Here is a 48383-nt window from a genome sequence, read left to right on the forward strand (position 1 = left end):
TATCCCATTTGTCGACTCGTATCCACGAGAAGTATCGGATTGGCTGGGGTACCTGGATTCGAACCAGGGAATGCCGGTATCAAAAACCGGTGCCTTACCGCTTGGCGATACCCCATCCGGCTGCCGAAGATGAAATGGTGCGGGAGGCGAGACTTGAACTCGCACACCTTGCGGCGCTAGAACCTAAATCTAGTGCGTCTACCAATTTCGCCACTCCCGCGAAAAAAAGATGGTGGCTACGACGGGATTTGAACCTGTGACCCCATCATTATGAGTGATGTGCTCTAACCAGCTGAGCTACGTAGCCATCTTTTTTCGCTAACCTTCATCGGCGTTGCGGGGCGCATTATGCGTATTGAGCTTTGTAGCGTCAACAAGTTTTTTGCCGTTTTTTGCCTTAAAACGCCTGTTTGTCTGGGTTGTAACCAGGCTGGTGAATTATTCGGCAACTTTCCGTCGCAACATCGACAATCAAAGCAAAAAGGGGCCAGTCATGGCCCCTTATGATCTTAATTAAAAAGCTTATTTATAAGCGGACTGATGCACACCCACGGCACGACCTGAAGGGTCATCCATGTTCTTAAATGCTTCATCCCACTCAATCGCTTTAGCGGAAGAACAGGCTACCGATGGACCACCGGGAACACACTCTGCCGCGCTGGCGACCGGGAAAAGCTCTTCGAAGATTTCACGATACAAATACGCTTCTTTCGAGTTCGGCGTGTTGTACGGGAAACGGAAATGCGCGGTCGACAGCTGCTGGTCAGTGATCTGTTTCGCTGCCACTTCTTTCAGCGAATCGATCCAGCTGTAGCCTACGCCATCAGAGAACTGCTCTTTCTGACGCCATGCCACGCTCTCTGGCAGATAAGAGGAGAAGCACTCACGCAGGATGTGTTTTTCCATCTTACCGTTTTTGCCACACAGTTTATCTTCTGGGTTGATGCGCATCGCCACATCAAGGAATTTTTTGTCCAGGAAAGGCACACGCGCTTCAACGCCCCACGCCGACATTGCTTTGTTAGCGCGAGCACAGTCAAACATGTGCAGAGCCAGCAGTTTACGCACGTTTTCTTCGTGGAACTCTTTGGCGTTCGGCGCCTTATGGAAGTACAGGTAGCCACCGAACACTTCATCTGCACCTTCACCGGACAACACCATTTTGATGCCCATCGCTTTGATTTTGCGCGACATCAGATACATAGGCGTCGAGGCGCGAATGGTGGTGACATCGTAAGTTTCGATGTGATAAATCACATCGCGGATGGCATCCAAACCTTCCTGTACGGTGAAATGAATTTCGTGGTGTACCGTACCCAGATGATCAGCCACTGACTTCGCCGCTTTCAGGTCAGGAGAGCCCTCCAGTCCTACAGCAAAGGAGTGCAGCTGCGGCCACCAGGCATCGCTTTTATCTTCATCTTCTACACGTTTCGCGGCAAAGCGCTTGGTCACGGCAGAGATAATCGAAGAGTCGAGACCGCCAGAGAGCAGCACGCCGTAAGGCACATCTGACATCAGGTGGCTTTTCACGGACTCTTCCAGCGCATGTTTCAGGCCCGCTGCATCGGTGGTGTTCTCAGCCACAGCAGAGAAATCCATCCAGTCACGCTGCCAGTAACGACGGATCTCACCATCGCTGCTGGACATGAAGCTTCCCGGCGGGAATTCTTTGATGGTGCGGCACACTGGCACCAGCGCTTTCATTTCGGAAGCAACAAACAGGTTACCGTGCTCATCGTTGCCCATATACAGCGGGATAATCCCGATATGGTCACGGCCAATCAGGTACTGCTGCTTCACGCTGTCCCACAGAATGAAGGCGAACATGCCTTGCAGGTCGTCGAGGAAGTCGAGACCTTTTTCCTGGTACAGCGCCAGGATCACTTCGCAGTCAGAACCGGTCTGGAAGGCGTAGCGGTCGCTCAGCTCCGCACGCAGCGCCTGATGGTTATAGATTTCACCGTTCACGGCCAGTACGTGGGTGTGGTCAGCGTTATACAGCGGCTGTGCGCCGTTGTTGACGTCAACAATTGACAGGCGCTCATGCACCAGAATGGCTTTGTTATCTGCGTAGACGCCGGACCAATCTGGGCCACGGTGACGCATCAGACGGGAACACTCCAGCGCTTTCTTGCGCAATTCAACAGGATCGGTTTTCAGATCCAACACACCAAAAATCGAACACATAACTGACTCCTGATCTCACCTTACGGGGATGTTATTTCTTCGTTTGTCCGGCAGCAGTGGCTGCGTGATGTATAAGAAAATGCGCTATCTGGTGGTGGGAGTGCAAGCAAAATTGCGATCTTTTGATAAAAAGAATGTTGTCAGGCGATAAAAATTGAATTTTATCTAATTTAATCACCACTTCTTTAGATGGCATCTAATGAAATGGCTTTTTGGATGATTTAGTGTGCAACTATCCTGGGTGTCGTTCACCACAAAGCGACATAAAAACAATCGCCCTGCAGACACAAGGTGCCTGCAGGGCGATAAGCAAAAGTGATAACAGATAATCAGAACAGGTCGATGTCTGCCACTGAAGGGTAAATCCAGTCTGGACGGAACGGCATTGCATCAATGTCGCTCAAGGTTGAGACGCCAGAAAGTACCAGAATGGTTTCCAGGCCGGCCTGGAAGCCAGCGAGGATATCGGTGCGCAGGTTATCCCCCACAATCACCGTCTCTTCAGAATGCGCATGCATTTTATTCAGCGCCGCACGCATGATGTACGGGCTCGGTTTACCCACATAAAACGGCTTGCGACCAGAAATGGTTTCGATACCGGCGCACAAGGCACCGCAGGCGGGCACGTAGCCGCGCGCATGGGTATCCGGGTTGGTGGCAATAAAGCGCGCACCGTTGGCGACGAAGAAGGCAGCCTTGTGCATCATCTCCCAATTAAAGGAGCGCGTTTCACCGACGATGACGAAATCGGGATTGACGTCAGTGATGGTAAAGCCCGCTTTATACAGCTCATGAATGAGGGCACCCTCGCCAATTACATAGGCTTTTTTACCCTCCTGACGACGCAGGAAATCGGCGGTGGCCATGGCAGAGGTATAGAACACCGAATCCGGCACTTCAACGCCTGCATTGGCAAAACGATTCGCCAGATCCTGCGCGGTTTGCGACGGATAGTTGGTCAGCACCACCAGCGGCATCTCTTTTTCCAGGATGCGCTGCAAAAACTCGTTCGCGCCTTTCACGGCGGTATTGTCGTGCATCAACACGCCGTCGATGTCACAGATTACGCTTTTGATGGTCATAATGGCTTCCGGTCAGGCCCGCCAGGCGGCAGGCTTCGATTATTCTTCCAGCAGATGCTGCAGCAGAATGCCGTTCAGCATTGCGCGCTTCGCCAGGGCAAACGCACCAATTGCCGAACGATGGTCCAACTCGGAACGCACCACCGGCAGATTTTTGCGGAAGGCATTCAACGCTTGAGTATTAATACAGCCTTCAATGGCTGGGAACAGCACCTTATCCGCTTCGGTGATTTCACCGGCCAGCACCACTTTCTGCGGGTTGAACAGGTTAATGGCGATGGCGATCGCTTTGCCCAGGTAGCGTCCGACATATTCGATCACTTCACACGCCAGCGCATCGCCCTGATTCGCGGCGCGGCAAATTTGTGGCATCAAGCAATTATCCAGCGTCAGCGTGCTGGGATAGCCCTGATTAAGCAGATGACGCACGCGGTTCTCAATCGCGCCGTTGGCCGCGATGGTTTCCAGGCAGCCAAAATTACCGCAGTGGCAGCGCTCACCCAGCGGATCGACCTGAATATGACCGATCTCGCCGACGTTACCATTGCTGCCAAGGAAAATATGCCCGTTAGCGATGATGCCCGCGCCGGTACCGCGATGTAAACGCACCAAAATAGAGTCTGCACAGTCACGACTTGCACCGAAGTAGTGCTCTGCCAGTGCCAGACTGCGAATGTCGTGACCGACAAAACTGGTGACGTTAAAGCGTTTTTTCAGGCTGGACACCAGCGGCCAGTGGCTAACGGTGATGTGCGGCATATAACGAATGATGCCGTTAATCGGATCGACCAAACCGGGCAAGATCACTGCAATCGCAATCAGTTCGTGAATCTTACGTTGATGCGCAGCCATAAACGCGGTGATGGCATTGAACAGCGCATTCTCCAGCGTTTCCTGCGTGCGCTCCGGTAGTGGGTAATCTTCCTGCGCCAGCGATTTCCCGCTCAGATCAAACAGCGTCAAGGTCGCATCATTGCGGCCCAGGCGGACGCCGATAGTATGAAAATGGCGGGTTTCAGTAACGATAGAGATGGCGCGGCGCCCACCGGTGGAGGCTTGTTGCTCCACCTCTTTGATGAGGCCACGTTCGATAAGCTGACGCGTAATTTTGGTGACGCTGGCGGGCGCAAGCTGGCTGAGATCGGCAATTTGTATGCGCGAAATCGGCCCCTGTTGATCAATCAGCCGGTAAACGGCTGCACTGTTAAGTTGTTTGACAAGATCGACATTTCCTATTTGAGTCTGGCCGCCAGTGGTCATTCAGTACTTACTCGCTGAGGACGTCGTCTCCATTGACTAACGTCTTAGTGATTTGATAATCGCGGGTAAAGACGGTCAGGTTAGCGACTTTTCCTGCTGTCACTGAACCTAACTGTTTTGCCACGCCCATTGCCTGTGCTGGATACAGGGTTGCCATCCGCAACGCTTCATCCAGAGCGATACCGCAATGCTCCACGCTGTTCTGCACTGCCTCAATCATGGTCAGTGCCGAACCGCTCAGGGTACCGTTTTCGTCAACGCAAAGGCCGTCGCGATAGTATATTGTTTTGCCTGCAAAAATGAATTTATCAATCGATGCGCCTGCCGGTGCTGTGGCATCCGTCACTAACACCAGTTTGTCGCCTTTGATCCGTTTTGCATTCCGCACGTTAGCGTAATGGACATGTAAACCATCTGCAATGATGCCGCAGTATACATCAGGTGAATCAAACAGCGCACCGATCAGACCGGGTTCACGGCCTGCGAAGGTCGGCATTGCATTATAAAGATGGGTGGCAAAACTCACGCCCGCGCTAAAGCCGGCTTTGGCTTCTTCATAGGTGGCGTTGGAGTGGCCCGCTGACACAATAATGCCCGCATCGCGCAGTTGGCGAATCACGTCGTCGCCTGCATTCTCTGGCGCCAGCGTCACTTTGGTGATCACATCCGCGTTAGCACACAGGAAGTCGACCATTTCCGCATCAGGCAGACGAATCAACTCTGGGTTATGCGTACCTTTTTTGGCTTTGTTCAGCCACGGCCCTTCCAGATGCAGACCCAGTGCTTGATTTTGATGTTTGGCTAAATAGGCGCGCATGGTTTCAACGGCGCGCTTCATTAATTCGTTGGTGCTGGTGATCAGCGTTGGCAGATAACTGGTGCAGCCCGATTTTTCGTTGGCGCGCTGCATGATTTCCAGCGTTTCCACGCTCAGGGCATCGATGTCATCGTTGAACTGCACACCGCCACAGCCGTTGAGTTGCAAATCAATAAATCCGGGAGCGATGTATGCACCAGCCACATCCTGCTGCGCGATGTTCGCATCAAGCGCATCACGTGGGCACACGCGTTCAATCAGGCCATTGGCAATCACCACGGCATGATTGTCCAGAATTTCGTGGCCAGTAAAAATCCGGCCGTTTACTAATGCGTACATCGTTTTTCTCTCCCGGCTAAGCCTGCAGCCTGCGCTGCAGGTTATGACAACGTGTTTTCACACACCCTTCATATTTTCCGCTTCCATTTCGCGGAAATATTTCACGGTTTTCACTTTCAATTCCATGGTGGCTGGCTCATCACACACCACCACAGATTTCGCATGTAATTGCAGGCAGCTGATGGTCCACATATGGTTCACGTTACCTTCCACTGCGGCCTGCAGCGCTTGCGCTTTCACATGACCGGTGACCAAAATCATCACTTCTTCTGCATCTAATAGCGTGCCCACGCCCACGGTCAGCGCATATTTAGGCACCTGATCCACATCCCCATTGAAGAAGCGTGAGTTCGCCAGGCGGGTCTCATGCGTCAGGGTTTTGATGCGAGTGCGGGAGGAGAGTGAAGAGGCCGGTTCGTTAAACGCGATGTGTCCATCGTTACCTACGCCGCCCATAAACAGATTGATTTTACCGTAAGCGCGGATCTTCTCTTCGTACTGGCGACATTCTGCGTCAATATCGGGTGCATTGCCATTCAGAAGATTGATATTTTCTGGTTGAATATCAACGTGATCGAAAAAGTTACGGAACATGAAGCTGTGGTAGCTTTCTGGATGCTCTTTTGGCAGGCCAACGTACTCATCCATATTGAAAGTCACAACATGTTTGAAGCTAACCTGGCCCGCTTTGTGCATCTCGATCAAGTGCTTGTAAGCTTCCAGCGGTGTACCGCCGGTTGGCAGACCCAGCACGAAGGGACGTTCTGCGCTAGGCTTAAACGCGTTAATGCGGTTAACAATGTGGCGTGCAGCCCATTTACCCACCTGGGTAGGTGTGGCCAAAGGGATCAGTCTCATGTCTTCACCTCAATTAAGATTAGGAAAATGTTGTCGCCGATTCTGGTTTAGGTTGCTGCCCTTAAGCGTAATCCGTTTAAGCGTAACCAGCAGGGAAAAGTGCGACTTGATATTTTTCATCATAAAATAAGTTTGTGGTGGTGGCTAGCATTTCGCAGCAAGAAACGTCCATTATGGTGATTAAAGTCACAGTTACTGTGGTTTTAATTTGCGAGGCGAATTAATTTATCTTTACACTGCGCCTCGTGGTGAATGATGTCATCAAGGTACCGGGCGTCGGGATAATAAAATCAACCCACGCCACGGCAAACGCCAGTCTCATAGGGGGAGAATAAGGTGAGTATTTTAGGATATCTGCAAAAGGTCGGCCGCGCGCTTATGGTGCCGGTAGCGACGCTGCCGGCAGCGGCAATCTTGATGGGTGTGGGGTATTGGATCGATCCAGACAGCTGGGGTGCAGGCAATGCGCTGGCGGCACTGTTGATCAAATCCGGTTCCGCCATTATCGAAAACATGTCTGTGCTGTTTGCCATTGGTGTGGCTTACGGTATGTCCAAAGATAAAGATGGTGCAGCTGCGTTAACCGGCTTTGTCGGCTTCCTGGTGGTGACCACGCTCTGTTCACCTGCCGCGGTGGCAATGATTCAGAAAATGCCGGTGGAGCAGGTTCCTGCTGCCTTCGGTAAAATCAATAACCAGTTCGTAGGTATCCTGGTCGGCATTCTCTCCGCTGAAGTGTACAACCGCTTTAGCCACGTTGAGCTGCCAAAAGCGCTGTCGTTCTTTAGCGGACGCCGCTTAGTGCCGATTCTGGTCTCCTTCCTGATGATCGTCGTCGCCTTCATTCTGATGTATGTCTGGCCGATCATCTTTGGTGGACTGGTGAACTTCGGTGAACATATCCAGAAACTGGGCTCTGTCGGTGCAGGCGTATATGCCTTCTTTAACCGCTTGCTGATTCCGGTGGGTCTGCATCATGCCCTGAACTCGGTGTTCTGGTTTGACGTGGCCGGTATTAACGACATTCCTAAGTTCCTCGGCGGTGCGCAGTCTATTGCCAATGGCTCCGGTATCCCAGGGATCACTGGTCGTTACCAGGCGGGCTTCTTCCCGATTATGATGTTTGGTCTGCCGGGCGCTGCGCTGGCGATCTACCACTGTGCGCGTCCAGAAAACCGCGCCAAAGTCGGCGGTATCATGCTGGCGGCGGCTTTTGCTGCCTTCTTCACCGGTATCACTGAACCGCTGGAATTCTCCTTCATGTTCGTGGCACCGGTGCTGTACGTCATCCATGCGGTGTTGACTGGTATTTCAGTATTCATCGCGGCAAGTATGCATTGGATTGCGGGCTTCGGCTTTAGTGCTGGGCTGGTGGATATGGTGCTCTCCACCCGAAATCCGCTGGCGGTTAACTGGTGGATGCTGATCCCACAAGGTCTGGTGTTCTTCGCCATCTACTATGTGGTGTTCCGCTTCACTATCCAGAAATTCAATCTGATGACGCCAGGCCGTGAACTCTCTGCGGGCGATGAAACCGATGGCTACGATGTGAACGTCGACCACAGCGGTAACGGCGAAAGCCAAACCGAATCACTGGCGCGTCGTTATATTGCTGCCGTCGGCGGTTCTGACAACCTGACCAACATCGATGCCTGCATCACCCGTCTGCGTCTGAACGTGAAAGACTCAGCACAGGTCAATGAAGGCGTAGCGAAACGCCTGGGCGCGTCCGGTGTGATTCGTCTGAACAAACAGAGCGTGCAGGTGATTGTCGGTACGCAGGCTGAAATTATTGCCAGCGCGATGAAAACCGTGCTGAGTAAAGGCCCGGTAGCGGCCACTGCGGCGCCTGCTGCAGCAGCTCCGGTTGCGGCTAAACCTCAGGCGGTGCTCAATAGCGAGAAAGCCGTGATCGCCACGCTGGTTGCGCCGGTCAGTGGTGAAATCGTTGCGCTGGACGCAGTGCCAGATGAAGCCTTCGCCAGCAAAGCCGTGGGTGAGGGTCTGGCCATCAAGCCAACCGATAAAACTGTCGTGGCACCGATTGCGGGTACCGTGGTGAAAATCTTCAACACTAACCACGCATTCTGTCTGGAAGCGGCGAACGGTGTCGAGATCGTGGTGCACATGGGTCTGGATACCGTCGCGCTGGAAGGCAAAGGCTTCACACGTTTGGTGGAAGAGGGCGCAACGGTGACGGCGGGTCAGCCGATTCTGGAAATGGATCTGGACTTCCTCAACGCCAATGCGCGTTCAATGATCAGCCCGGTAGTCGTGAGCAACAGCGATGACTTCGCCGGTCTGAATCTGCTGGCAAGCGGTTCTGTTGTCGCGGGTGTGACGCCATTGTATGAAGTGAAAAACTAAGTCCTTGTGATTTAGCCAGAAGGCAGGAAGCAATTCCTGCCTTTTTTGTTTTAAAACGACCAACAAACGGTTGTTTCCCTCCTGCGCTTTGTGGATCATACTCCGTTACTTCGTGGTACAAATCACCCGCTATTGTTTTGAGGATTTTGAGATGAGTGAGGCTGAAGCCCGCCCAACGAACTTTATTCGTCAGATTATCGACGAAGATTTGGCGAGCGGTAAGCACAGCAGTGTGCATACCCGTTTCCCGCCTGAGCCCAATGGTTACCTGCATATTGGCCATGCGAAATCTATCTGCCTGAACTTTGGTATCGCGCAAGATTATCAAGGACAGTGCAACCTGCGTTTTGACGACACTAACCCGGTTAAAGAGGACCTGGAGTTCGTTGAATCCATTAAGCGTGATGTGCAATGGCTGGGCTTTGACTGGAGCGGAGACATTCGTTACTCCTCAGACTACTTTGACCAATTGTTTAACTACGCGGTTGAGCTGATCAATAAAGGTCTGGCTTACGTTGACGAACTGTCAGCGGATGAGATCCGTGAATACCGCGGCACGCTGACCGCACCGGGTAAAAACAGCCCGTATCGCGATCGCAGCGTGGAAGAGAACTTAGCGCTGTTCCAGAAAATGCGTGATGGCGGCTTCGAAGAGGGTAAAGCTTGCCTGCGCGCTAAAATCGACATGGCGTCCAGCTTTATCGTGATGCGCGATCCGGTGTTGTATCGCATTAAGTTTGCCGACCACCACCAGACCGGTGATAAGTGGTGCATCTACCCGATGTACGACTTTACTCACTGCATCTCTGATGCCATCGAAGGCATTACGCACTCGCTCTGCACCCTGGAGTTCCAGGACAACCGTCGTTTGTACGACTGGGTACTGGACAACATCACCATTCCTCAGCATCCGCGTCAGTACGAATTCTCGCGCCTGAATCTGGAATATGCGGTGATGTCGAAGCGTAAGCTGACGCAACTGGTGACCGAGAAAGTGGTTGAAGGCTGGGATGACCCACGCATGCTGACCGTTTCAGGTTTGCGCCGCCGTGGCTACAGCGCTGCGTCCATTCGCGAGTTCTGCCGTCGTATCGGTGTGACCAAGCAGGACAACATCGTGGAGATGGCCTCGCTGGAATCTTGCATCCGTGACGATCTCAATGAGAACGCACCGCGTGCCATGGCTGTTCTTGATCCACTGAAAGTGGTGATCGAGAATCTGCCAGCCGGTCATGAAGAAACGCTGACCATGCCTAATCATCCGAATAAGCCGGAGATGGGAACCCGCGAAGTGCCGTTCAGCCGCGAAGTGTGGATCGATCGTGCTGACTTCCGCGAAGAAGCCAACAAGCAGTACAAGCGTCTGGTGCTGGGTAAAGAAGTGCGTCTGCGTAATGCTTATGTGATCCGCGCTGAGCGTGTGGCAAAAGATGAAGAGGGTAACATCACCTGCATCTATGCAACCTGCGATGTCGACACCCTGAGCAAAGACCCTGCAGATGGTCGCAAGGTGAAAGGGGTGATTCATTGGGTGTCAGCGATTCATGCGCTGCCAGCGGAGTTCCGTCTGTATGATCGTCTGTTCAGCGTGCCAAATCCGGCAGCGGCAGAGGACTTCCTGACCACCATTAACCCGAACTCACTGGAAATCAAACCGGGCTTTGTTGAGTCTGGCTTGCGTACGGCTTCGGTAACTGCGCCGTATCAGTTTGAGCGTGAAGGCTATTTCTGTGCGGATAGCGTCTATTCGCAGCCGGGTAAACTGGTGTTCAACCGCACTGTCGGGCTACGTGATACTTTTGCCAAAATCGGCGAGTAATCCTGTTTGCGATATACCCAAAATAATTCGCGTTGCAGGAAGGCGGCAACTGAACGAATCCCCGGGAGCATACACGAGTATGTGATTGGGGTGAATGAAGGCAGCCAACGCACCTGCGGCTTGAAGTATGACGGGTATAGAACAATATGATCATCTAAGGGCGAGCAATCGCCCTTTTTTATTGCCTGTAATGCGCAACCCACAACCATTTATGCTGCGGGCCGTGAAATCTGCTTGTTGCCTGTTTTTGCGACAATTCTGACTTTAGCAAAATTAACCCATTAGCGAGTGTCAAAAACTTTTTTTCAGGTAGGCTATCCGCTCTCAGACAGGGCTCTGCGGGTTATCAAAGGAAAAAAATGACAAGTCTCGCGTTGGAAGCTAAACACAGTGTGGTGGTTTTGCATCAGCTGATTGAACGTATCTTCAATCAAGCAGAGGGCAGCGATGACAGCATGGAACTGCTTCTGTCGCACTTCCATCCAGAATTCAAAATGGTCACACCACTCGGCAAAGAACTGGATTTGAACGCGACTGAAACGCTGTTTCGTCAGCTGCATGGGCAGCGTGAGGGGATGCGAATCGCCACCAGCGAACATGCGATCATTTCTCAGCAGAGTGATGAGATCACCATTCAATATCGTGAATTACAGATGATGAATGGCACCAATCAAACCCGTATTTCGCTGGCTGTATTGGACTGCAGCACCACCATCCCGCGCTGGCGCTATCTGCACGAAACCTTTGTTGCCTGATTGCAGGCATAAAAAAACCGGTGCCTGGCACCGGTTTTTTTATATTGCATAGCACACGTCATTACTTGTCGTGGAGCGTGTCGTCTTCGCGGCAGTCTCCCAGCGCACAGTGACCATAAAGGTACAGGCTGTGGTTGCTGAGTTTGATGCCATGGCGAGTCGCAATTTCACGCTGACGCGTTTCAATTGATTCGTCGCTAAATTCAATCACTTTGCCGCAATCCAGGCAGATCAAATGATCGTGGTGATGTTGCTGGGTCAGTTCGAATACAGATTTACCGCCTTCGAAGTTATGACGGGTGACGATACCTGCGTCATCAAACTGGTTAAGAACGCGATATACCGTTGCCAGACCAATCTCTTCGCCCATATCAATCAGGCGCTTGTACAAATCTTCCGCACTGACATGGTGGGACTCTGGTCCTGGTCCCTGAAGCACTTCCAAAATTTTCAGTCTTGGGAGAGTGACTTTCAGGCCAGCCTTCTTCAATGCGGAGTTGTTGTCAGTCATGCGGATATTGTCCTGTTACTTTGCGAGTCACTTACGGCTCAAAGGCCTTGAATGTTTAGGTCACGCATATTCTCATTTGCGTCTCATTATAGAACCCAAGCAGTGAAATGAAAACCAAGGCGTCGCGTAAAATCAACAAAAGCTGTAAGGATAAACATCGCTTACGCCATTGAGAAACGTAGTGGTTTGGGTTTCCATTTCACTCAGCCTCATTCTAAAGAGCGAGGAATAAGCGGATGACCATTGCGGGTATTCTACAGATTTGCGGGGAAAAGTTAAAAAACCGTCGCTATTATTTTCATAGGAGATTCCTTTGTTCCGATGTGAGACACCGCTCACATCGGGTAGGGAAGGGGATCAGGCTTCAATGATCTCTTTCAGCTGCAGCTCATCGAAAATCTGCTTCACCCATGCATCAACACGTTCGTTGGTCAGTTCCGGCTGACGGTCTTCGTCAATCGCCAGACCCAGGAAGTGTTTGTCGTCTGCCAGGCCCTTAGAAGCTTCGAAGTGATAACCTTCCGTTGGCCAGTGCCCAACAATAACAGCACCGTTTGGCTCAATGATGTCACGAATGGTGCCCATTGCGTCGCAGAAGTACTCGGCATAATCTTCCTGGTCACCACAACCAAACAGCGCAACCAGTTTGCCATTAAAATCAATTTCTTCCAGTGTCGGGAAGAAGTCGTCCCAGTCACACTGGGCTTCGCCATAATACCAGGTCGGAATGCCCAGCAGCAGGATGTCGAATGCTGCGAGATCTTCTTTGGTGCTCTTAGCAATGTCATGCACTTCGGCGACATCTTTACCCAGTTGTTTCTGGATCATTTTTGCAATGTTTTCAGTGTTGCCGGTATCGCTGCCGAAGAAAATGCCTACGATTGCCATGGGTTAGATAACCTCTTAAATCCTGATTGTGAAAGTAAGTCAGTTGACTGCACATTTAAGCGAATGATAGCAGACCAGTGAAAAGCGCGGAACGTGTAAAGTCTTAACTTTGTGTTCCTGTGTGCGGTCTCTGCGCGTTAAGACAGTTTGAGTTGCGCCAGCAGCATTTGTTCAATCAATTCGCTGCGACTGATGTTTTGCTGATCGGCCAAGGTGTTAAGTGCGTCAACAGCTTCGCTGGACATCTTTAGCTCAACACGACGCAGCCCTCGCACTTTATCGCGCTTGAGCTGGTTACGTTTGTTGATACGTAACTGTTCGTCACGCGTCAGCAGACTGGTTTTTGGTCGACCAGGACGCCGCTCGTCTGCAAAAAGATCGAGCGTGGTACGGTCTGTCTGTTCTTTTGCCATGATTTGTGAAACTGAGTGGGCGCGAACGGCGGAAAGGCGCTGCGCGATTTATACATTATCGGCCCGACCGCGGCGAAAAAATCATCCGCGGCAAATTTTTAGCGCGACATCATACTCCAGCGCCATCCGTGACGCCAACCCTAAACCGCTAACAGCAAGCTTTTGCTTTTACAGGTTAAAAAAGCGACGAACCGTGCGCAAAACCGCATCAGGTTTTTCCGCGTGCACCCAGTGACCGGCACCGCTGATCACATGTGCGTGGGCCTGCGGGAACTGACGCAGCAGTGCATCGCGATGCTGATTGTCCAGATAAGGCGAATCACCGCCGCGGATAAACAGTGCCGGATGTGGCCAGGCAGGGATATCTTCCCAACCAGAAATCGTGGTGTAGTTATCCCACAGGACAGGGACATTAAAGCGCCACTCCCCCTCGGCAAACGATTTCAGGATGAACTGAATGACGCCCTCTTCGTTGATGTGCTGGCGCATCACTTCCGCGGCTTCACTACGACGCGTCACGCCTGCGGCGGTCACGGCACGAATCGCGGCAAAGATTTCATCGTGACGGCGCGTTTGGTAATCCACCGGGGCAATATCAATTAACACCATCTTCTCGATGCGTTCCGGTGCCACGGCACTCAATGCCATGGCGATCTTTCCACCCATCGAATGGCCAATCACGCTGGCACGTTCAATCTGGTGAGCATCCAGTGTGTCAACGATGTCTTGCGCCATCGCGGCATAATTCATGATCTCGCTGCGTTCGGATAACCCATGGTTACGCACATCAACTTGCAGCGTTGGGCGTGCATCGCGCACACCGCGTACCAGCACCCCCAGGTTATCGAGGCTGCCAAAAAGGCCATGAATTAACAGAATCGGTGTGGCATCAGGCGAAGATTGTTCAGTTTGCAGACGGGCGTTCAAAATCATGGCTAAAGTTCTTACGGTTGTGACCTTGGCTTAGGTTATCATGGATTCACCTGTCCAGGAGCCAGCCGGCCAGGCATTAGGGCATATTCCGACTTTTGCCCTGAAACGATGCCAGCGCTATCGGCTACCACGGATTTAACTTTATAATCCTTATGTTAGAGCCCGCTCACATTTTGCACGACTGGATTTTGCTAAGGCCGTTGCAACAATGCGTGGTTCTGTCATTTGCCAGAATTGTACGGAATAAGATGAAAACGATTGAAGTTGACGAAGAACTCTACCGTTATATTGCCAGCCACACGCAGCACATTGGTGAAAGCGCCTCCGATATTTTGCGCCGCATGCTGAAATTCACTGCAGGCCAGAGTGCGCCCGCCGCACCTGCCGCCAGTGCGACAGTCAAGGAAGCGCAGCCTGCGCGTAACGACGCGCGTCCTCAGGATCGCGTACGTGCCGTGCGTGAACTGCTGCTTTCCGATGAGTATGCTGAGCAGAATAAGGCGGTTAATCGCTTTATGCTGGTACTGTCAACGCTCTATCGTCTTGATCCGGCAGCTTTTGCTGATGCTACTGCCTCGCTGCAGGGCCGCACGCGCGTTTACTTTGCGGGTGACGAGCACACGCTGTTGCAAAATGGCACCCATACTAAGCCGAAGCATGTTCCCGGCACGCCGTACTGGGTGATCACCAATACCAATACAGGTCGCAAATGCAGCATGGTTGAACACATCATGCTGGCTATGCAGTTCCCTCAGGAACTGACAGAGAAAGTTCGCGGCACCATTTAAACCGAAGCGTCAGGGAGAAGCGCCAATGGCCAATCACCCCCGTGCCGGGCAACCCGCCCAGCAGAGCGATTTGATTAACGTTGCACAATTAACCTCGCAGTATTACGTCCTGAAGCCAGATGCGGCGAACCCGGACCATGCGGTGAAATTTGGCACCTCCGGCCACCGCGGCAGCGCGGGACGTCACAGCTTCAACGAAGTGCACATTCTGGCGATTGCGCAAGCGATCGCCGAAGAGCGCAAAAAGAACGGCATCACCGGTCCTTGCTACGTGGGTAAAGATACCCACGCGCTGTCTGAACCGGCAATTTTGTCGGTGCTGGAAGTGCTGGCGGCCAACGGTGTGGACGTCATTGTGCAGCAAGAGAATGGCTACACGCCGACGCCTGCGATCTCCAATGCCATTCTTGAGCACAACAAGCGTGGTGGCGTGCAGGCCGATGGTATCGTGATCACGCCTTCACATAACCCGCCAGAAGACGGTGGCATCAAGTACAACCCACCAAACGGTGGACCGGCTGATACCAATGTCACCAAAGTGGTGGAAGACCGGGCTAACCAACTGATCAAAGGCGAGTTGAAAGACGTGAAGCGTCTGCCGTTGGATCAGGCATGGGCGAGTGGTCATATCGTTGAGCAGGATCTGATTCAACCTTACGTTGAAGGATTGGCTCAGGTTATCGATTTCCCGGCTATCCAGAAAGCGGGCCTGAAAATTGGCGTTGATCCACTCGGTGGTTCGGGTATCGCCTACTGGCAGCGCATTGCTGAGCATTACAAGCTGGATTTGACCCTCGTTAACGATGCTGTCGATCAGACCTTCCGCTTTATGCATCTGGATAAAGATGGCGTGGTGCGCATGGACTGTTCGTCAGAGTGTGCGATGGCCGGTCTGCTGGCGTACAAAGATAAGTTTGATCTGGCGTTTGGTAACGACCCAGATTATGACCGCCACGGTATCGTCACGCCTGCTGGCTTGATGAATCCAAACCATTATCTGGCTGTCGCGATCAACTACCTGTTCCAGCATCGCCCTCAGTGGGGCAAAGATGTGGCAGTGGGTAAGACCCTGGTGTCCAGCGCGATGATTGACCGCGTAGTGAACGACATCGGTCGCAAACTTGTTGAAGTGCCGGTCGGCTTCAAATGGTTTGTTGATGGCCTGTTTGATGGCAGCTTCGGTTTCGGTGGCGAAGAGAGTGCGGGTGCTTCGTTCCTGCGCTTCGATGGTTCCGCCTGGTCAACCGATAAAGACGGCATCATTCTGTGCCTGCTGGCAGCAGAAATTACGGCTGTGACCGGTAAGAATCCGCAGCAGCACTATGACGAGCTGGCAGAGCGCTTTGGTGCCCCAAGCTATAACCGTCTGCAGGCACCTGCGACTTCGGCGCAGAAAGCGGCACTGTCTAAGCTGTCACCTGAGATGGTCAGCGCGGACACGCTGGCAGGCGATCCGATCACTGCACGTCTGACGGCTGCGCCGGGTAACGGTGCATCCATTGGCGGCCTGAAAGTGATGACGGAAAACGGCTGGTTTGCCGCACGTCCGTCAGGCACTGAAGATGCCTACAAAATCTACTGTGAAAGCTTCCTCGGCGCTGAGCATCGCCAGCAGATCGAGAAAGAAGCGGTAGAGATTGTCAGTGAAGTGCTGAAAAACGCGTAATTGCTGACAGAAATGTAAAGGCCGCTAAGCGGCCTTTTTTTATGGCATGAACCGATAACCGATTCCGGTTTCCGTGATCAAATGGCTGGGTTGGGTCGGGTTCGATTCCAGCTTTTGGCGCAGATGACCCATATAGATGCGCAGATAATGGCTGTGCTCCACCGCATTTGGCCCCCACACCTGATTCAGCAGTTGCCGCTGCGTCAGCACTTTGCCCGCGTTATTCACTAATAAACTCAGCAAGCGAAACTCTGTGGGCGTCAGATGAATCTCCTTTTCATTGCGCAGCACACGCCGTGCTGCCAGATCCACACTCACTTCGCCAAATTTCACTACCGGTTCAGGTTGGCTGCTTTGATGACGACGCAATGCAACCCGCACGCGCGCCAGCAATTCACCAACGCCAAACGGTTTGGTCAGATAGTCATCGGCACCCGCATCCAGCGCATCAATTTTATCCTGCTCATCACTGCGTGCAGACAGCACAATCACCGGCATGCTGCTCCACTGGCGCACTTCGCGGATAAAGTCATTGCCATCCCCATCGGGCAGACCAAGATCGAGGATCACCAGGTCCGGCTTGCGCGTCGCGGCTTCAATCAGTCCACGCTGTAATTGCTCCGCTTCCACAATTTTCAGGCCCTCGCTCTCCAGCGCCAGGCGCACGAAACGGCGGATCTCCTTTTCATCTTCAACAATCAAGATGGTCGTCACGCTGACTCCTGCCACAGGTAAAGTTAACACGGCACTTTATCAAGAATCTGACACCACGTCCGCGCTGATATTTATAACCTTAAGCGATCGATAGTTTTACATCTTTGTAACTAACTTTCAGATAAGCCTGATTAGTGCAAAAAAAGATCAAAATAAGTGGTCGGATGAGTAGTAAAATTACACAAGCAAGGGTAATATCTGAGGCAGATCACATTTAACACAAAAATAATCACGAGGGGGCAAAGATGTATCAGGCATATCCACTCTATAAAATCGTACTGCGCCGCGTGCTGGTGGTATTGGGCGGTTTACTCGCGCTGCCGGTGATGCTGTTCCGCCAGGATCGTGCGCGTTTTTACAGTTATCTGCACCGTGTATGGTGCAAAACCAGCACCATGCCCGTCTGGCTGGCGCAGTCTGAAGCGGCTGCCGGTATCTACTGGTAATCGCGCTGCCTCGACAATAACCCGGGACTTGTTGCGAAGTACCGGGTTTTTTATCCGAATTTTTCATTTCCGGCTTATGTCCCCGCTGTTATCAGCGTCTATTTCGGCTACACTTAAAACCTCTACAAGATTTTGGAGGTTGTACAAGTATGAGCGAAAAAATTCCTGTTGGTATCAGTGCTTGCCTGCTCGGGGATAAGGTCCGGTTTGACGGTGGCCACAAGCGTTTCGCTTTTGCAACCGACGAGCTGACACCTTTCATCCGTTTTGAGCCGGTCTGCCCAGAGATGGCGATTGGTCTGCCGACGCCACGCCCAGCCCTGCGACTGGTCAAAGAGTCAGATGAGCAGATCCATCTGTGCTTCAGCAAAGATGGCGGCCAGGAAGTCACGGATGAGATGCAGCGCTGGTCTGCCGATCGCGTGAAATCGCTGCATCACCTGTGTGGCTATATTCTTTGCGCCAAATCCCCGAGTTGCGGTCTGGAGCGGGTGCGGGTGTATCAACCTAATACCAATGACAACCGTAAAGCCGGCACCGGCATTTTCACCGCCTTCCTGCAAAAAGAGATGCCCTGGCTGCCGCTGGAGGAAGATGGCCGTCTGCATGATGACGCTTTGCGCGAAAACTTCATGGGCCGGGTGTATGCGCTGCATGAGTTCAATGAGATGTGGCGCAGTGGGTTGACGCGCCACAAGCTGATTGCCTTCCACAGCCGTTACAAATTGCTGTTGCTCTCCCATGCGCAGGACGAGTATCGGGAAATGGGGCGCTTTGTCGCAGCGATGGAGCAGTGGGACTCGCTTGAAGACTACGCCTATGAATACCGCATCCGTTTGATGCATCTCATGTCGCATCAGGCTTCTCGGCGTAATCACACCAACGTGCTGATGCATGTGCAGGGCTATTTCCGTCCGCAGCTCACCTCGCCGCAGCGTCAGGAGCTGGCTCAGCTCATCGACCGCTACCGCACTGGCGTACAACCGTTGTTAGTGCCTATCACCATGCTGAAACATTACATGGCGGAGTTCCCGCACCCGTGGCTGGCACAACAGCGTTACTTTGATCCTTACCCGGAAGCGCTGCGTCTGCGCTACGGTCAATAATCCCGGAGCGCTATGACCACCCATCTCGTCTGGTTGCGAAACGACCTGCGCATCAATGACAACACCGCTCTGGCTGCCGCCTGCCGTGACAGCCAGGCGACAGTGCTGGCGCTGTTTGTGGCGACGCCCAAACAGTGGCAGCAGCACCATATGGCGCCGAAACAGGCGGCGTTTATCCATCAGAACCTGTGCTTGTTGCAGGACTCGTTGGCCGAGCGCGGCATCAAGTTGCACTACCATCAGTGTGATGATTTTGGCGCGTCAGTGGATTACCTGAGTGAATTTTGCCAGCAGCATCAGGTGGATGAGCTGTATTACAACTATCAATATGAGATCAATGAGCGCGAACGCGATGCTGCGGCCGAAAAGCGCCTTGATGCACAGGGTGTGATTTGCCAGGGGTTTGACGACAGCCTACTGTTGCCGCCGGGCAGCGTACAGACCGGCAATCACAGCATGTTTAAAGTTTTCACGCCGTTCAGCCGTGCCTTTGTGCGTCGATTACATCAGGGATTGCCGGAGTGCCATCGTGCACCGCAAGCACGCCGAGATACCCCCATCAGTGCTGGCAAAAAAATTCCCGCTTTCGATTATCCGTTTGAAGACATTGATGCATCGCTGTTTCCCGCAGGCGAAGAGGCCGCGCTGAAACAGCTGCGCCATTTCGGCAAGCAGGCGGTGCAGCATTATCCTGAAGTGCGCGACTTACCAGCACTGGATGGCACCAGCCGCCTGTCGCCGTATCTGGCGATTGGCGTGTTATCCCCGCGCCAGTGTTTGCATCGCATTTTGAAAGAGCACCCTGATGCGCTCAACGAAGGCAAAGCGTTCACCTGGCTCAATGAACTGATTTGGCGCGATTTTTATCGTCACCTGATGGTGGCGTTTCCGGCGCTATGTAAACACCAGCCGTTTGTGGACTGGACGCGTAACGTAAAGTGGCAAAAAAATGCCGAGCACCTCACCGCGTGGAAGCAGGGAAAAACCGGCTATCCGATTGTGGATGCGGCGATGCGTCAACTGAACACCCTGGGCTGGATGCATAACCGGTTGCGCATGATAGTTGCCAGTTTCCTGGTGAAGGATCTGTTAATCGACTGGCATGAGGGCGAGCGCTATTTTATGCAGCAGTTGATTGATGGCGATCTGGCCGCCAACAACGGCGGCTGGCAGTGGGCGGCGTCCACCGGTACCGATGCCGCACCGTACTTTCGTATCTTCAATCCCACCACCCAAGGCGAACGCTTCGATAAGCAGGGCGAATTTATCCGCCAGTGGTTGCCAGAGTTGCAAGACGTGCCGGATAGCGATATCCATCAGCCTCAGGTCTGGGCGCAGAAAAATAACAAGAAACTCGATTATCCCGCGCCAATCGTGGAACATAAGGACGCACGTAAAAAGACACTAGATGCCTTTGAGCACGCGCGCAGCGTGGCTTAAGCGGTCAGGGAGCCGGAATGAATAATGTCGAGTTAGAAAAGATCGTAAACCTTCAGCTGAACACCAGCGCCTTCAGTGACTATGCCCCTAACGGTTTGCAGGTCGAAGGCCGTGCCGACGTGAAAACCCTTATCACCGGGGTCACGGCTTGTCAGGCGCTGTTAGATGAAGCGGTAAAGCGCAATGCCGATGCGATTTTGGTGCATCATGGTTACTTCTGGAAAAGCGAATCACCGCTGATTAAAGGGATGAAGCGCCAGCGCCTGCGCACCTTGTTGACCAACGACATCAACCTGTATGGCTGGCATCTGCCGCTGGATGCGCACCCTGAATTGGGGAACAACGCGCAGCTGGCGAAGCTGTTCGATATTGACGTTAAAGGTGAAATTCAACCGTTAGTGCCTTGGGGTGAACTGGCTGAACCTGTGAGTGGCGAAGCGCTGGCCGCAAAAATTGCCGAACGGCTTGGGCGCACACCGCTGCACTGTGGTGACAACGCGCCAGCACTGATCAAACGTGTGGCTTGGTGTAGCGGCGGCGGTCAGGGCTTTATCGACAGCGCAGCGGCCTTTGGCGTAGATGCCTTCATCAGCGGTGAAGTCTCCGAACAAACCATCCACAGCGCACGCGAGCAGGGTTTGCATTTCTTTGCCGCCGGGCATCACGCCACCGAACGCGCCGGTATTAAAGCCTTAGGTGAATGGCTGGCTGAAAATCATGGTCTGGATGTCACCTTTATTGATATCAATAATCCTGCCTGATCTCCCTTTCTCACGCCCTTAACCTGCGTTAAGGGCGCAAATCGGTTGACACACCTCCGTCACTTTCGCATAACTTATTGACTTTAAGCATAAGCAAAGCGCTTTGCGGGCATTTTTTGTCCGCTTTGGTGATGACCAGGAGGTAGGTTTTGCAACGAGCACGTTGTTATCTGCTTGGTGAACGGGCGGTGGTGTTGGAACTGGAACCGCCGATTTCGTTGACCAGTCAGCAGCGCATTTGGGGATTATGCCAAAGGCTGCAGCACAATGATCAGGTGCAGGAAGTGATTCCGGGGATGAACAACCTGACGCTGCTGCTGCGCGATCCTCAGCTGAATGCGCTGGATGCCATCGAGCGTTTACAGCGCTGGTGGGAAGAGAGCGAAGAGCAGATTCCTGAATCACGTCGGGTTGAGATCCCAGTGGTGTACGGTGGCGTCGGTGGCCCCGACCTGCAGGTAGTGGCCGAGGGCGCCAGTATGACGCCAAAGCAGGTGGTTGAACTGCACAGTAGCACAGACTACGTGGTGTATTTCATCGGCTTCCAGCCGGGTTTCCCCTACCTGGGCGGCCTGGACGAGCGGCTGCACACGCCTCGTCGCGCTGAGCCTCGGGTGCAAGTTCCCCGTGGTTCGGTGGGTATTGGTGGCAGCCAGACCGGCATCTATCCTCTGGCCGCACCGGGTGGCTGGCAGTTGATTGGTCAGACCCAGCTCAGCTTGTTCGATCCTTTACAACATCCGCCAACGTTGCTGCGTCCTGGCGACAGCGTGCGCTTTGTACCGCAGCAGGAGGGCGTATGTTAAACATTTTACGAGCCGGATTGATGACCTCGATTCAGGATCAGGGGCGCAGTGGCTGGCGGCAGTATGGCATCAGCGTGAGTGGCGCACTCGACCAGCCGTCGATGCGCACCGCCAATATGCTGGTGGGCAACCCGGAAGAGAGCGCGGTGCTGGAAATCGTGCTGGGTCAGTTTAAAGCCGAGTTCAAGCGTGACGGCTGGTTCGCACTGACCGGTGCGGGCTGTAACGCCGACCTCGACGGCAAACCGGTATGGACCGGCTGGCGCTTGCCGGTGAAAAAAGGGCAGGTGCTGTCTCTGGCGATGCCGGTGCGCGGGATGCGCAGCTATCTGGCGGTGAATGGCGGTTTTGCCACAGATGCCATGCTGGGTTCGCACAGTACCGATCTCAAAGCCGGCTTTGGGGGATGGCAGGGGCGAAAACTGCAAGATGGTGATCAACTGCCGTTAGGGAAAGCCACGCGTACTTTCAAGGCAAAAGCCGGTGTGCGCCAATTGCTTTGGGGCAACCGCATCCGCGCTTTACCGGGCCCAGAATACAGCGAGTTCACACGTGAAGCGCAGGAAGGATTCTGGCGCAGCCCGTGGAAGCTCAGCCCGCAGAGTAATCGTATGGGCTATCGCTTACAGGGACGGCAGCTACAGCGCAAAGCCACGCGTGATTTGCTCTCTCACGGATTAGTGCCTGGCGTGGTGCAGGTGCCACCGAATGGCCAGCCTATTGTGCTGATGGCCGATGCGCAAACCACGGGCGGTTATCCGCGTATTGCCTGCGTAATCGAAGCTGACCTCTACCAACTGGCGCAAATTCGCCTCGGTGAACCCATCCACTTTATCCATTGCACCCTGGAAGAAGCCCTGCTGGCGAAGCAGCATCAACAGCGCTCCTTCGATCAAATAGCCTGGGGGCTTGCTCATGAAGATTGATCTCAATGCCGATCTCGGTGAAGGCAGCGCCAGCGATCAGGAACTGCTGACGCTGGTCAGCTCTGCCAACATCGCCTGCGGTTTCCACGCAGGTGATGCGCAAACCATGCTGCAGTCGGTGCGCTGGGCTAAAGCCAGCGGTGTAGCGATTGGCGCACATCCCAGCTTCCCAGATCGGGAAAACTTTGGACGTACCGCCATGCATCTCCCGCCGGAAACGGTGTATGCCCAGATGATTTATCAAATTGGTGCACTGAAAAGTATCACTGAAAGTGAAGGCGAACGTCTGGTGCATGTGAAGCCACATGGCATGCTTTACAACCAGGCAGCCGGAGATGCTCAGCTGGCGGATGCGATTGCGTGCGCCGTTAAAGCGGTTGATCCCACATTAATTCTGGTCGGTCTGGCAGGGAGTGCCTCCATCGCGGCCGCTGCGCATCATGGCTTGCGCACGCGCGAGGAAGTGTTTGCCGATCGCGGCTATCTGGCGAGCGGGGCATTAGTGCCGCGTAGCCAGGCAGGGGCGATGATCGAAGAGGCCGATCTGGCTCTGGCGCAGACGCTGGCCATGGTGCAACAGCGCCAGGTGCAGAGCATCAGCGGTGAGTGGGTGAAGGTCAATGCAGAAACCGTTTGTCTGCACGGCGATGGCGCGCACGCACTGCAATTCGCGCGTACGCTGCGTGCGGCATTTACGGCACATCAAATCACTGTCACCAGCGCATAACAATGATTCACCCGCCCGGCAGCAGCTTGTCGGGCTTTTTATTTTCTGATGAGGGTAAACAATGGATAATGTGGTCAATCTCTGGCCGTTACTCGGCATTGCCACTATCGTGCTGGGGTTCGTATTGCGTTTTAACCCGGTGCTGGTGGTGATTGTCGCCGGTTTTGTCACGGGACTGGCGGCACATCTGCCGCTGGCGGACATTCTGGAAAAGTTGGGTTCCGGCTTCCTGAACACCCGTAACCTGCCGCTGATTTTGTTACTGCCGCTGGCGGTTATCGGCTTGCTGGAGCGCCATGGTCTGAAAGAGCGTGCGCAAACCTGGATCGCGCAGATCAAAACCGCAACGGCTGGCCGTTTGCTGATCGTCTACCTGTTCGTGCGTGAAATCACCGCGGCACTGGGATTAACCAGCCTTGGCGGCCATCCACAGATGGTGCGTCCTCTGTTAGCGCCGATGGCAGAAGGGGCCACTGAAAATCGTTACGGCGAAGTGCCCGATGAAGTGCGCCATCGTCTGCGAGCCATGTCGGCTGCCACCGATAACGTCGGTCTGTTTTTTGGTGAGGATATCTTTGTTGCCTTTGGTGCCATTATCTTCATGCACAACTTTATGCAGGAGTCGGCGGGCATCAGCACCGAACCGTTGCATATCGCCTTGTGGGGCATTCCTACCGCGCTCTGCGCCTTCCTCATCCACTCAGCACGTTTAGTGCGGCTTGACCGTCAGCTTGCGCGTGAATTAGGCGCACTGAATCAGCAGGCACTGAACGCTAAAGGAGGGCAATAATGTTTCAGCAACAATATTTGATGTGGCTGGCGGGTGTCATCCTGCTGGTGGTGGCGGTGCTCTCCTGGCGTGACAGCGCCAACCCACGCCGTTTTACCACCGGACTATTCTGGGCGCTGTATGGCCTGATTTTCCTGCTCGGTGATGGTGCTTACCAATTGATGGGACAGTGGGCGGGTGATGCCGCGCTGGGTAAGCGTTGGTTACACATCGGCGTAGGTGTGGCCGTGGTACTGATGGCGCTGATTGCTGGCTTCGGAGGCGTGCGCCTTGGCAGCTATCATCAGCGCAGTGATAAGCAGAAACAGGAAAGCGCCGGGCGTCTGCGTAACAAACTGTTCCTGCCTGCGCTGGCAATTCCCGTGGTTACGGTGATTGGCGTACTGGCGTTTAACAATATTCCCGGCTTGCAGGATGCAGTGTTCGGTCCTGGCAACCACTCTACGTTGGTGACGCTGTTCTCGATGATGGTGGGCTGTGTGCTGGGCTGGTTAATTGCCTTGAAGTTCACCCACGAAAAACCGCTGCAGTCGATTCAGGAAACGCGTCGCTTACTGGATGCCGTGGGCTGGGCCTTTATTTTGCCGCAGATCCTCGCCACCTTGGGTCTGCTGTTCACCAGCGCCGGCGTGGGCACGGCCATTTCCCATCTCACCGAACAGTATCTGGCGGTAGATAACCGTCTGATTGCGGTAGCCGTGTATGCGATTGGTATGGCGCTGTTGACCATGGTGATGGGCAATGCCTTTGCGGCTTTCCCGATTGTCACTGCGGGGATTGGGATTCCGATTCTGGTGTTGCAGCATGGGGGTAATCCGGCGGTGATGGCGGCGATTGGCATGTTCTCTGGCTACTGCGGCACGTTGATGACGCCAATGGCGGCTAACTTCAACATCGTGCCTGCTCGCTTGTTAGAACTGCCGGACCGTAATGCAGTGATCAAGGCTCAGGTGCCCACCGGTGTGCTACTGTTGGTGGTAAACGTGTTCCTGCTCTACTTCCTGATGTTCCTGTGAGGCCGTAATGAAAACCGTGTTGATGACCGCCTTTGAACCCTTTGGCGGTGAAAGCATTAACCCTTCGTGGGAAGCCGTACGCAGTTTTGATGGCAAAGAAATCGCGGGTGCGCGCATTGTTGTGCGCCAGTTGCCAGTGGTGTTTGCCAGCTGTGGCAAAGTGCTAACCCAGGCGCTGGAAGAGATTCAGCCAGACCGCGTGCTGTGCGTGGGGCAGGCGGGAGGACGCAGCGATATTACCGTTGAACGCGTGGCGATTAACGTGAATGACGCGCGTATTCCTGACAACGATCGGCAGCAACCGATCGACCAGCCTATTGTGGCAGATGGTCCAGCCGCTTACTTCTCCACGTTGCCCATTAAGGCGATTGTGGCGGCACTGCGCGAAGTCGGCGTGCCGGCTTCGGTGTCGCAAACGGCGGGGACCTTCACCTGTAATAACGTGATGTACAGTTTGCTGCACTGGTTGCAGACCACCCATAGCCCGGCGCGGGGGGGATTTATCCATATCCCCTATATGCCAGAGCAGGCGGTGAACCATCCCGGTGTGGCGAGCATGGCAACCGCCAGCGTGATTCTGGCACTGGAAACCGCACTGCAGGTGATCTTGAGCACTGAGCAGGACATTCGTGTCGTTGGTGGCGCAACGCACTAACAGGAGATGTGATGCCTGAGGGACCGGAGATCCGCCGTGCGGCGGATCAATTGGCCGCGGCAATGGTGGGCAAACCGCTGACTGATGTGTGGTTTGCCTTTCCTGAGCTGAAAACCTACGAACCGGCGCTGATGGGGGAAACCATCAACGCCTTCGAGACGCGCGGCAAAGCGCTGCTGACGCACTTTTCTAACGGCTTAATTCTTTACAGCCATAACCAACTCTATGGTGTCTGGCGCGTGGTGCCCACGGGAACCGAACCCAATACCTCGCGGCAACTGCGCGTGCGCCTGGCGAACGCCGACCAAACCATCCTGCTGTACAGCGCCTCCGATATTGAACTGCTCAACGCGGATACTTTAGGTGCACATCCTTTCCTGCAGCGGGTCGGACCCGATGTGCTTGACGCCAGCCTGACTGTGGAGGAAGTGCGCGAGCGATTGCTGTCGCCGCGTTTTCGTCGTCGTCAGTTTAGCGGCCTGTTACTCGATCAGGCATTTTTGGCTGGCTTGGGTAATTATCTGCGCGTGGAGATTTTATGGCACGCGGGCTTGTTAGCGTCCCATCGTGCGCAAGATCTGACTGAAGTGCAGCTCAATGCGTTAAGTGAAGCGACGCTGGCAGTACCGCGTTTGTCGTATCAGATGCGTGGCAGTATGAAGAAATATCACGAAGAGGCGGCATTTCGTTTTGAAGTGTTTCATCGCCAGGGCAAGAAATGTCGGCGTTGTGGCACTCTCATCGAGAAGGGCGTGCTGTCATCGCGACCGTTCTACTGGTGTCCGGGATGCCAGAAATGAAAAGGGCGGGATAACCCGCCCTCTGTTTTATTTCTTCAGCGCCGAAGTGAATGGACGCTCGGTGTAACCGGTATACAGCTGACGTGGACGCGCAATCTTCATGCCTTCGTCGTGCATCTCTTTCCAGTGTGCAATCCAACCCACGGTACGCGCCATCGCGAAGATCACGGTAAACATGGAAGACGGAATGCCCATCGCTTTCAGAATAATGCCAGAGTAGAAATCGACGTTTGGATAGAGTTTACGTTCGATGAAGTACGGGTCGTTCAGCGCAATGTGTTCCAGCTCCATCGCCACTTCCAGCAGATCATCTTTCATGCCCAATTCGTTCAGCACTTCGTGACAGGTTTCACGCATCACAGTGGCGCGCGGGTCATAGTTTTTATAAACACGGTGACCAAAGCCCATCAGGCGGAATGAATCGTTTTTGTCTTTCGCTCGACGCACGAACTCTGGGATGTGATCCACAGTGCTGATCTCTTCCAGCATGCGCAGGGTGGCTTCGTTGGCGCCGCCGTGAGCCGGTCCCCACAGGGAAGCAATACCGGCCGCGATACAGGCAAACGGGTTCGCACCAGAAGAACCGGCGGTACGCACAGTGGAGGTGGAGGCGTTCTGCTCATGGTCGGCGTGCAGGATCAGAATACGGTCCATCGCGCGTTCCAGTACCGGATTCACTTTGTACTCTTCACATGGTGTAGCGAACATCATGTGCAGGAAGTTACCAGCATAGGACAAGTCGTTGCGTGGATACACAAACGGCTGACCGATGGAATATTTGTAACACATGGCTGCCATGGTCGGCATTTTCGACAACAGACGGAAAGCGGCGATTTCGCGGTGACGTTCAATATTAACGTCTAAGGAGTCGTGATAAAACGCGGCCAACGCGCCTGTTACGCCACACATCACTGCCATTGGATGCGAATCGCGGCGGAAGCCATGGAACAGTCGGGTGATTTGTTCGTGAATCATGGTGTGGCGGGTAACGGTGGTGCGGAACTCTTCGAACTGGGCTTGGGTCGGGGCTTCACCATTCAGCAGGATGTAACACACTTCGAGATAGTTGGAGTGGGTTGCCAGCTCAGAAATCGGGAATCCGCGGTGTAACAGAATGCCTTCATCACCGTCGATAAAGGTGATTTTAGATTCGCATGACGCAGTAGAGGTAAAGCCGGGATCAAAAGTGAACAGGCCATGTGAGCCCAAGGCGCGGACATCAACAACATCTTGTCCCAGCGTACCTTGCATCACATCCAGTTCAACGGAAGCGTTATCTTGTAGGGTTAGCGTCACTTTTTTATCTGTCATTTTTCGTCTCCATAGCGCCTTAGTAGGTAAGGATCTTAGACACCAGAATAGCCTTCATGTTGTGTAAAACCACAATCTTCACAGTATCACTCTGCGGTAACGTTTGTCGTGCAGGGTTACAGAGCTAAAGATGCGTTAGGGCCAGTCGGTGGCGTTCGGGCATGACATGCTGAACAGCGCGGATGTTAAAGATCCTGTCACGACATAACTTCTTGGTAACCAATAACCTGATGCTTTGTGTTGCTCGTAATGGCAATGTTACATAACTTGAGCTTAGGGGAAAGTGTATCCCCATAACTTTTGTGCATCATAGGGCTTTAATGCGTTTGTTTGTAACTGAAATGTTGATCTTTTGTCAAATCAGATAATTAAAAATGTATGAATTGTGAAATTCGTGAGGGTGATCACTGTTCAGCTTAAATGTGACCAAAGAGATTGTAGGGGAATTGTAATCAGAATGTGATCCTCCTATACTGCGGCCAGGTCTCCGGAATACCCTGACACCAGGAGCCACCCAGCGTTTTACCCGCGTCACATAACACTGGATGTTGCTATTTTGGTGGCGGTTGCAGTCTGAACACGCGCTGTGCTCTGATGCGACTCAGGTCCGGAGGAAGCAAAATAAAAAAGAGCTGTGTGGGCAAAACCGTGAAAAAACAAAGACCTGTTAACTTGGATCTCTCGACGATCCGGTTTCCCGTTACTGCAATATCGTCCATTCTCCACCGCGTCTCCGGCGTGATTACCTTTGTCGCTCTCGGAATACTGCTCTGGTTACTGGGTCTCTCTCTCTCTTCTCCTGAAGGCTTCCAGCAAGCGGCGTCCATCATGGACAGCTTCTTCGCCAAATTCATCATGTGGGGCATCCTGACTGCACTGGCGTATCACGTCGTGGGCGGTATTCGTCATATGCTGGCTGATTTTGGCTTTATGGAAGAAACCCTGCAGGTGGGAACCCGTTCCGCGCAAGCGGCTTTTGGTATCACTGTCGTGCTCTCAATTTTGGCTGGAGTCCTCGTATGGTAAGCAATGCTTCTGCATTAGGACGCAACGGTATTCATGACTGGCTGTTACTGCGTGCTGCTGCAATCTTAATGACGCTCTACATCATCTACCTGCTTGGCTTTGTGGTGATGACCGGCACCCTGACCTATGACAACTGGCATGGCTTCTTCGCTTCTGCCTTCACCAAAGTGTTTACGATACTGACGCTATTCTCGATCCTGGTCCACGGCTGGATTGGCATGTGGCAGGTCCTGACCGACTACGTTAAGCCGGTAGCAACCCGTTTGCTGCTGCAGTTTGTGATTGTGGTCGCGCTGTTGTCGTACGCCGTTTATGGAATTGTTGTTGTGTGGGGTGTGTAAATGAGTTTGCCAGTCAGAGAATTTGATGCCGTGGTGATCGGCGCGGGTGGCGCGGGAATGCGCGCGGCTCTGCAAATCTCCCAATCGGGCCAGACCTGTGCCCTGTTATCCAAAGTTTTCCCGACCCGTTCTCATACCGTATCTGCGCAGGGCGGTATCACCGTTGCGCTGGGTAACACCCATGACGATAACTGGGAATGGCATATGTATGACACCGTCAAAGGCTCCGACTACATCGGTGACCAGGACGCGATCGAATATATGTGTCACGTCGGTCCAGAAGCGATTCTGGAACTGGAACACATGGGTCTGCCTTTCTCACGTCTTGATGACGGCCGCGTGTATCAGCGTCCGTTTGGTGGTCAGTCGAAAAACTTCGGCGGTGAGCAGGCGGCGCGTACCGCTGCGGCAGCCGACCGTACGGGCCACGCACTGTTGCATACCCTGTATCAGCAGAACCTGAAAAACAAAACCACCATCTTCTCCGAGTGGTATGCGCTGGATCTGGTGAAAAACGAAGACGGTGCGATTGTTGGTTGTACCGCAATCTGCATGGAAACTGGCGAAACCGTCTACTTCAAAGCTAAGGCCACTATCCTGGCAACCGGCGGCGCGGGTCGTATTTATCAGTCCACCACCAATGCTCACATCAACACCGGTGACGGCGTCGGTATGGCGCTGCGTGCGGGCGTACCCGTGCAGGATATGGAAATGTGGCAGTTCCACCCAACCGGCATCGCCGGTGCGGGCGTGTTGGTTACCGAAGGGTGCCGCGGCGAGGGTGGTTATCTGCTGAACAAACACGGTGAACGTTTCATGGAACGTTACGCGCCGAACGCCAAAGATCTGGCCGGTCGTGACGTGGTTGCCCGTTCGATGATGGTTGAAATTCGTGAAGGTCGTGGTTGCGATGGTCCATGGGGCCCGCATATCAAGCTGAAACTCGACCATCTGGGTGCTGAAGTGCTGGAGTCCCGCCTGCCGGGTATCCTTGAACTGTCGCGTACCTTTGCTCACGTCGATCCGATTAAAGAGCCGATTCCGGTTATCCCTACCTGTCACTACATGATGGGCGGCGTGCCGACCAAAGTCACCGGTCAGGCGCTGCGCGTGAACGAGCAGGGCGAAGATGAAGTGATTCCGGGCCTGTTCGCTGTAGGCGAAATCGCCTGCGTATCGGTACACGGCGCTAACCGTCTGGGCGGTAACTCACTGCTGGACCTGGTGGTATTCGGTCGTGCGGCCGGTGTGCATCTGCTGGAATGTATTGAAGAGCAGGGCGAACTGCGTGAAGCCACGCAGGAAAACATCGATGCCGCCATGGCACGTTTCAATCGCTGGGAAAACAACACCACGGGTGAAGACCCGGTTGAAATCCGCAAAGCGTTGCAGCGCTGCATGCAGAACAACTTCTCGGTGTTCCGTGAAGGTGACGCAATGCGTGAAGGTCTGGAAGAGCTGAAAGTGATTCGTGAGCGTCTGAAGTCAGCGCGTCTTGATGACCGTTCGCCAGATTTCAACACGCAGCGTATCGAATGCCTTGAGCTGGATAATCTGATGGAAACCGCTTACGCCACTGCGGTTGCCGCTAACTTCCGTACCGAAAGCCGTGGCGCTCACAGCCGCTTCGACTACCCGGAACGTGATGATGCCAACTGGCTGTGCCACAGCCTCTATGTTCCGCAAACGGAAAGCATGACGCGCCGTGAGGTGAACATGCAACCGAAACTGCGTGCGGCCTTCCCGCCGAAAGCGCGTACCTACTAATTGCGGAGATCATCATGAGACTCGAATTTTCTATCTATCGTTACAACCCGGAAGTCGATGACAAACCGCGGATGCAGGAGTACACCCTGGAATCCGAAGATGGTCGCGACATGATGCTGCTGGACGCGCTGATCCGTTTGAAAGAGAAGGACCCAACGCTGGCCTTCCGTCGCTCATGCCGTGAAGGCGTGTGTGGTTCAGACGGTCTGAATATGAACGGCAAAAATGGTCTGGCTTGTATCACACCGGTCTCGGCGCTGGGCAACGGCACCAAGAAAATTGTTATCCGTCCACTGCCTGGTCTGCCGGTTATCCGCGACCTGGTGGTAGATATGGGGCAATTCTACGCGCAGTATGAGAAGATTAAGCCTTTCTTGTTGAATAATGGAGAAAATCCTCCAGCGCGCGAGCATCTGCAGAGCCCAGCAGAGCGTGAGCATCTGGATGGTTTGTACGAGTGTATTCTGTGTGCGTGCTGCTCAACCTCGTGCCCATCATTCTGGTGGAACCCAGACAAGTTCATCGGTCCGGCTGGCCTGCTGGCAGCGTATCGTTTCCTGATCGACAGCCGCGATACCGAAACGGATGCGCGTCTCGACAACATGAACGATGCTTTCAGTGTATTCCGCTGTCACAGCATTATGAACTGTGTGAGCGTGTGCCCAAAAGGACTAAACCCAACGCGTGCCATCGGTCATATTAAATCGATGCTGCTGCAACGCGGGGCGTAACAAACAGAAGTCACTGTCCGGGAACTGAGGTTCCCGGCAGTTTACGGAAGCCTCTATAAGCGCGGTACTGACCACGCTTATAAAGGTTCCCTTACGGGCCAGGCGGCTTTTGCGCACAGGTTCGTATCGCTGAACTCACTACGGCAAGCCGCGAAAGCGGCAACAAATGAAACCTCATAAAAAGCAGATTAATGCTTAAGGGATCACAATGCAGAACAGCGCGATGAAACCCTGGCTGGACTCCTCCTGGCTGGCCGGCGCGAACCAATCCTACATAGAGCAACTCTATGAGGATTTCCTGACCGATCCTGACTCAGTTGATGAAATGTGGCGCGAGCTGTTCCAACAGCTGCCCGGCACTGGCGTGAAACCTGAGCAATTTCACTCCACCACGCGTGATTACTTCCGCCGCCTGGCAAAAGATGCGACCCGTTACACATCCTCAGTCACCGATCCGGCCACCAATTCCAAACAGGTTAAAGTGCTGCAGCTGATCAATGCGTTCCGCTTCCGCGGCCATCAGCACGCTAACCTCGATCCGCTTGGCCTGTGGAAACAGGATCGCGTGGCGGATCTCGATCCGGCTTATCACGACCTGACCGACGCCGATTTTCAGGTAAAGCTTTAACGTAGGCTCTTTTGCCATCGGCAAAGAAGACCATGAAGCTGGCTGATCTGTTCGCGGCACTGCAGCAGACTTATTGTGGCTCGATTGGTGCAGAGTACATGCACATCAACAACACCGATGAGAAGCGCTGGATCCAGCAGCGTCTTGAATCCGTGGTGGGCCATGCGTCTTTCAGCAGCGACGAGAAAAAAGGTTTCCTGAAAGAGCTGACTGCGGCAGAAGGTCTGGAAAAATACCTTGGTGCAAAATTCCCTGGCGCGAAACGCTTCTCGCTGGAAGGTGGTGATGCACTGGTGCCAATGCTGCGTGAAATGATTCGTCATGCGGGCAAAAGCGGTACCCGTGAAGTGGTACTGGGGATGGCGCACCGTGGCCGTCTCAACGTGCTGATCAACGTACTGGGTAAAAAGCCGCAGGATCTGTTCGACGAATTTTCTGGCAAGCACAAAGAGCACCTCGGCACCGGTGACGTGAAGTACCACATGGGCTTCTCATCTGACGTGGAAACCGAAGGCGGCCTGGTACACCTGGCGCTGGCGTTCAACCCGTCGCACCTTGAAATCGTTAGCCCGGTAGTTATGGGCTCGGTGCGTGCGCGTCTGGATCGTCTGGCTGAGCCAAGCAGCAACAAAGTTCTGCCGATCACCATCCACGGTGATGCCGCGGTCATTGGTCAGGGTGTGGTGCAAGAAACCCTGAACATGTCGCAGGCGCGTGGTTATGAAGTGGGCGGTACCGTTCGCATCGTCATCAACAACCAGGTTGGCTTTACCACCTCCAACCCGAAAGATGCGCGTTCAACGCCTTACTGTACTGACATCGGTAAAATGGTTCTGGCCCCGATCTTCCACGTGAACGCGGATGACCCGGAAGCGGTTGCCTTCGTGACGCGCCTGGCGCTGGACTACCGTAATACCTTCAAACGCGATGTGTTCATCGATCTGGTGTGTTATCGCCGTCACGGCCATAACGAAGCGGACGAGCCAAGTGCAACACAGCCGCTGATGTATCAGAAAATCAAAAAGCACCCAACGCCGCGTAAAATCTATGCCGATCAGCTGGAAAGCGAAGGCGTCGCAACGCTGGAAGATGCCACCGAGCTGGTCAATCTGTACCGCGATGCGTTGGATGAAGGCGAGTGCGTGGTGCCAGAATGGCGTCCGATGAGCCTGCACTCCTTCACCTGGTCGCCGTATCTGAACCACGAGTGGGACGAAAGCTATCCAGAAACTGTCGAACTGAAGCGTGTGCAAGAACTGGCACGTCGCATCAGTAGCATTCCGGAAGCGGTTGAAGTGCAGTCGCGTGTCGCTAAGATCTACAACGATCGTAAAGAGATGGCGGAAGGCAACAAGCTGTTTGACTGGGGCGGCGCTGAGAACCTGGCGTATGCAACGCTGGTCGATGAAGGCATCCCGGTTCGTCTGTCAGGCGAAGACTCCGGTCGTGGAACCTTCTTCCACCGTCATGCGGTGATTCACAACCAGACCAACGGCTCAACCTATACGCCGCTGCACCATATCCATAATGGTCAGGGGCAGTTCAAAGTCTGGGACTCCGTACTGTCTGAAGAAGCAGTACTGGCCTTTGAATACGGTTATGCCACGGCAGAGCCGCGTGTGCTGACCATTTGGGAAGCGCAGTTCGGCGACTTCGCCAACGGTGCACAGGTGGTTATTGACCAGTTCATTAGCTCCGGCGAACAGAAGTGGGGCCGTATGTGTGGCCTGGTGATGCTGCTGCCGCATGGCTATGAAGGCCAGGGCCCAGAGCACTCCTCTGCACGTCTGGAACGTTATCTGCAACTCTGTGCTGAACAGAATATGCAGGTGTGCGTGCCTTCAACGCCTGCGCAGGTTTACCACATGCTGCGTCGCCAGGCGCTGCGCGGTATGCGTCGTCCACTGATTGTGATGTCACCGAAATCGCTGCTGCGCCACCCGCTGGCGGTCTCCACTCTGGAAGAACTGGCTAACGGTGCTTTCCAACCGGCGATTGGCGAGATCGACGATCTGGATCCGAAACAGGTGAAACGCGTCGTGATGTGTTCCGGTAAGGTTTATTACGATCTGCTGGAACAGCGTCGCAAGAATGAGCAGACCGATGTGGCCATCGTGCGTATCGAGCAGCTCTATCCGTTCCCGCACAAAGTGGTGCAGGACGTTCTGAAAAATTATGCACATGTGCAGGATTTCGTCTGGTGTCAGGAAGAGCCACTGAATCAGGGCGCATGGTATTGCAGTCAGCATCATTTCTGCGAAGTGGTTCCATTCGGTGCGTCACTGCGTTATGCAGGTCGTCCGGCTTCTGCTTCACCAGCCGTGGGCTACATGTCCGTACATCAACAACAGCAGCAAGACCTGGTTAACGACGCGCTGAACCTTGGTTAATTAAAAGGAAAGAAAATGAGTAGCGTAGAAATTCTGGTTCCCGATTTGCCTGAATCCGTAGCGGACGCAACGGTTGCAACCTGGCACAAAAAACCCGGCGACGCAGTGAGTCGCGATGAAGTACTGGTTGAGATTGAAACCGACAAAGTTGTGCTGGAAGTGCCTGCTTCAGCAGACGGCGTACTGGAAGCTGTGTTGGAAGATGAAGGCGCGACCGTTACCTCGCGTCAGCTGCTGGGTCGCCTGGTTGAAGGCAACAGCGGTGGTAAAGAGACCTCTGCGAAAGTAGAGAGCAAAGAAGCCACCCCAGAACAGCGTAAGACCGCTTCTCTGGAAGAAGAGAGCAACGATGCGCTGAGCCCAGCGGTTCGCCGCCTGATTGCGGAAAACAACCTCGACGCGAGCCAGATTAAAGGCACCGGCGTCGGCGGCCGTTTGACCCGCGAAGACGTAGAAAAACACGTGGCGAAGAAAGCGGATGGCGCGAAAGCGGCTCCTGCTGCTGCTGCACCGCAGGCTGCTGTGGCTAACCGCAGCGAGAAGCGCGTGCCAATGACGCGTCTGCGTAAGCGTGTGGCGGAGCGTCTGCTGGAAGCGAAAAACAGCACCGCGATGCTGACCACCTTCAACGAAATCAACATGAAGCCGATCATGGATCTGCGTAAGCAGTACGGCGACGCGTTTGAGAAACGTCACGGTGTGCGTCTGGGCTTCATGTCCTTCTACATCAAAGCGGTGGTTGAAGCACTGAAACGCTTCCCAGAAGTGAATGCGTCTATCGATGGCGAAGATGTGGTTTACCACAACTACTTCGACGTCAGCATCGCGGTTTCAACCCCGCGCGGTCTGGTGACCCCAGTACTGAAAGATGTTGACGCGCTGAGCATGGCGGACATCGAGAAGAAAATTAAAGAACTGGCAGTGAAAGGCCGTGACGGCAAGCTGACAGTTGAAGAGCTGACTGGCGGTAACTTCACCATCACCAACGGTGGTGTGTTCGGTTCCCTGATGTCAACGCCGATCATCAACCCACCGCAGAGCGCCATCCTGGGTATGCACGCGATCAAAGAGCGCCCAATGGCGGTTAATGGTCAGGTGGTTATCCTGCCAATGATGTATCTGGCGCTCTCTTATGACCACCGTCTGATTGATGGTCGTGAATCCGTTGGCTACCTGGTCGCGGTCAAAGAGATGCTGGAAGATCCGGCGCGTCTGCTGCTGGATGTCTAATTTTCGCCGGGCGCACTGCATTTAAGTGCGCCCAAACTCATATCTGAATGGATAGAACATCATGAACTTACATGAATACCAGGCGAAGCAGCTGTTTGCTCGCTATGGCATGCCAGCTCCTACTGGTTACGCCTGCGCTACGCCACGTGAAGCAGAAGAAGCCGCCTCTAAAATTGGTGCGGGCCCGTGGGTAGTAAAATGTCAGGTTCATGCCGGTGGCCGCGGTAAAGCGGGCGGCGTGAAAGTGGTGAACAGCAAGGAAGATATCCGTGCATTTGCTGAGCATTGGTTGGGCAAGCGTCTGGTGACCTACCAAACTGATGCTGATGGTCAGCCAGTCAACCAGATTCTGGTTGAAGCCGCGACTGACATCGATCAGGAGCTGTATCTGGGTGCGGTTGTTGACCGTGCTACCCGTCGCGTGATCTTCATGGCTTCAACTGAAGGCGGCGTGGAAATTGAGAAAGTGGCGGAAGAAACCCCGCACCTGATCCACAAAATGGCGTTGGATCCGCTGGCAGGTCCACAGCCTTATCAAGGCCGTGAGTTGGCGTTCAAACTGGGTCTGTCTGGTAAGCAAGTCAGCCAGTTCACCAAAATCTTCATGGGTCTGGCGACCATGTTCCTGGAGCGCGACCTGGCGATGGTTGAGATCAACCCGCTGGTGATCACCAAGCAGGGAGACCTGATCTGCCTCGATGGCAAACTGGGCGCAGACGGTAACGCCCTGTTCCGTCAGCCTGAGCTGCGTGAAATGCGCGATCCAAGCCAGGAAGATCCACGTGAAGCACACGCAACGCAGTGGGAACTGAACTACGTTGCGCTGGATGGCAACATCGGCTGTATGGTGAACGGCGCCGGTCTGGCGATGGGCACCATGGACATCGTGAAACACCACGGTGGTCAGCCTGCTAACTTCCTCGATGTGGGTGGCGGCGCAACCAAAGAGCGCGTGACCGAAGCCTTCAAAATCATCCTGTCTGACGATGCCGTTAAAGCGGTTTTCGTTAACATCTTCGGCGGCATCGTGCGTTGCGACCTGATCGCAGACGGCATCATCGGTGCTGTGGCAGAAGTGGGTGTGAACGTGCCAGTCGTGGTACGTCTGGAAGGTAACAACGCCGAGCTGGGCGCGAAGAAACTGGCCGACAGCGGTCTGAACATCATTGCAGCAACCAGCCTGACAGACGCAGCGCAGCGTGTTGTTGCTGCCGCGGAGGGTAAATAATGTCCATTCTTATCGACAAAAACACCAAAGTCATCTGCCAGGGTTTCACTGGCGGCCAGGGGACTTTCCACTCTGAGCAGGCTTTGGCCTATGGTACGCAGCTGGTTGGCGGTGTAACGCCAGGCAAAGGCGGCACCACGCATCTGGGTCTGCCAGTCTTTAACACCGTGCGTGAAGCGGTAGAAGCCACCGGCGCGACTGCGACCGTGATTTACGTTCCAGCACCTTTCTGCAAAGACGGTATCCTGGAAGCGATCGACGCAGGCATCAAACTGATCATCACCATCACCGAAGGTATCCCGACACTGGATATGCTGACCGTGAAAGTGAAGCTGGATGAAGCTGGCGTGCGCATGATCGGCCCGAACTGCCCAGGTGTGATCACCCCAGGCGAATGTAAGATCGGTATCATGCCAGGTCACATTCACCAGCCAGGCCGCGTAGGTATCGTGTCACGTTCAGGCACCCTGACCTATGAAGCGGTTAAGCAGACCACTGACATCGGCTACGGCCAGTCAACCTGCGTCGGTATCGGTGGTGACCCGATCCCAGGCTCTAACTTCATCGATATCCTGAAAATGTTCCAGGACGATCCACAGACTGAAGTGATCGTGATGATCGGTGAGATCGGTGGTAGCGCAGAAGAAGAAGCTGCTGCCTTCATCAAAGAGCACGTGACCAAGCCAGTTGTTGGCTACATCGCGGGTGTGACTGCACCGAAAGGCAAACGTATGGGTCACGCAGGCGCCATCATTGCCGGTGGTAAAGGCACAGCGGATGAGAAGTTCGCTGCGCTGGAAGCTGCCGGTGTGAAAACCGTGCGCAGCCTGGCTGACATTGGTGACGCGGTTAAAGCGGTTCTGCCAATCAAATAAGCCATCACGTTGTGATGCCAAGAGGCCACCTTCGGGTGGCCTTTTTTATGTCTGAAGAGATGTGCGCAGCTTAGCCACGCAAAAAGCAGGGGAAAAAAGGCAACGGGTTGAAAATCCGCGGCTATGCTTACGGTGTTGGTTAAGTAAAGAAAGGAAAAAAGGCGTGATTTCTGAAGAGAAATTAACGCACTACATCTCGTATGAAGGTTAATAAAATGCGGGAAAAGTAATTATTTTCTTAATTACATCACCCGTTTATGACAACTAATTAACAACGACTCTAACACTACACATCTGGAAAATTATTGTGTTAATCCAGATCAATAAAACGCGAGATATAACAAACTTTACTGCTGGCTTCATGCACGGCAAACGGTATAAATTGCGCTGCATCAATTCAGTCTTAATCGTCATTTTTCAGGAGTTTGTGTCAGGCGTTGCTAGCGCAATTCTGTCGCCTCCACTCATCACTCTCCTGCTCGACAAAGACTGAAGCGATCGGTTTTCGGGGAATTTTCACCCCTGTTACTCTTTCATTTCGGGCTACAGATTTCTCTGTTCTGTCAGTAATAAAACTGGAATCAATAATCAGTCGTTCCTGGATCTTATTCTGCACGTCAATGTTCGCTGTTTACCGTTGTCAGCCGCAGAGTAAATTCATGCGAGGAGCAAGGAGTCATCATGTTAGATATTGTCGAGCTGTCGCGTTTACAGTTTGCCCTGACGGCGATGTACCATTTCCTGTTCGTCCCTTTAACGCTGGGTATGGCGTTTTTGTTGGCGATCATGGAAACCGTATATGTCCTGACGGGGAAACAAATTTATAAAGATATGACCAAATTCTGGGGCAAGTTGTTTGGGATCAACTTTGCGCTGGGTGTGGCAACCGGTCTGACCATGGAATTTCAGTTCGGGACCAACTGGTCATACTATTCACACTACGTCGGCGATATCTTTGGTGCGCCGCTGGCCATCGAAGGCCTGATGGCGTTCTTCCTCGAATCCACCTTTGTTGGCTTGTTCTTCTTTGGCTGGGATCGTCTCGGTAAAGTCCAGCACCTGGCCGTGACCTGGCTGGTGGCGCTCGGTTCCAACATGTCTGCACTGTGGATTTTGGTGGCGAACGGCTGGATGCAAAACCCAATTGCCTCTGAGTTCAATTTCGAAACGATGCGTATGGAGATGGTGAGCTTCTCCGAGCTGGTGCTTAACCCGGTTGCGCAGGTGAAGTTCGTTCACACCGTGGCGGCGGGCTATACCGCCGGGGCGATGTTTGTGCTGGGTATCAGTGCCTGGTATCTGCTCAAAGGTCGTGATGTGGCCTTTGCCAAGCGTTCATTCGGTATTGCCGCCAGCTTCGGTATGGCGGCGATTCTGTCTGTGATCGTGCTGGGTGATGAGTCCGGTTACGAAATGGGTGACGTGCAAAAAACCAAGCTGGCCGCCATTGAAGCGGAGTGGGAAACGCAACCGGCACCGGCTGCGTTCACGCTGTTTGGTATCCCGGATCAGGATTCACAAGAGAACAAGTATGCGATTCAGATCCCGTATTTACTGGGCCTGATCGCCACACGTTCCGTGGATACGCCGGTCACCGGGCTGAAAGATCTGCTGTCACAACATGAAGTGCGTATTCGCAACGGCATGAAAGCGTATGCGTTGCTGAATGAACTGCGCGCGGGCAGCAAAGATCCTGCGGTTCGTACTGAATTTGAAGCCAGTAAACAGGATCTGGGCTACGGCTTGCTGCTGAAGCGTTATACCCCGGACGTGGCGAACGCCACCGAAGCACAGATTCAGAAAGCAACACAGGACTCAATCCCTCGCGTTGCGCCGCTCTACTTCGCCTTCCGCATTATGGTGCTGTGTGGCGTACTGCTGCTGGGCATTATCGCCCTGTCATTCCTGAGTGTGATTCGTAACCGTATTGGTAAGAGCCGCTGGCTACTTAAAGCAGCACTGTATGGTATTCCGCTGCCGTGGATCGCCATCGAATCGGGTTGGTTCGTTGCTGAATACGGCCGTCAGCCGTGGGCGATTGGTGAAGTGCTGCCGACTGCGGTGGCGAACTCTTCACTGACCGTGGGCGATCTGCTGTTCTCGATGATCCTGATCTGCGGTCTCTACACGATTTTCCTGGTGGCGGAAATGTACCTGATGTTCAAATTTGCCCGCCTGGGTCCAAGCAGCCTGAAGACCGGCCGCTACCATCATGAGACCGTGAAAGCGGCCACTCAGCCAGCACGTGGATAAGGAGAGCGACCATGTTTGATTACGAAGTATTGCGCTTTGTCTGGTGGCTGCTGATTGGCGTGCTGCTGATTGGCTTCGCCGTGACGGATGGCTTTGATATGGGCGTGGGCATGCTAACGCGCATTCTGGGTCGCACCGACACAGAACGTCGCATCATGATTAACAGTATCGCCCCGCACTGGGACGGCAACCAGGTATGGCTAATCACCGCCGGCGGTGCGCTGTTTGCTGCATGGCCGATGGTATATGCCGCCGCGTTTTCCGGCTTCTATGTGGCGATGATTCTGGTGCTGGCATCCCTGTTCTTCCGTCCGGTGGGTTTTGATTATCGCTCGAAGATTGAAGATTTGCGCTGGCGCAACACCTGGGACTGGGGCATCTTCATCGGCAGCTTTGTGCCGCCGCTGGTGATTGGCGTGGCGTTTGGCAACTTGCTGCAAGGGGTTCCTTTCCATGCGGATGAGTACTTGCGTCTGTTCTACACCGGTAACTTCTTCCAGTTACTGAATCCGTTCGGTCTCCTGGCGGGCGTGATCAGCGTCGCGATGATTTTGACGCAAGGTGCAACCTATCTACAGATGCGTACCACCGGTGATCTCCACCTGCGCTCACGCGGCACCGCGCAAATCAGCGCGTTGGTGATGATGGTGTGCTTCGTGTTAGCGGGCGTGTGGGTGAAATACGGCATTGATGGCTATGTGGTGAAAAGCGTCATTGATCACCATGCTGCATCCAACCCGTTGGGTAAAGAAGTGGTGCGTGAAGCCGGTGCCTGGCTGGTGAACTTTGAGCAGACGCCAATACTGTGGTTGTTCCCTGTGTTAGGTGTGGTGCTGCCACTGTTAACCGTTCTTTGTTCGCGGATGGAGAAGGGCGCATGGGCGTTTATCTTCTCTTCACTGACACTGGCTTGCGTGATCATGACGGCGGGCATTGCGATGTTCCCATTCATCATGCCTTCCAGCACCGTGCCGGGCACCAGCCTGACCATGTGGGATGCCACCTCTAGCCTGTTAACACTGAAAGTGATGACCTTCGCTGCCATCATCTTTGTTCCCATCATTCTGGCGTACACCTCCTGGTGCTACTACAAGATGTTTGGCCGTATCACCAAAGAACACATTGAGAGCAATACGCACTCCCTGTACTGATTAAGGAGATTGAGCATGTGGTATTTTGCCTGGATTCTTGGCACCCTGCTGGCCTGTGCGTTTGGCGTGATCACGGCGCTGGCTATCGAGCAAGCAGAAGAGAGTGGCGCGAAGGATAAACAGCACTGATGCGCACGCTGATTCAGACACTCTATCGTCTGATGGACAAGGGCCCGTTACGGGCCCTTTCGTTGATACTGGCGTTATGGCTGGCGGGGTGTGTCATTTGGCAACCCTCACGCTTTGCCGCCCGCACCAGCGAGTTAGCTATCTGGCATGGATTACTGTTGATTTGGGCGGTGTGCGCCGGCGTGATTCATGGCACCGGTTTTCGCCCACTGCAAACGCGCTGGCGAGCGGTGTTCTCACCCCTGCCAGCGATGCTGGTGTTAGTTCTGGGGATTTACTGGTTTTATCATTAAGCACTGCGTATCCCCAATCCCTGCGTTTTTTGTCTAAATTCAGGTGCTGACGTGAGTTTTTGTCAGTACCTGGTCAAGAAATCTCCCAAAAATCCTTCCAGTTGTTAACGTGTGATAATTATTTTCTCCTGGCTCTGGCGGACCATTCCCAAGCCGATCTCACTTGCGTATAGTAGCAACGTTTAAAATGAGACCGGGATGTAGAGTGAGTACAACGCTGTTTCGCTGGCCGGTTCGTGTCTATTACGAAGACACCGATGCCGGTGGTGTGGTTTACCACGCCAGTTATCTTGCTTTCTATGAACGAGCACGTACCGAGATGTTGCGCCAGCACCATTTCAATCAACAAGCCCTGTTGGAAGAACAGGTGGCGTTTGTGGTACGACGCATGACGATAGACTTTGTTGCCGCAGCACGTCTTGACGATCTTCTGGACATCCAGAGTGAAGTGACCGCCATGACCCGCGCCACCATGACGTTCTCGCAGCGTATCGTGAATGCAGAAGGCAAAGTGCTGAATGAAGCAGAAGTCCTGATTGCCTGCATCAACCCACATCTAATGAAGCCGATTGCGCTTCCCAAGTCTATTGTCGCGGAGTTCAAGCAGTGACTGACATGAATGTTCTTGATTTGTTCCTGAAGGCGAGCCTTCTGGTCAAACTTATCATGTTGATTTTGATCGGCTTTTCTATTGCCTCCTGGGCGATCATTATTCAGCGCACGCGCATCCTGAATGCGGCGGGTCGTGAAGCCGAAGCCTTTGAAGATAAGTTCTGGTCAGGTATCGAGTTATCTCGCCTGTATCAGGAGAGCCAGGGACGCCGTGATGAACTGGCCGGTTCCGAGCAAATTTTCTATTCGGGTTTTAAAGAGTTCGCCCGTTTACACCGTGCGAACAACCATGCACCGGAAGCGGTGGTGGAGGGCGCTAGCCGCGCGATGCGTATTTCCCTGAATCGCGAACTGGAAACGCTGGAAAATCATATTCCTTTCCTTGGCACCGTCGGTTCCATCAGCCCGTATATTGGTCTGTTTGGTACGGTGTGGGGGATCATGCACGCCTTTATCGCACTGGGTGCAGTGAAGCAAGCCACCTTGCAGATGGTTGCGCCGGGTATTGCCGAAGCGTTGATCGCGACGGCCATCGGTCTGTTCGCCGCGATTCCTGCTGTTATGGCGTACAACCGTCTGAACCAGCGTGTGAATAAGCTGGAGCAGGGCTACGACAACTTTATGGAAGAGTTCACGGCTATCCTGCATCGTCAGGCTTTCTCCACCGATAACGCGAAGTAAGTCGAGGTTAACGATGGCCAGAACCCGTGGTCGCGGGCGCCGCGACCTTAAGTCGGAAATCAACATTGTTCCACTGCTGGACGTGCTGTTGGTACTGCTGCTCATCTTTATGGCAACTGCGCCGATTATTACTCAGAGCGTGGAAGTGGATTTGCCTGACGCGACCGACTCAAAAACGGTCTCAACGGATGATAATCCACCGGTCATTGTCGAAGTGGCTGGCGTAGGGCAGTACAGCCTGGTGGTGGATCACGATCGTATGACACAGCTACCGCCGGAACAGGTGGTGAGTGAAGCGCAGCGTCGCATTGAAGCCAATCCGAAGACCGTGTTCCTGATTGGTGGTGCGAAGGATGTGCCTTACGACGAAATCATCAAGGCGCTGAACCTGTTACATCAGGCTGGCGTGAAATCTGTCGGTTTGATGACACAGCCGATTTAAAGCGAACCGTTTTTGGGATCCGAGAGTGTCGAAGGTAACCGAGCAGAACGACAAATTAAAACGCGCGATAATCATTTCGGTGATTCTGCACATCGTGCTGATCGCCCTGCTGATTTGGAGCTCGTTTAACGAAAAGATCGAATCCAGCGGCGGCGGTGGCGGCAGTGATATTGACGCAGTGATGGTCGATTCTGGTGCCGTGGTTGAACAATATAACCGTCAGCAGAATCAGCAACGTGACAGCCAACGCGCTGAGCAACAACGTCAGAAGCAGTCACAGCAGCAGGCCGAAGAGTTACAGCAGAAGCAGGCTGCCGAGCAGCAGCGTCTGAAAGAGATGGAAAAAGAGCGCTTGCAGGCCCAGCAGGAAGCCAAAGAGCAGGCGAAGCAGCAAGCTGAACAGCAGAAAGCCGCTGAGGCGGCGGCAAAGCAGGCTCAGGATCAGCAGAAAGCGGCTGAAGCGGCGGCAGCCAAAGCGAAAGCCGATGCGAAAGCGGAAGCAGATGCCCAGGCGAAAGCAGCAGCTGATGCGAAAGCCAAAGCCGTAGAAGAAGCGAAGCAGGCAGCAGCCGACGCGAAGAAGAAAGCGGAAGAGCAAGCGAAAGCGGCAGCGGCAGAAGCGGCGAAAGAGAAAGCCGTAGAGCAGGCGAAGGCAGCGGCGGAAGCGAAAGCGCAAGCGGCTGCTGAGGCCAAAGCGCAGGCTGCAGCAGACGCGAAGGCGAAAGCGGCTCAGGAAGCGAAAGAAGCCAAAGAGCAAGCAGCGGAAGAGGCGAAGGAAAAAGCCGCTGAAGCAGCGAAAGAGAAAGCTGCAGCAGAGGCAAAAGCCAAAGCCGATGCAGCTGCCAAGGCGAAAGCGGATGCTGCGGCGAAAGCCAAAGCGGCGGCCGACGCTAAGAAAAAAGCCGCTGCGGAAGCGGCCAAGAATGAAAGTGACGTTGATGACCTGTTAGGTGGCCTTTCTTCTGGTAAGAATGCACCGAAAAGTGGCACAGCTTCTGGCGGTGCAGCAGGGCAGGGGAATCAGAAAAAGGCTGGTGCGTCAGGCGCAGAGATTAACTCCTATATGGGGCAGGTTGTTGGAGCGATTCAGAGTCGTTTCTATGATGCTGATACTTATAAGGGTAAAGAGTGTAACCTGCGTATCAAACTGGCCCCGGATGGTTTGCTGATCGATGTTAAAGCAGAGGGCGGCGACCCTGCGTTGTGCCAGGCTGCAATTACTGCTGCGAAGCAAGCTCATATTCCTAAGCCGCCATCGCAAGCGGTGTATGAAGTGTTTAAAAACGCGCCAATGCGTTTCAAACCGGAATAATGCAGTAACCCACGGCAGGTTGAACTAAGGTTAGCTTGCCGTATTTTACGAGTACTCGTGTTTTTTCAGGAACTGTGCGAATTATCGTGAACTCAGGTTCAGGTAAGGGAGATAAGATGAAGCAGGCACTTCGTGTAACGTTAGGCTTTTTTGTACTGCTGTGGGCAGCGATGCTGCACGCAGAAGTGCGTATTGAAATTACGCAGGGTGTGAATACCGCACGCCCAATCGGTGTGGTTCCGTTCAAATGGGCGGGCCCAGGCGCGGCACCAGAAGATGTGGGCGGGATTGTTTCCGCTGACTTACGTAACAGCGGTAAATTTAACCCGCTTGATCGTTCACGTCTGCCGCAACAGCCGACCAGTGCGCAGGAAGTTCAACCTGCTGCCTGGAGCGCGCTGGGTATTGATGCCGTGGTTGTGGGGCAGGTGACGCCTAACCCAGATGGCAGTTATCAGGTTGCTTACCAGCTGGTGGATACCGGCGGTGCGCCAGGTACCGTACTGGCGCAGAACTCTTATAAAGTGACTAAGCAGTGGTTGCGTTATGCTGCCCACACCGCCAGTGACGAAGTGTTCGAGAAGCTGACCGGTATTAAAGGTGCATTCCGTACGCGTATCGCTTACGTGGTGCAGACCAACGGCGGTCAGTTCCCGTATGAACTGCGCGTATCCGACTACGACGGTTATAACCAGTTTGTGGTGCATCGCTCACCAGAACCATTGATGTCACCGGCCTGGTCACCAGACGGCAGTAAAGTGGCCTACGTAACCTTCGAGAGCGGTAAATCGGCTCTGGTGGTGCAGACGCTGGCCAACGGTGCGATTCGTCAGGTTGCTTCTTACCCACGCCACAACGGTGCTCCGGCCTTCTCGCCGGATGGTTCTAAGCTGGCCTTTGCGCTGTCTAAAACCGGTAGCCTGAATTTGTATGTGATGGATCTGGCTTCAGGTCAGACGCGTCAGGTGACTGATGGTCGTTATAACAGCACCGAACCGACCTGGTTCCCGGATAGCCAGACACTGGCTTATACCTCGGATCAGGCGGGTGCGCCTCAGATTTATAAGATTGGTATTAACGGCGGTGCGCCACAACGTATTACCTGGGAAGGTGCTCAGAACCAGGATGCGGATGTGTCTTCCGACGGCAAAACGATGGTGATGATCAGCAGCGCCGGTGGTGCTCAGCATGTCGCCAAACAGGATCTGGTAACGGGAGCCGTTCAAACAATAACGGACACGTTCCTGGATGAGACGCCAAGTCTGGCCCCTAACGGCACGATGGTAATCTATAGCTCTACTCAGGGGATGGGTTCCGTGTTGCAGTTGGTTTCAACAGATGGGCGTTTCAAAGCGCGTCTTCCGGCAACCGATGGACAGGTCAAATTCCCTGCCTGGTCGCCGTATCTGTAATGCATAGGTCCCCTGCATAGTGGGGGATAACCATGTATAGCAAACAAAATAATAGGATAAAGAAATGCAACTGAACAAAGTGCTGAAGGGTTTGATGCTGGCTCTGCCGGTAATCGCGGTAGCTGCATGTAGCTCACACAAAAACAACAACAACGACCAGACCGGTATGGGCGCAGACAACGGCGCTTACGGTGCTGGCCAGAACGGTAACATGTCTTCTGACGAGCAAGCGCGTCTGCAGATGCAGCAGCTGCAGCAGAACAACATCGTTTACTTCGGTCTGGATAAGTATGACGTCGCTTCTGACTACGCTCAGATGCTGGATCAGCACGCAGCATTCCTGCGTGGTAACCCGTCTTACAAAGTGACCATCGAAGGTCACGCGGATGAGCGCGGTACCCCAGAGTACAACATCGCCCTGGGCGAGCGTCGTGCTAACGCCGTTAAGATGTATCTGCAGGGTAAAGGCGTGTCTGCTGACCAGATGTCTATCGTTTCTTACGGTAAAGAGAAACCAGCTGTACTGGGTCATGACGAAGCGGCTTACGCTAAAAACCGTCGTGCCGTACTGGTTTACTAAGAGCATCATATGATGAGTAACTTCAGACTTCATTTGTTGAGTCTGTCGTTACTGGTTGGCGTAGCGGCTCCTTGGGCCGCTATTGCCCAAGCGTCAATCAGTAGCGTTGGCTCTGGCTCGGTCGAAGACCGTGTCACCAATCTTGAACGTATCTCCAATGCCCAGGCTCAGCTTCTGCAGCAATTGCAGCAGCAGATGAGTGACAACCAAAGCGATATCGATTCGCTGCGCGGCCAAATCCAACAGAACAGCTATCAACTTAATCAGGTGATTGAGCGCCAGAAGCAGCTTTATCAGCAGATTGATAGTCTGAGCAGTGGGAGTAACGGTGCACAGGCGAGCGGTGGCGGTGATGCCGCAGCGGCGGGAGCAGCAGGTGCTGCGGGAAACGCTGATGCAGGCGGTAGCAATGCAAGTGGAAGTTCCGCTGCCCCTGCACAAACCGGCGATGCCAATACCGATTACAATGCTGCCGTCGCGCTGATTCTGGAGAAGAAGCAGTTCGATCAGGCCATTACTGCCCTGCAGGCGTGGGTGAAGAAGTATCCTGACTCCACGTATCAACCGAACGCCAATTATTGGCTGGGTCAGTTGTATTACAACAAGGGTAAGAAGGACGATGCCGCGTATTATTTTGCCACTGTGGTGAAGAACTATGCGAAGTCGCCGAAGGCCCCAGAAGCGTTGTTTAAGGTTGGCGTGATCATGCAAGAGAAGAACGATACGGCGAAAGCTAAAGCGGTCTATCAACAAGTGATCAAACAATTCCCAAGCAGCGAATCTGCCAAGCTGGCGCAAAAGCGTCTCGCTGGCATGTAATTTGTGCAGCAATGACCGGATTTCGTATGATTTCTGGTCTTGCAGCATGAAAGGTAAGCAATTGAGTGATTTGGTGAGAAATAAGGGTTGCGCCCTCCCGCTAAATCAGTAATATATGCCGCCGTTGCCCGGGCAGTTTAACAAAGCGTCCGGCAGCCTGAAGATGGGTCGTTAGCTCAGTTGGTAGAGCAGTTGACTTTTAATCAATTGGTCGCAGGTTCGAATCCTGCACGACCCACCATCTTAACCTGCTGTATGTTAGATGTTTTCTTCAGTCGCTTCACAACCTTGATGGGTCG

General features: G+C 53.7%; 45 protein-coding genes, 4 tRNA genes and 1 pseudogene. 36 read left to right on the top strand and 14 right to left on the bottom strand.

Going from position 1 to position 48383, the window contains the following annotated elements:
• Positions 1-40: 40 nt before the first annotated feature.
• The 8 genes from PSSD_RS13590 to nagB all read right to left on the bottom strand — a co-directional run bounded on the left by PSSD_RS13590 (position 41) and on the right by nagB (position 6546).
• A tRNA-Gln gene (locus tag PSSD_RS13590) sits at positions 41-115 on the bottom strand.
• Positions 116-135: 20 nt separating this feature from the next.
• Positions 136-220: transfer RNA gene (locus PSSD_RS13595), tRNA-Leu, on the bottom strand.
• 10 nt (positions 221-230) lie between these two features.
• A tRNA-Met gene (locus PSSD_RS13600) sits at positions 231-307 on the bottom strand.
• Between the two features lie 215 nt (positions 308-522).
• A complete protein-coding gene (asnB, locus tag PSSD_RS13605) occupies positions 523-2190 on the bottom strand; it encodes an asparagine synthase B (RefSeq protein WP_058972606.1) in 1668 nt (555 codons plus the stop codon).
• Positions 2191-2519: 329 nt separating this feature from the next.
• The gene (locus PSSD_RS13610; RefSeq protein ID WP_039330484.1) at positions 2520-3272 is read right to left on the bottom strand and encodes an HAD-IIA family hydrolase; all 753 of its coding nucleotides are present in this window, start codon (positions 3270-3272) and stop codon (positions 2520-2522) included.
• Positions 3273-3311: 39 nt separating this feature from the next.
• Positions 3312-4532 carry a DNA-binding transcriptional regulator NagC gene (gene nagC / locus PSSD_RS13615; protein ID WP_039330482.1) on the bottom strand — a complete coding sequence of 407 codons (1221 nt, stop codon included), beginning with the start codon at positions 4530-4532 and terminating at the stop codon, positions 3312-3314.
• A 7-nt stretch (positions 4533-4539) separates the two neighbouring features.
• On the bottom strand, positions 4540-5688 hold the full coding sequence (gene nagA / locus PSSD_RS13620; RefSeq protein WP_058972607.1) for an N-acetylglucosamine-6-phosphate deacetylase: 1149 nt from the start codon (positions 5686-5688) through the stop codon (positions 4540-4542).
• Positions 5689-5745: 57 nt separating this feature from the next.
• Positions 5746-6546, bottom strand: coding sequence for a glucosamine-6-phosphate deaminase (gene nagB / locus PSSD_RS13625; protein ID WP_039330479.1), 801 nt, complete (start codon positions 6544-6546; stop codon positions 5746-5748).
• 342 nt (positions 6547-6888) lie between these two features.
• Here nagB and nagE point away from each other — a divergent pair, with 342 nt between their 5' ends.
• The 3 genes from nagE (at position 6889) to PSSD_RS13640 (ending at position 11487) form a co-directional block, all read left to right on the top strand.
• A complete protein-coding gene (gene nagE / locus PSSD_RS13630) occupies positions 6889-8913 on the top strand; it encodes an N-acetylglucosamine-specific PTS transporter subunit IIBC (RefSeq protein WP_058972625.1) in 2025 nt (674 codons plus the stop codon).
• 151 nt (positions 8914-9064) lie between these two features.
• Positions 9065-10732, top strand: coding sequence for a glutamine--tRNA ligase (glnS, locus tag PSSD_RS13635; protein ID WP_058972608.1), 1668 nt, complete (start codon positions 9065-9067; stop codon positions 10730-10732).
• Between the two features lie 359 nt (positions 10733-11091).
• Complete coding sequence (locus tag PSSD_RS13640) at positions 11092-11487, top strand: hypothetical protein (protein WP_039330475.1); 396 nt, start codon at positions 11092-11094, stop codon at positions 11485-11487.
• 61 nt (positions 11488-11548) lie between these two features.
• On the opposite strand, the gene fur is transcribed toward PSSD_RS13640, so the two are convergent.
• From fur to ybfF, 4 genes are all read right to left on the bottom strand, one after another.
• Positions 11549-11998: a ferric iron uptake transcriptional regulator gene (gene fur / locus PSSD_RS13645; protein ID WP_007890672.1), complete on the bottom strand. Its 450-nt coding sequence runs from the start codon at positions 11996-11998 to the stop codon at positions 11549-11551.
• A 357-nt stretch (positions 11999-12355) separates the two neighbouring features.
• On the bottom strand, positions 12356-12886 hold the full coding sequence (gene fldA, locus PSSD_RS13650) for a flavodoxin FldA (protein WP_034829111.1): 531 nt from the start codon (positions 12884-12886) through the stop codon (positions 12356-12358).
• A gap of 137 nt (positions 12887-13023) precedes the next feature.
• Positions 13024-13299 (bottom strand): LexA regulated protein, encoded by a 276-nt coding sequence (gene ybfE, locus PSSD_RS13655; protein WP_039330471.1) that lies wholly within the window; start codon positions 13297-13299, stop codon positions 13024-13026.
• Between the two features lie 168 nt (positions 13300-13467).
• On the bottom strand, positions 13468-14232 hold the full coding sequence (gene ybfF / locus PSSD_RS13660; protein WP_058972609.1) for an esterase: 765 nt from the start codon (positions 14230-14232) through the stop codon (positions 13468-13470).
• Between the two features lie 248 nt (positions 14233-14480).
• Here ybfF and seqA point away from each other — a divergent pair, with 248 nt between their 5' ends.
• Both seqA and pgm read left to right on the top strand, forming a co-directional pair.
• Positions 14481-15020: a replication initiation negative regulator SeqA gene (gene seqA / locus PSSD_RS13665; RefSeq protein WP_039330468.1), complete on the top strand. Its 540-nt coding sequence runs from the start codon at positions 14481-14483 to the stop codon at positions 15018-15020.
• 25 nt (positions 15021-15045) lie between these two features.
• Positions 15046-16686, top strand: a complete 1641-nt coding sequence (pgm, locus tag PSSD_RS13670; RefSeq protein WP_058972610.1) for a phosphoglucomutase (alpha-D-glucose-1,6-bisphosphate-dependent) — start codon at positions 15046-15048, stop codon at positions 16684-16686.
• A gap of 39 nt (positions 16687-16725) precedes the next feature.
• Here pgm and kdpE read toward each other — a convergent pair whose 3' ends face one another.
• A complete protein-coding gene (gene kdpE / locus PSSD_RS13675; protein ID WP_058972611.1) occupies positions 16726-17400 on the bottom strand; it encodes a two-component system response regulator KdpE in 675 nt (224 codons plus the stop codon).
• Between the two features lie 245 nt (positions 17401-17645).
• Here kdpE and PSSD_RS13680 point away from each other — a divergent pair, with 245 nt between their 5' ends.
• From PSSD_RS13680 to nei, 11 genes are all read left to right on the top strand, one after another.
• Positions 17646-17846, top strand: coding sequence for a DUF2517 family protein (locus PSSD_RS13680; RefSeq protein WP_039330462.1), 201 nt, complete (start codon positions 17646-17648; stop codon positions 17844-17846).
• Positions 17847-17995: 149 nt separating this feature from the next.
• Positions 17996-18952, top strand: a complete 957-nt coding sequence (locus tag PSSD_RS13685; RefSeq protein ID WP_058972612.1) for a YbgA family protein — start codon at positions 17996-17998, stop codon at positions 18950-18952.
• A gap of 12 nt (positions 18953-18964) precedes the next feature.
• Positions 18965-20392, top strand: coding sequence for a deoxyribodipyrimidine photo-lyase (phrB, locus tag PSSD_RS13690; RefSeq protein WP_058972613.1), 1428 nt, complete (start codon positions 18965-18967; stop codon positions 20390-20392).
• Between the two features lie 17 nt (positions 20393-20409).
• A complete protein-coding gene (locus tag PSSD_RS13695) occupies positions 20410-21153 on the top strand; it encodes a type 2 GTP cyclohydrolase I (RefSeq protein WP_058972614.1) in 744 nt (247 codons plus the stop codon).
• 149 nt (positions 21154-21302) lie between these two features.
• Positions 21303-21959 carry a 5-oxoprolinase subunit PxpB gene (pxpB, locus tag PSSD_RS13700; RefSeq protein ID WP_039330455.1) on the top strand — a complete coding sequence of 219 codons (657 nt, stop codon included), beginning with the start codon at positions 21303-21305 and terminating at the stop codon, positions 21957-21959.
• The gene (pxpC, locus tag PSSD_RS13705) at positions 21953-22885 is read left to right on the top strand and encodes a 5-oxoprolinase subunit PxpC (RefSeq protein ID WP_058972615.1); all 933 of its coding nucleotides are present in this window, start codon (positions 21953-21955) and stop codon (positions 22883-22885) included. The genes pxpB and pxpC overlap by 7 nt, the downstream gene beginning before the upstream one ends.
• On the top strand, positions 22875-23612 hold the full coding sequence (pxpA, locus tag PSSD_RS13710; protein WP_058972616.1) for a 5-oxoprolinase subunit PxpA: 738 nt from the start codon (positions 22875-22877) through the stop codon (positions 23610-23612). Before pxpC ends, pxpA begins: the two co-directional genes overlap by 11 nt.
• 61 nt (positions 23613-23673) lie before the next feature.
• A complete protein-coding gene (locus PSSD_RS13715) occupies positions 23674-24402 on the top strand; it encodes a DUF969 domain-containing protein (RefSeq protein ID WP_058972617.1) in 729 nt (242 codons plus the stop codon).
• Positions 24402-25418, top strand: coding sequence for a DUF979 domain-containing protein (locus PSSD_RS13720; RefSeq protein WP_058972618.1), 1017 nt, complete (start codon positions 24402-24404; stop codon positions 25416-25418). The genes PSSD_RS13715 and PSSD_RS13720 overlap by 1 nt, the downstream gene beginning before the upstream one ends.
• 7 nt (positions 25419-25425) lie before the next feature.
• Positions 25426-26073: a pyroglutamyl-peptidase I gene (gene pcp, locus PSSD_RS13725; RefSeq protein ID WP_039330446.1), complete on the top strand. Its 648-nt coding sequence runs from the start codon at positions 25426-25428 to the stop codon at positions 26071-26073.
• 11 nt (positions 26074-26084) lie between these two features.
• Entirely contained in the window at positions 26085-26873 is a 789-nt protein-coding gene (gene nei / locus PSSD_RS13730) for an endonuclease VIII (protein WP_058972619.1), read from the top strand.
• A 27-nt stretch (positions 26874-26900) separates the two neighbouring features.
• Here nei and PSSD_RS13735 read toward each other — a convergent pair whose 3' ends face one another.
• Positions 26901-28184 carry a citrate synthase gene (locus PSSD_RS13735; RefSeq protein WP_039330443.1) on the bottom strand — a complete coding sequence of 428 codons (1284 nt, stop codon included), beginning with the start codon at positions 28182-28184 and terminating at the stop codon, positions 26901-26903.
• 594 nt (positions 28185-28778) lie between these two features.
• Between PSSD_RS13735 and sdhC the strand changes: the two genes are divergently transcribed.
• From sdhC to PSSD_RS13840, 20 genes and pseudogenes are all read left to right on the top strand, one after another.
• Positions 28779-29210: a succinate dehydrogenase cytochrome b556 subunit gene (gene sdhC, locus PSSD_RS13740; RefSeq protein WP_176505733.1), complete on the top strand. Its 432-nt coding sequence runs from the start codon at positions 28779-28781 to the stop codon at positions 29208-29210.
• The gene (sdhD, locus tag PSSD_RS13745) at positions 29204-29551 is read left to right on the top strand and encodes a succinate dehydrogenase membrane anchor subunit (RefSeq protein WP_039330441.1); all 348 of its coding nucleotides are present in this window, start codon (positions 29204-29206) and stop codon (positions 29549-29551) included. Before sdhC ends, sdhD begins: the two co-directional genes overlap by 7 nt.
• Entirely contained in the window at positions 29552-31318 is a 1767-nt protein-coding gene (gene sdhA / locus PSSD_RS13750) for a succinate dehydrogenase flavoprotein subunit (protein ID WP_039330439.1), read from the top strand. It abuts the gene before it with no gap.
• A 14-nt stretch (positions 31319-31332) separates the two neighbouring features.
• Positions 31333-32049, top strand: coding sequence for a succinate dehydrogenase iron-sulfur subunit (locus tag PSSD_RS13755; protein WP_039330437.1), 717 nt, complete (start codon positions 31333-31335; stop codon positions 32047-32049).
• 208 nt (positions 32050-32257) lie between these two features.
• Positions 32258-35067 (top strand): annotated as a pseudogene (gene sucA, locus PSSD_RS13760) (2-oxoglutarate dehydrogenase E1 component).
• A gap of 15 nt (positions 35068-35082) precedes the next feature.
• A complete protein-coding gene (gene odhB / locus PSSD_RS13765) occupies positions 35083-36297 on the top strand; it encodes a 2-oxoglutarate dehydrogenase complex dihydrolipoyllysine-residue succinyltransferase (protein WP_039330434.1) in 1215 nt (404 codons plus the stop codon).
• A gap of 61 nt (positions 36298-36358) precedes the next feature.
• The gene (sucC, locus tag PSSD_RS13770) at positions 36359-37525 is read left to right on the top strand and encodes an ADP-forming succinate--CoA ligase subunit beta (RefSeq protein WP_034829153.1); all 1167 of its coding nucleotides are present in this window, start codon (positions 36359-36361) and stop codon (positions 37523-37525) included.
• Complete coding sequence (gene sucD, locus PSSD_RS13775; protein ID WP_034829155.1) at positions 37525-38400, top strand: succinate--CoA ligase subunit alpha; 876 nt, start codon at positions 37525-37527, stop codon at positions 38398-38400. Before sucC ends, sucD begins: the two co-directional genes overlap by 1 nt.
• A gap of 681 nt (positions 38401-39081) precedes the next feature.
• Positions 39082-40653: a cytochrome ubiquinol oxidase subunit I gene (gene cydA, locus PSSD_RS13785; protein WP_058972621.1), complete on the top strand. Its 1572-nt coding sequence runs from the start codon at positions 39082-39084 to the stop codon at positions 40651-40653.
• 11 nt (positions 40654-40664) lie between these two features.
• Positions 40665-41804 (top strand): cytochrome d ubiquinol oxidase subunit II, encoded by a 1140-nt coding sequence (gene cydB / locus PSSD_RS13790; RefSeq protein ID WP_058972622.1) that lies wholly within the window; start codon positions 40665-40667, stop codon positions 41802-41804.
• Between the two features lie 15 nt (positions 41805-41819).
• Positions 41820-41933 carry a cytochrome bd-I oxidase subunit CydX gene (cydX, locus tag PSSD_RS13795; RefSeq protein WP_058962355.1) on the top strand — a complete coding sequence of 38 codons (114 nt, stop codon included), beginning with the start codon at positions 41820-41822 and terminating at the stop codon, positions 41931-41933.
• Positions 41933-42226, top strand: a complete 294-nt coding sequence (ybgE, locus tag PSSD_RS13800) for a cyd operon protein YbgE (RefSeq protein WP_039330427.1) — start codon at positions 41933-41935, stop codon at positions 42224-42226. Before cydX ends, ybgE begins: the two co-directional genes overlap by 1 nt.
• Before the next feature lie 187 nt (positions 42227-42413).
• A complete protein-coding gene (gene ybgC / locus PSSD_RS13805) occupies positions 42414-42836 on the top strand; it encodes a tol-pal system-associated acyl-CoA thioesterase (protein ID WP_202404442.1) in 423 nt (140 codons plus the stop codon).
• On the top strand, positions 42833-43519 hold the full coding sequence (gene tolQ, locus PSSD_RS13810) for a Tol-Pal system protein TolQ (RefSeq protein ID WP_039330423.1): 687 nt from the start codon (positions 42833-42835) through the stop codon (positions 43517-43519). Before ybgC ends, tolQ begins: the two co-directional genes overlap by 4 nt.
• Before the next feature lie 13 nt (positions 43520-43532).
• The gene (tolR, locus tag PSSD_RS13815) at positions 43533-43961 is read left to right on the top strand and encodes a colicin uptake protein TolR (protein WP_034829164.1); all 429 of its coding nucleotides are present in this window, start codon (positions 43533-43535) and stop codon (positions 43959-43961) included.
• 25 nt (positions 43962-43986) lie between these two features.
• Positions 43987-45273, top strand: coding sequence for a cell envelope integrity protein TolA (gene tolA / locus PSSD_RS13820; protein ID WP_058972623.1), 1287 nt, complete (start codon positions 43987-43989; stop codon positions 45271-45273).
• A gap of 116 nt (positions 45274-45389) precedes the next feature.
• Positions 45390-46685 carry a Tol-Pal system beta propeller repeat protein TolB gene (gene tolB / locus PSSD_RS13825; RefSeq protein ID WP_039330409.1) on the top strand — a complete coding sequence of 432 codons (1296 nt, stop codon included), beginning with the start codon at positions 45390-45392 and terminating at the stop codon, positions 46683-46685.
• A 64-nt stretch (positions 46686-46749) separates the two neighbouring features.
• Complete coding sequence (pal, locus tag PSSD_RS13830; protein WP_039330408.1) at positions 46750-47265, top strand: peptidoglycan-associated lipoprotein Pal; 516 nt, start codon at positions 46750-46752, stop codon at positions 47263-47265.
• A gap of 9 nt (positions 47266-47274) precedes the next feature.
• Positions 47275-48084, top strand: a complete 810-nt coding sequence (gene cpoB, locus PSSD_RS13835; protein WP_058972624.1) for a cell division protein CpoB — start codon at positions 47275-47277, stop codon at positions 48082-48084.
• A 165-nt stretch (positions 48085-48249) separates the two neighbouring features.
• Positions 48250-48325 (top strand) — tRNA-Lys (locus PSSD_RS13840).
• Positions 48326-48383: the final 58 nt, after the last annotated feature.

This window comes from Type-D symbiont of Plautia stali, assembly GCF_001485335.1.
GTDB classification, from domain to species: domain Bacteria; phylum Pseudomonadota; class Gammaproteobacteria; order Enterobacterales; family Enterobacteriaceae; genus Pantoea; species Pantoea vagans_C.

Bases quoted from the DNA above. Each gene is read 5' to 3' on its own strand.
- asnB (WP_058972606.1), bottom strand. From the start codon at position 2,190: ATGTGTTCGATTTTTGGTGTGTTGGATCTGAAAACCGATCCTGTTGAA.
- PSSD_RS13610 (WP_039330484.1), bottom strand. From the start codon at position 3,272: ATGACCATCAAAAGCGTAATCTGTGACATCGACGGCGTGTTGATGCAC.
- nagC (WP_039330482.1), bottom strand. From the start codon at position 4,532: ATGACCACTGGCGGCCAGACTCAAATAGGAAATGTCGATCTTGTCAAA.
- nagA (WP_058972607.1), bottom strand. From the start codon at position 5,688: ATGTACGCATTAGTAAACGGCCGGATTTTTACTGGCCACGAAATTCTG.
- nagB (WP_039330479.1), bottom strand. From the start codon at position 6,546: ATGAGACTGATCCCTTTGGCCACACCTACCCAGGTGGGTAAATGGGCT.
- glnS (WP_058972608.1), top strand. From the start codon at position 9,065: ATGAGTGAGGCTGAAGCCCGCCCAACGAACTTTATTCGTCAGATTATC.
- PSSD_RS13640 (WP_039330475.1), top strand. From the start codon at position 11,092: ATGACAAGTCTCGCGTTGGAAGCTAAACACAGTGTGGTGGTTTTGCAT.
- fur (WP_007890672.1), bottom strand. From the start codon at position 11,998: ATGACTGACAACAACTCCGCATTGAAGAAGGCTGGCCTGAAAGTCACT.
- fldA (WP_034829111.1), bottom strand. From the start codon at position 12,886: ATGGCAATCGTAGGCATTTTCTTCGGCAGCGATACCGGCAACACTGAA.
- ybfE (WP_039330471.1), bottom strand. From the start codon at position 13,299: ATGGCAAAAGAACAGACAGACCGTACCACGCTCGATCTTTTTGCAGAC.
- ybfF (WP_058972609.1), bottom strand. From the start codon at position 14,232: ATGATTTTGAACGCCCGTCTGCAAACTGAACAATCTTCGCCTGATGCC.
- seqA (WP_039330468.1), top strand. From the start codon at position 14,481: ATGAAAACGATTGAAGTTGACGAAGAACTCTACCGTTATATTGCCAGC.
- pgm (WP_058972610.1), top strand. From the start codon at position 15,046: ATGGCCAATCACCCCCGTGCCGGGCAACCCGCCCAGCAGAGCGATTTG.
- PSSD_RS13680 (WP_039330462.1), top strand. From the start codon at position 17,646: ATGTATCAGGCATATCCACTCTATAAAATCGTACTGCGCCGCGTGCTG.
- PSSD_RS13685 (WP_058972612.1), top strand. From the start codon at position 17,996: ATGAGCGAAAAAATTCCTGTTGGTATCAGTGCTTGCCTGCTCGGGGAT.
- phrB (WP_058972613.1), top strand. From the start codon at position 18,965: ATGACCACCCATCTCGTCTGGTTGCGAAACGACCTGCGCATCAATGAC.
- PSSD_RS13695 (WP_058972614.1), top strand. From the start codon at position 20,410: ATGAATAATGTCGAGTTAGAAAAGATCGTAAACCTTCAGCTGAACACC.
- pxpC (WP_058972615.1), top strand. From the start codon at position 21,953: ATGTTAAACATTTTACGAGCCGGATTGATGACCTCGATTCAGGATCAG.
- pxpA (WP_058972616.1), top strand. From the start codon at position 22,875: ATGAAGATTGATCTCAATGCCGATCTCGGTGAAGGCAGCGCCAGCGAT.
- PSSD_RS13715 (WP_058972617.1), top strand. From the start codon at position 23,674: ATGGATAATGTGGTCAATCTCTGGCCGTTACTCGGCATTGCCACTATC.
- PSSD_RS13720 (WP_058972618.1), top strand. From the start codon at position 24,402: ATGTTTCAGCAACAATATTTGATGTGGCTGGCGGGTGTCATCCTGCTG.
- pcp (WP_039330446.1), top strand. From the start codon at position 25,426: ATGAAAACCGTGTTGATGACCGCCTTTGAACCCTTTGGCGGTGAAAGC.
- nei (WP_058972619.1), top strand. From the start codon at position 26,085: ATGCCTGAGGGACCGGAGATCCGCCGTGCGGCGGATCAATTGGCCGCG.
- PSSD_RS13735 (WP_039330443.1), bottom strand. From the start codon at position 28,184: ATGACAGATAAAAAAGTGACGCTAACCCTACAAGATAACGCTTCCGTT.
- sdhC (WP_176505733.1), top strand. From the start codon at position 28,779: ATGCGACTCAGGTCCGGAGGAAGCAAAATAAAAAAGAGCTGTGTGGGC.
- sdhD (WP_039330441.1), top strand. From the start codon at position 29,204: ATGGTAAGCAATGCTTCTGCATTAGGACGCAACGGTATTCATGACTGG.
- sdhA (WP_039330439.1), top strand. From the start codon at position 29,552: ATGAGTTTGCCAGTCAGAGAATTTGATGCCGTGGTGATCGGCGCGGGT.
- PSSD_RS13755 (WP_039330437.1), top strand. From the start codon at position 31,333: ATGAGACTCGAATTTTCTATCTATCGTTACAACCCGGAAGTCGATGAC.
- odhB (WP_039330434.1), top strand. From the start codon at position 35,083: ATGAGTAGCGTAGAAATTCTGGTTCCCGATTTGCCTGAATCCGTAGCG.
- sucC (WP_034829153.1), top strand. From the start codon at position 36,359: ATGAACTTACATGAATACCAGGCGAAGCAGCTGTTTGCTCGCTATGGC.
- sucD (WP_034829155.1), top strand. From the start codon at position 37,525: ATGTCCATTCTTATCGACAAAAACACCAAAGTCATCTGCCAGGGTTTC.
- cydA (WP_058972621.1), top strand. From the start codon at position 39,082: ATGTTAGATATTGTCGAGCTGTCGCGTTTACAGTTTGCCCTGACGGCG.
- cydB (WP_058972622.1), top strand. From the start codon at position 40,665: ATGTTTGATTACGAAGTATTGCGCTTTGTCTGGTGGCTGCTGATTGGC.
- cydX (WP_058962355.1), top strand. From the start codon at position 41,820: ATGTGGTATTTTGCCTGGATTCTTGGCACCCTGCTGGCCTGTGCGTTT.
- ybgE (WP_039330427.1), top strand. From the start codon at position 41,933: ATGCGCACGCTGATTCAGACACTCTATCGTCTGATGGACAAGGGCCCG.
- ybgC (WP_202404442.1), top strand. From the start codon at position 42,414: ATGAGACCGGGATGTAGAGTGAGTACAACGCTGTTTCGCTGGCCGGTT.
- tolR (WP_034829164.1), top strand. From the start codon at position 43,533: ATGGCCAGAACCCGTGGTCGCGGGCGCCGCGACCTTAAGTCGGAAATC.
- tolB (WP_039330409.1), top strand. From the start codon at position 45,390: ATGAAGCAGGCACTTCGTGTAACGTTAGGCTTTTTTGTACTGCTGTGG.
- pal (WP_039330408.1), top strand. From the start codon at position 46,750: ATGCAACTGAACAAAGTGCTGAAGGGTTTGATGCTGGCTCTGCCGGTA.
- cpoB (WP_058972624.1), top strand. From the start codon at position 47,275: ATGATGAGTAACTTCAGACTTCATTTGTTGAGTCTGTCGTTACTGGTT.